This is a genomic window from Salimicrobium halophilum (assembly GCF_900100295.1).
In the GTDB taxonomy this organism is placed as follows: domain Bacteria; phylum Bacillota; class Bacilli; order Bacillales; family Halobacillaceae; genus Salimicrobium; species Salimicrobium halophilum.
Map to the genome: position 1 here is coordinate 114,622 of NZ_FNEV01000008.1, position 55,357 is coordinate 169,978.

Here is a 55,357-nt window from a genome sequence, read left to right on the forward strand (position 1 = left end):
CTTGTCAGAGCTCGACTTCGACGATATCACGTATTACGTAAAACCTTCTGAGAATACAGAGCGTTCCTGGGATGAAGTACCACAGGAAATCAAAGACACCTTTGATCGTCTCGGTATCCCGGAAGCAGAGCAGAAGTACCTTGCCGGTGTTTCCGCGCAGTACGAATCCGAAGTTGTATACCACAACATGCAGGAAGACCTTGAGAACATGGGAGTCGTCTTCAAGGACACGGATACAGCTCTTAAAGAGAACGAAGACCTGTTCCGTCAGTATTTCGCAAAAGCGATTCCGAACTCCGACAACAAATTCGCAGCATTGAACTCGGCTGTATGGTCCGGTGGTTCTTTCATCTACGTACCTAAGAATACGAAGGTGGACACTCCACTTCAGGCTTACTTCCGTATCAACTCTGAGAACATGGGTCAGTTCGAACGTACGCTGATCATTGCGGATGAAGGATCTTCCGTACACTATGTGGAAGGTTGTACAGCTCCAACGTACTCCTCAAGCTCTCTCCACAGTGCCGTCGTTGAAATCTTCGTTAAGAAAGATGCGTATTGCCGTTACACTACGATCCAGAACTGGGCAAACAACGTCTACAACCTGGTAACGAAACGTGCCGTAGCAGAGCAGAACGCATCCATGGAATGGGTGGACGGTAACCTTGGTTCCAAGCTTACGATGAAATATCCATCTGTCCTTCTTACAGGAGAAGGTGCACGTGGTAACACACTATCCATCGCTCTTGCCGGCGAAGGTCAGCACCAGGATGCCGGTGCGAAAATGCACCACCTGGCACCGAACACGTCTTCCACAATCGTTTCCAAGTCCATCTCCAAAAATGGTGGTAAAGTAACGTACCGTGGTATCGTACAGTTCGGTAAGAAAGCGGACGGCGCCCGCTCGAACATCGAGTGTGACACGCTGATCATGGATAACAAATCCACGTCCGACACGATCCCTTACAACGAAATCATGAACGAGAACATCTCTCTCGAGCACGAAGCGAAAGTTTCGAAAGTATCCGAAGAGCAGTTGTTCTACCTCATGAGTCGCGGACTTTCTGAAGAGGAAGCGACAGAAATGATCGTAATGGGCTTCATCGAGCCGTTTACGAAAGAACTTCCAATGGAATACGCGGTAGAAATGAACCGTCTTATCAAATTCGAGATGGAAGGTTCTATCGGTTAATAACTCTAATCCCTCGTCACTACAGTGGCGGGGATTATTTATAACTATTCATTTACAAAATAGGAAAAAAGAGTTACTATATGGAGAAATATTAAACTGCGATGAAGAGAAGAGTAGGCAGTCATGATTCTTCAAAGAGAGCCCTGGACGGTGAGAAAGGGTATGAATCATTTGCCGAACCAAGCCTCTGAGCATCACATCGGAACCTTTGAGGGGATGGTGTGACGTGCGCTCCCGTTATAGAGATAGGGTATAACCAGTCAGGGTGGCTGTCGTACCTGATAAGGTTAATATGGTGACGTATTAACGAACTGAGGTGGCACCGCGATGACATACCGTCCCGCCCTCGAGACAAAAGTCTTGGGGCGGGTTTTTTTATTCTCTCTCCCCACATTCAGGAGGGGTTTTATGGAAGAAAACAAAATGGTTAGCTCTTGGAGACATCCTATACTGTTGTTATTCGGGATCGGTTTATCGAATATAGGGGACTGGATATACCTGATCGCACTGAACTTGATTGTCCTTGAGATGACAGGTTCTCCTCTCGCTGTTGCCGTTTTGTATATATTGTTACCGACAGCAACGGTATGCACCAATTTCTGGTCAGGGACGCTGGTGGATCGTTTAAATCAAAGAAACCTTATGGTCGCTCTGGATTTCATTAGAGCGTCCCTAATATTTATGATTCCTTTCTTCCCTACCCTTTGGCTGATTTATCCGATTGTCTTTTTGGTAAATATGGCGAGTTCAATATTTAACCCTGCTTCCATGTCATACATTACAAAACTTATCCCTCGAGGAAAGAGGAAAAGGTTCAACTCTTTCAGAAGTCTCATCGACTCCGGAGGATTCCTGGTTGGTCCGGCCATAGCAGGGTTTCTGTTAATGGCAGGGGATCCATTCCTCGCTATATATGTAAATGCCCTGACTTTCCTCTTCTCGGGAATAGTCACTCTCTTTTTACCGGTGACTACTAATATGGTTGAGAAGGCTATGTCTTCTTTTTCCCTGCAGCTATTAAAAAAAGACTGGAACGTTGTTGTGCTATTCACCAGGAATTATGCCTCCGTTATGCTTATTTATTTCCTATTCGGTCTCATGATGGTGATGGCTGCAGCTTTGGATTCGTTAGAGGCTGCTTTTTCGAAAGAGGTCTTGAATCTGACAGATGCAGAGTATGGCTTTCTCGTAAGTATTGCAGGTGTTGGCATCGCTACAGGTGCAATCATAATCGCTCTATTCGCTGATAAAATTTCTACTTCTTTGTTGCTTGGTATAGGTCCGGTTCTAGTCGCTGGAGGCTATATCATTTATGCTTTTTCCGATCACTTCGAAGTAGCAGCTGTAGGATTTATAGTGTTAGCTTTCTCATTGGCTTTTGCAAATACAGGGTTCCACACGTTTTACCAAAACAACATCCCTGTTGAAATACTCGGAAGGATAGGGAGTATATATGGTTTGATTGAGGCAGCTTTTACGATTACTGCAACAATAGTTATAGGAATAGCTGCTCAATTCTTTTCTATCAAAGCAGCTGTAATCACGGGTTCCTTTGTTATGCTAGTAGTCACTTTGATTTTGGGTGTAGCAAGTTATAATTTTGAAAAGAGATGCGAGGCTCCCGTACAAAATACAGCAGTGAGGGGAAAGTAGTTAATTTACATAAAATTGAAGGTGGTGTAGAGTTGCAGTAGTATACGTAAGGAGGCTGACAAGATGGAGTTTAATAGACTTTCTGAAAGGTTTCAGGAATTCGCCGAAACAGAGTGTAAAGGATCCAGCGAACTTTATAAGGAATTATCGCTTCACATTGCAAAAGATAGAACGGTGCTGGAGTTATGTATGGAAGCCCAACAGGACCAACCCACGCCGAATTTGTTGTTGGGTTCTGTCCATTATTTACTTCAAAAAGGGGTGGATCACAATCTTAAATACTATTATCCGAGCATAGTGGATGAACCTAAGAGAGATGGTCAGTTGTTTCAGGTCTTCAAAGAATTTTGTTTGGAGCACCATCAGAAGATAAAAGATCTTTTGCAGCATAAACTCGTCCAGACGAACGAAGTAAGACGCTGTGCTTATCTGTTTCCGGTTTTCTCATACATATACCAACAAACCGGGAAACCTTTGTCCTTCATAGAAATCGGCACAAGTGCAGGACTCCAATTGCTCTTTGATCAGTATGCTTATTCCTATGGATCGGCTGATATTTATGGAAAGAAAGATTCCTCTGTTCATCTTCAGTCAGAGGTAAGAGAGGGAAAGCTTCCTGACCATTTACTGAATCAAGTTCCGCCTGTGCATGAACGAATAGGTGTAGATCTGCACGTCAGTGATCTCACTAATGACGAAGAGCGGCTATGGTTGAAAGCCCTCATTTGGCCAGAGCATACAGATAGGCTAAGGAATTTCGAAGATGCGGCAGAAGAGTTGCAAAAAAATCCTCCTGTTTTGAGAGAAGGAGATGGAGTGGCGCTCCTGCCTGACATTGCAGAAGGTATCTCGACAGACACTTCGCTGTGCATCTTTCACACGCACGTAGCCAATCAACTTCCTGAAGACGTTAAGAAAGAATTGCTTCAGCAGGTTGAAGAAATCGGAGAAAAGAGAGAAGTCTTCCACATTCATAACAATATGGAGGATAGACAGCTACATATCGATTGCATTTCAAATGGAAACTACCAAAAGGAAACGGTAGGGGAGACGGATGGCCATGGTCGTTGGTTCGACTGGAAGGTGGAGCACTATGATTAAAGCAGTGATTTTCGACTTGGACGGCACTTTACTGGACCGGGATGCCACGGTAGAAGTTTTCGTATACGACCAATATGAACGTTTTATAGAGTTCTTGAATCATATTCCGAAAGAGAACTACATGAAGCGATTTATCGAATTGGATGACCATGGGTACGCATGGAAAGATAAAGTTTACAGTAGATTAGTTGAGGAATTCGCTATACAGGGGATTAGTTGGGAAGAGTTGTTACAGGACTATGTAGATCATTTCAATAAACACTGCATCCCTTTTCCGAACCTTTTGGAGACATTAGGGCGGCTTAAACAGCAGGGGTTTCTGTTAGGGGTCATCACCAATGGAAAAGGGCAGTTTCAAATGGATAACATACGGGCGCTCGGAATAGGTGATTTCACAGATACAATTCTTATTTCAGAATGGGAAGGGGTTAAGAAACCTGACCCATTTATCTTTGAAAAGGCAGTAGAGAGATTAAAGGTTCATCCGGAAGAATGTGTATATATCGGGGACCATCCTGATAAAGACGTAAAGGCAGCAGAAGCGGTCGGTATGACAGGGGTATGGAAAAAGAATCATTTATGGAAGCAACCACTGGATAATTTAGTCATCGAAGAACTGAACGAAATACCTGGAATAGTACAAAGTGTAAGCTCGTGAACAAAGAATATGTGGCAGATTCTAAAATTTTCCTTGTTCTTACTAAGAAAAATGTGGAAACTGTGGTACGATAGATTCAATACATAACGGAAGGTGTGATGTCTTATGGCACTACGACGAAACGAAGGAACTCAACTGGTAGATAAGATCGGAAAATTATCAGAACAAAGGAGACATCACATTGAAAACAGAAGAAAAACAGCTATACACAGAAACGGACCGTTTATACATTAAGACCCTGGAAAAAGAAGACTATGAACGCTGGACAGAAGGCTTCCGCCATAGACTCCCGTCTCAGCATAAGTTCGACGGAGACAGCATAAACCTGGAGGAATGGTCCCAGGAAAGATTCGATGGCATGGTTGAACAATTTGAGAAAATGGCTGAGAACGATGACTTATATGTCCTCGGTATCTTCCGAAAATCAGACGATAAGCACATAGGAAAAATCGATCTGAGCACCATCATGAGAGACAATTTCCAATGGGGGATGATCGGCTACAGGATCCACAACCAGTTCTGGAATCAGGGATACGGAACGGAGGCTGTCTCGGAAGGGCTTACCCTTGCTTTTGAAGAGCTCGGGTATCACAGGGTGGAAGCTCATATCAACCTTGATAATCCAGCTTCCATAAGGCTTGCAGAGAAAGTCGGATTGACGTTTGAGTGTACGAGAAAAAGGTTCATTTACGAAGACGACAAGTGGACGGATAATCACGTGTACGTGAAGAATGCTGATTAATCATTAGTGGGAAGCAGGCATAGCCCGAGGAGGGTTGTGTCTGCTTTTTTGCCTGAGTACTGATGAATGTTTAAGTGTCCGTGAGATGGACACCATAGGAAGTAACAGGGAAATGGGGTTTGACTTGACGAGTGGGGGAGCTTTGTTTAATAATATTCAAGTGTCGGAAATCACTATTTCTTAATAACATTTCTAGAAAACATAGTTGCAACCATCTAAGGAGGAAATCTAATATGTCCGTTATCGGAAAAACAGTAAAACCATTCACAGCACAAGCTTACCAAAATGGTGAATTCATGGAAGTGTCAGAAGAGAATTTTAAAGGTCAGTGGACGGTACTCTGCTTCTACCCGGCAGACTTCACGTTCGTATGCCCGACAGAACTCGAAGATCTTCAGAACGAGTATGACAACCTTAAAGATCTCGGAGCGGAAGTGTATTCCTGCTCGACAGATACTCACTTTACACATAAAGCATGGCACGAGTCTTCAGAAGCAATCGGAAAGGTAACGTATCCGATGATCGGGGACCCATCCCACACGCTTCCACAGAACTTCGAAGTACTGCGTGAAGAAGAAGGTCTTGCGGATCGCGGCACGTTCATCATCGATCCGAACGGCGTTATCCAGGTAGCGGAAGTACACGCGGAAGGAATCGGCCGTGACGCTAGTGCTCTTATCGAAAAAATGAAGAAAGCCCAATACGTATACAACAATCCTGGCGAAGTCTGCCCTGCGAAATGGGAAGAAGGCAGCGAAACACTCAAGCCAAGCATCGACCTTGTAGGTAAAATCTAAGGAGTGGAATCAGGAATGCTCGAACAAGACATCAAAGCCCAATTGAACCAGTACTTGGAGCTACTAGAAGACGATATCGTCCTGAAAGTGAGCGCAGGGTCTGATGAGACGTCCAAAGAGACGAAGGACCTCGTTCATGAAATTGCATCCATGTCTCCGAAAATCTCCGTGAAGGAGGCGAAGCTTGAGCGAACACCGAGCTTTTCTGTGAACCGGGTCGGAGAGGATACAGGCGTCGCTTTCGCCGGTCTTCCTCTTGGACATGAGTTCACGTCGCTCGTCCTCGCTTTACTTCAGGTAAGCGGCAGAGCGCCAAAAGTCGACCAGGAAGTCATCGATGATGCGAAGAAGATCGAGAGAGAGCATCACTTCGAGACATTTGTAAGCCTTAGCTGCCACAATTGTCCGGATGTTGTGCAGGCGCTCAACATCCTGAGTGTCCTCAACCCGAATATCACGCATACGATGATCGACGGAGCGAAACACAAAGAGGAAGCGGAAGAGCGTAACGTACGCGCCGTTCCTGCCGTGTATCGGAACGGGGACTTCTGGAACGGAGGACGTATCACCATCCAGGAAATCATCGCTCAATTAGGCGGAGGGCCGAGTGCCGAAGACTTCGCGGACAAAGAACCTTACGACGTTCTTGTCGTCGGGGGAGGTCCGGCCGGAGCGAGTGCAGCGATTTATGCTGCCCGTAAAGGGATCCGCACAGGTATCGTGTCCGACCGCTTCGGTGGTCAAGTTCTGGATACACAGACGATCGAGAACTTCATCAGTACGACCAGCACGGATGGACCGAAGCTGACGCAGGCGCTGGAAGAGCACGTGAAGGACTATAACGTAGATATTCTCGACCTGCAGACGGCGAAAAGTCTGGAGAAGAAGGACATGTTCGAACTTGAACTGGAGAACGGAGCGGTGCTGAAAAGTAAAACCGTCATCATCTCCACAGGTGCCCGCTGGAGAGCCATCAATGTTCCCGGCGAGGAAGAGTTCAAGAACAAAGGCGTAGCGTATTGCCCTCACTGTGATGGTCCATTATATGAAGGAAAAGATGTAGCGGTCATCGGCGGAGGCAACTCCGGCGTCGAAGCTGCCATCGACCTTGCAGGAATGGCCAGTAACGTGAGCGTTCTGGAATTCGCTCCTGAGCTGAAAGCCGATCAGGTGCTCCAGGATCGTCTGAACAGTCTTCCGAATACAACAATCATCCCGAATGCCGCTACGACGGAAATCAACGGTACGGAAGACGTACAGGGTCTGACGTATAACGATCGTGAGACGAACGAAGAGAGATATATCAAAATCGACGGCGTTTTCGTCCAGATCGGCCTCATTCCGAATACCGAGTGGTTGAAGGATACAGTCGAGCGGAACGAAATCGGTGAAATCATCGTAGATAAATACGGCATGACATCCGTTCCTGGCGTATTCGCTGCTGGTGACTGTACAGATACGGCTTATAATCAAATCATCGTTTCAATGGGATCCGGTGCAACGGCCGCTTTAGGCGCGTTCGATCATCTTATTCGAAATTAATAGAAGCACCGCTACTTCAGCTCGAAGTGGCGGTGTTTTTTTGGCTCTTACAAGTTTGATGTTGAATTCTCTATTTTTTGTGTAATAATGGTAGGAAACCTAAAAGTTGTTAGAAAATTGCATCTAGGAGGAATAGGAATGGCTGATACCAGAACGACCTTGATCGTCGGCGGAGGAATTGGTGGGCTTGTTACTGCCCTTAAACTTCACCGCGTTGGCGTGTCAGTGCGTGTGTGTGAAAGTGTAGAATCAATTAAAGCATTAGGCGTCGGAATTAATCTGTTACCTCACGCGGTGAAGGTCCTGACAGAGTTGGGGCTGGATGAGGAGCTGAAAAAGGAAGGACTGCCGACAGCGGAGCTGATGTTCGTCAATAAATTCGGCCAGAAGATCTGGCGGGAAGATCGTGGGTTGAATGCAGGCTACAAATGGCCGCAGTATTCGATCCATCGCGGGCGTCTGCAGATGTTATTATTGAATGCAGTCAAACGACGATTAGGAGAAGACGCAGTACATACCGGTCATCATCTCACTTCTTTCCAAACCAGTGACGACAAAGTGACCGCTCATTTCGAAAATAAAAAAACGGGGGAGCATGTCGGCACTTATAGCGCGGATACAATGATCGCAGCAGATGGCATCCATTCTGCCATCCGTAAATTCTATTACCCTGATGAAGGGGATCCGAAATTCAGCGGCAGAATTCTATGGCGTGGGATTACAGAATCTACTCCTTTTATGACAGGCAAGTCGATGATTATGGCAGGCCATCAGGATCAGAAGTTTGTGGCGTATCCGGTATGCCCGGAAGCTGATGAAAAGGGACGGTCCCTTGTTAATTGGATCGCTGAGCTTACGGTCGGAGAGGAGCACATATCACAAGCAGACTGGAATCGTAGAATAGATAAGGAAAAATTCGCACCTCATTTCGCCGACTGGGATTTCGGCTGGCTGGATGTACCGCAGCTGATTGAAGAAACGGAAGCGGTGTATGAATTTCCGATGGTGGACCGCGACCCGGTGCCACGCTGGACATTTGGACGTGTAACCTTGCTCGGGGATGCGGCTCACCCTATGTATCCAATAGGATCGAACGGAGCATCTCAGGCGATTCTTGATGCCGATGCTTTAGGAAAAGCGATGGTGGAAGAGCCGGGTACAGAAGCTGCATTGAAGGCTTATGAAGAGGGACGACTGGAGCCCACTTCGAATATTGTCCATACCAACCGTCAGAATGGTCCGGAAGTCGTCATGCAGATCGTTGAAGAACGGGCACCTGAGGGTCTTGATCAATTGGAAGATGTCATCACTTACGAAGAATTAGAAGGAATTGCGAATAAATACAAGAAACTTGCTGGATTTGACCGGGAAACATTGAATAGTAAATAGGAGTGTAGCTATGATTGAACACATTATATTAATCAAATTATCTGAAGAAACGACTACGGAACAAAAACAGGAGCTCATCCGCCGCACCCTGGAATTGAAAAATAGCATTCCCGGCATTGTGGATATCCAGCAGGGTATCAATTTTTCAGAACGGAATAAGGGGTATGAGATCGGTATGACTGTGCGTTTCAAAGATAGGGAATCTTTGGAGAACTATGGACCACACCCGGCCCATCAGGATATCGTTTCCTATTTGAAGGAAATCGGCATGGAAGATAGAATCGTCGTCGATTTCGAAATCTGATTTTTTTATGCAGTAACTTTAATACTTGAACGCGTTTAAGTTTTTGAGCATTAATTTACATGATTACAGGGGGAATTCCATGAAGTCTTTACATCCAGGGGAGGTCATTGATAACAGCCGCTTCCATTCCTTTCATACTTCTATCATTTTCTGGTGCTTCTTCATTATTCTTATGGATGGGTATGATGTAGTCATCTACGGATCGGTAATTCCATCATTGATGGAGGAATGGGGGATATCCTCCGTTACGGCCGGAGCGATAGGTAGCTATACCGCTGCTGGTACGGCTGTCGGGGCTGTTCTGTTCGGCTTGTTGGCAGATAAGTTTGGACGAAAGAACATGATCATTCTATGTACCGTGCTATTCAGTCTATTCACCGCGCTATCTGCATTTGCGACAGGGCCAGCGATGTTTACGGTATTCCGGGTCATTGCCGGGCTGGGGCTTGGTGGCGTTATGCCGAACGTGATCGCGTTGTCCACGGAATATGCACCGAAAAAAGTGAGAGCGGCTATGGTATCGTTCATCTTTTGTGGTTACTCGATCGGAGCGATAGCAGCTGCAATGTTCAGTAAGTCTATCTTACCGACGCTCGGCTGGCAGCCGGTTTTCCTGATTGGCGCGCTACCGTTGTTGCTTATTCCTTTTATAGCGAAAAGCCTTCCCGAATCTGCAGGATTTCTATTGGCTAAAGGGAAGGAGCAGGAGTTGAAGAAGGTACTGCATAAGATCGATCCGCAAGCGCAACTGGATAGCAGTACCACATTCGTTCAACCGGAGCGGGAGAAGAAAGGGATGCCACTGGTCAAGCTTTTTGAAAACAAACGAGCCATCAGCACGATTATGTTCTGGATTTCTTGTTTCTCCTGCTTCGTTCTGATTTATGCCATGAATACCTGGCTTCCACAATTGATGATTGAAGCGGGATACAGTCTGGGGTCGAGTTTGGTATTCGTAGCCATGATGAACGTTGGTGCGATTGTCGGAACGATTGTATTCGGACGGATGGCGGATAAGTGGGGCTTCAAAAAGGTTATGGTGCCCCTGTACCTTGTCGGAGCGGTGGCTCTTTCCGCTATCGGTCTGACACAGAATATCATGCTTGCTTATCTGTTGATCGGGATGATCGGAGCTGCCTCTGTCGGCGTACAGAATATCAGCAACGCTTTCGTCTCCCAATATTATCCGCCTTCTATGCGTTCCACTGGAATCGGAGCCGCCATGGCATTCGGACGGGTCGGAGGCATCTTTGCCCCTACGTTCGTCGGTATTATTCTGACGATGAACCTGTCTCCGCAGATGAACTTTACGCTCATCGCTATAGCTGCCGTGCTCGGAGGTGTTGCGGTTCTATTCGTACAAGAGAAGCATGCACATTATAATAAAGAAAATGAAGAATCGAGTGTAGATGAGGAACAGGAAAAGGTAGTTTGAATTCATAAGCAGGCATAACTCTGACGAAGGGGTATGCCTGCTTTTCTACTAACAGTCCATCAGCTATAATAGTTATCAACCATAATGAAAGAGAGGATACTACTCAATGAACGTCACTATTACGGCTTGTACTGAATACGATGCTGAAACGATTCTGGATATAGGTTACGAAACATTCGATGAAACGTTCAGAGATCAGAATACACCGGAGGCTATGAAAGCATATCTAGACGAAGCGTTCACGATACCTAAGATTGAGGGAGAGCTGAACCATCCGGAGTCAAGGTTCTACTTTCTTTACGCAGAAGAAAACCTGGCAGGCTATCTCAAAGTCAATACAGGGGAAGCGCAGACGGAAGAAATGGGAGAAGATACAGCGGAGATTGAACGCATTTACGTGAGAAGCAGGTTTCAGAAACAGGGCCTTGGCAAAGTCCTCTATAACAAAGCCCTTGAAATAGCGAAAGAGCAGGAGAAGGAGAAGATCTGGCTCGGCGTCTGGGAAACGAACCGAAATGCCATCTCTTTTTATGCAAAAATGGGTTTCGAACAAGTGAACTCCCACTCCTTTTACATGGGAGAGGAGGAGCAGACAGACTACATCATGATCAAGCATCTCGACTAACGGAAGGAGACATATGCATGTACATACCAAAACAGTTTGAAGTGACGGACATGGAAGAAATCAAAGCATTTATACAGGCTTATCCGTTTGGAACAATTGTAACTACGCGTGAAGGACGACAGCTTGCTACGCACGTTCCTCTTGAGATGAACGAGGAAAAAGGTTCATATTACATGACCGGTCACTTGGCTTATGCGAACCCTCAATGGAAAACTTTCGAAGGCCAGGAGGCACTTTTGATATATCAGGGCCCTCACGCGTATGTTTCTGCTTCCTGGTATGAAGGAGAGAATGTATCGACGTGGAATTATCAGGCTGTTCACGTGTATGGAACCGTGGAGCTCATGAATGAACAGGAACTGGAGGCAGATCTTGCGAGACTAATGGGAAAGTATGAACAAGGACGGGAGAACCCGGTGCTATGGGAGAACATGTCTGAGAAAGTGAAGAAGCAGATGAATGCCATCGTCGGTTTCAAAGTGAAGGTGGAAGAAGTGCAGGCAGCTTTCAAGCTGAGCCAGAACCGGACAGAAGCGGATTACCAGAATATCATCGATCACTTATGGAAAGAAGAGGATTGCAATTCCCGCGGAGTAGCAGAAGAAATGAAAAAAAGAAGATAGCTCATACCATTTGAATTTCCGTGTGAAAGTGAAGGGGGTTCCTTTTGAAAGAGGATGTAATTCTAAGGAATTCAATGGAAAGTCAAGAACGAGTAAGATGTTTCCGTTTTCCTTGAAAATGTTTTCGTTTTCATGAGCGTTGTTTAAAAGCGGAAAGGAGCGCATAATGAACCTATACTAAAGAAAAGGAGATGAGATAAATGAAAAAAATCGTAAAAGAAATCAAAGAAAGCTACGACATGTATGTGGATGCATTCCAAAGACTTGAAGGAAGAGAACAATAAGCAAAAGCCTTCCCTTCTCAGGAAGACTTTTCCCTACATAAATAACCGTTCAACAATGGACTAAAGGCACGGACTGCTGCTACTCCCTAACACAAGGAGTGGTTTTTTTGTATATTAAACCATATCTAGAAATTATAGTGGTGAAAAATTCTGCTGATCAGCTTTTTTTAGTAAGCACCCAGGCTGAAATAGTAAGCACGATTCCGACAATCACACTTACGTACAGTGGTATACTTAGTTCTGGTCCGAACTCAGGTAAGAATAAGATAAGAAAGAAGTAGACGAGAAACATAGCTCCGCCAAATAGAAAAGTGATAATGAACTCCGTACTCCGTTTGATTTTCCTGAAGGTTGACCAGCGCAGATATTGAATCGTTACATATGTGAAAAAGAAAGCTAGAGGGATGAATATCCCTGTTTCCAACAGGGAGGAACCGATATGGATGGTTCGGGTCGGCTCACTTTGATCCATGATGATATAGGCCAGCAAATCGCCGATTCCTGTGAAGAGTGCGCTTACCCCGAGAAAACCTAGGATCCCGATTGAAATCAGGGAGAATTTTTCCTTCGTCATCATCGTCGGTAACTCACCGACAATATCTTCGGCATAGGCTTTAGGATCATTACCGAACACGTCTTCTGCCGTACGCCCCTGGCTCTGCGCTTCCAGAAGGTGATCCAGCAATTCAGCCAGCACTTCTTCCATGTCCAGTTCTGATTTGCTGTAGGAGAGTCTGATATACAAAAGCATATCCTCGTAGTATTCACGGTTTTCTTCTGTCAGTTCTTTTCGCTTCTCATTATTCGACTTGATCATTTCTTTCTTGTGCATGGTCCGTCTCCTTTCTCAACAGGGAATCTACCGGCGGTTTGATTTCTTCCCAGTTCTTCTGAAAATCCTCCAGGGCCTGAGCGCCTTCCTCCGTCAAAAAGTAATACTTACGGTTCGGACCGCTCGGTGACTTCTTCATTTCTCCTCTGATCAGCTTCTCTTTCTGTAATCGAAGGAGAATCGGATAGATCGAGCCTTCACTTACGGTAAGACCATACTCCTGAAGCTTCACGGATAGTTCGTATCCGTACACCGCGTTTCGTGAGATAATCGCCAGGATGCATCCTTCTAGTATTCCTTTCAAAAGCTGACTTCGCAGCGACACCTTTTCCACCTACCTTGTATTGCAATATAGCTTGCCGAAAAAAATTAATGCTTAAGTATCTTGTATTACATAGTAGTGTATCTTAAAGATTGCTATCTTGCAATACCTGATAGCATAAGAATGATTTGTGAAACTTTTTCCCTTTGTCTTTCGTAAATGAAATAGGAAAGCGAGGGACGATCATGAGAAAAATAATGTTATTACTGAGTTTGTTGATGGTTGCTTTTCCTGTTGGTGTATTCGCTGTGGAATACGAGATCGAGGAGACGATGATTACAGCAGAACTACAGAATAACGGGAACGTGGAAGTCGAAGAAAGACATACGTATAACTTCGAAGGGGAGTTCAATGGGATAACGAGAACGCTGATTCCGAAAGATCACAGTGACATCGAGAACGTGACTGCTTCTGAAGACGGCAAAGACCTGGAAGTAGAGCAGGAAGGGAACCTGTACAGAATTTATCGATCAGGAGAAGACGAAACGGTGACGATCGATATCTCTTACATCATTGAAGACGGGGTGGAAATGTTTACCGATGTGGGGCAGTTTTACTGGCCGTTCTTTGACGACAGAAATGAATCGGATTACGACGATATGACGATCACTGTTGTACCGCCGGAACCGACAGAAGCGGAAGCGGCTTATGGTTATGATGAAGCATACGACACGGCTGATATCTCTTCAGGTGGGGAAGTAACGTTCAGGTTGGGCGAAGTGCCATCTGACCGTAACGGGGATATCAGAGTCGCTTATAATGCAGAAGTATTCCCTAAGGCTGAACTCACCAGAGATGAAGACATGCTTCCTACTATCCTTGGAGAAAAGAATGAATTGGATGAGGCAGCTGCTATCAAACAGGAGCGGCAGGAATTCTGGAGGTCAGCTGGCCCTTATATCATCGGTGCATTTGCAGTCGTAGCTATAATCCTGTTGCTGATCGGCTGGAGAAGAAGACAGGAAACTCTCGTAGAAGCAAAGCGTCAGATGAGTGCCAGCGGTCAGTTTCCGAATAGTGAAATGAGTCTGCCGGCTATGCTAATGTTTGCGAATTACGGGCAAGTCACGACTCCTATGATCACGTCCTCTCTCTTAGAGTTGGTCAGAAAAGGGTGTGTCGAAAAAGTTTCGGACAAAGAGTTCCGTGTCGTACATCGCAATACGGATTACGATCATGAAACCGATATGATAGAATGGCTGTTCGATGAAGTGGGGCAGGAGGGGACGTTCCATATCGAAGATCTAGAGGTATATCTCCAGGAAGAAGAAAACCTCGAACGCTACCAGGAGAGCTTCCATTCGTGGAGTGAAGCAGTAAAAAAGGAAAGGAAGCAGCACCATCTTTACGAAAAGAATACGAAAGCACGCTGGGTTGCAGGACTGGCGGCACTCGCTATTTTGCCTTTCATCATCATTTTTCCGTTTTACGGAGTCCAGGGGTGGATGGTCGGAGCGATAGTGCTATTCGCTTACTTTGCATTATTCGCAGGTGTTTATTCCCCATACACCATTGAAGGGCAGCGGCTCAATCAGGAGCTAAAACCCCTCAAGGCCGGAGACCAATGGAAAGACTGGGAGGAGAAGGATCAGATTACGGCGTTTCTATATCAGATCGGTGCCGGCAAACGGAAACCGGATGTCGATTTACCGACAAGTGCTGTAACAGCGAATGATTTGGTATTGTTCATGATTCTCGCAGGGTCGCTCAATCACAGTTTTGAGGAAGCGAATCAGCACACTTCCGCAGCAGCTTCAGCAGGTACAGGAGTTGCCGGTGGCGGCGGAGGAGTCGGCGGCGGTGGTGGAGGTTCCGGTGCTTTTTAATTAATTGATTTAGGTAGTTCATAAATCTCAAGCACGAGTGCCAATCATCACTCGTGCTTTTTCCATTCACTCAAAACCTGTGTTATCATCGTCATATTAAAGGTATAAAATGAATATCATAGACAAAGAGGGTACATATATGGTTTTTGTTATTATTTCACTCATTATCGGCTTCCTTACCGCATTTGCCGGCAGCATCGCCGGCCTTGGCGGGGGAGTGATCCTCGTTCCTTCGCTGCTCTTTCTGTCGGATTATTTCGATTCGTTTTCCTGGGTCACTCCGCAGCGGATCGTTGCGATTTCTCTGATCGTCATGATCTTCACGGGTATGTCTTCAGCGATTTCGTACATTCGTCATAAACGGGTCGATTTCAAATTGGGCGCCCTGTTCCTTGTCGGGAGTATTCCCGGGGGGATTGCGGGCGCTTATATTAACGGCTTTCTGAATGTAGATGTGTTCTCCCTCATCTTCGGGGGGATCATGATTTTCGTGTCGCTTCTCTTCTTCCTGCCACGGCGTCAGGGGTCCGATCCTCTTTTCAAAAAAGGGATGGAACGCGTCAAGACGGTAGCGGGAGACGACTATCATTATACGGTGCCGATTTCGCTCGGGATGTTTCTGGCGTTCATCGTCGGTACCTTGTCCGGGCTTCTCGGAATCGGTGGCGGTTCGCTTATGGTGCCTGCGATGATTCTGCTATTCCAGATTCCGCCGCATATTGCGACCGCTACGTCGATGTTCATGATTTTCTTCGCGGTGATTCCAAGTTCCATCACGCATATCGGTCTTGGACACGTAGATTGGTTTCGGACGTTGTTTTTCATTCCTGGTGCTTATCTCGGAGGTATGACAGGGGCTTTTGTGAATCGTAAAATGAATGCTAAAAGTGTCGAATGGGTACTTCGTATTCTGCTCATCTTGATCGGAATTCGCCTGATTTCCCAAGGATTATGATAAGGAGAAGAGGCTATGAGAGAAAAGATTTTCTTTTATTACACGAGTGATCTGCACAGTCATTTCGAAAAGTGGCCGAAGCTTGCAGGGTATATCGAAGAGAAGAGACAGGAGCATGAGGCAAGAGGCGAAGATGTCTTCGTTTTCGATAACGGAGATCACGTCGACCGCTTCCACCCGATTGCGGAAGGATTGAAAGGCAAAGGAAACGTCGAGCTTTTGAATGCGAGCAAGTATGATGTGGTGAATATCGGAAACAATGAAGGGATTACATTGTCCGAGAACGAACTGTATCATCTTTACGATGAGGCTGTATTCCCGGTTGTGTGTGCGAACGTCACTCCTATGGAGAAAAAGAATCCTGCATGGTTGAAGCCCTATGAGATCAAGACGACTTCTACAGGGGTTAGGGTAGGTATCATCGGGCTTACCGCTCCTTTCCGTGTGTTCTATCAGCTGCTCGGCTGGAACGTGGAACCTCCGGAAACAATGATGGAGAAGTACATGGATGAAGTGAAGAGTAAGAGTGACATCATCATTCTACTTTCTCATCTCGGCTACCATACGGATCGGCAAATGGCCGAGGATTATCCTGGTCTCGACGTGATTATCGGTGGGCACACCCACCACCTTCTTCCGGAAGGCGAGATGCATAACGGCGTGTTGCTTACTGCTGCCGGCAAACATGGCACCCATCTTGGAGAGATTTTTCTTGACTGGGATCAGGAGCAGAAGACTTTGGTAAATAAAGAAGCCTACACCGTCGCTTCGGAGAAATTGACGAATAGTGAAGCGGTAGAGGAGCGGCTTGATCACCTTGAGTCCAGAGCTCACCGCCGCTTGTATTCGAACGTCGCTGACTTGAAAGAACCGCTTGAAGCGGACTGGTTCGAGGATACTCCTCTTATGAACGAATTAACGGAAGAACTACGCAATTGGACAAGTGCGGATATAGCGATGCTGAATGCCGGTGTTCTTCTCGAAGGACTGGAAGAAGGGCCGGTGACCTATGCAGATCTCCATCGCATATGCCCTCATCCGATGAACCCTTGCAAAGTGCATTTGAGCGGAAAAGAAATCGTCGAAGTCGTCAGGTCCGCGCACACGAAGCAGATCACTGAATTCAAATTGAAGGGTCTCGGCTTCCGCGGAGAAGTGATCGGCAAGATGGTGTTTGCAGGCCTCGAGATTGAGACCGTCACTTCCTCCGACGGGGATGAGCACGTAAGGAAAGTGTTGTTTGATGGAGAACCGATCGAGAGAAATCGCTGGTACAGTTTCGCGACGGCGGACACGTTCAGCTTCGGAAGATTCTTCCCGGAAATCAACCACAGCACAACGAAAACTTATTACCTGCCGGAGATGCTGAGGGATCTTCTGGTGAAAGTCGTACAATCGATGGTAAGTTCCTCTTCCCCTTAATATACATGTAGGAGGGAGGGGAGACGATGCGAAAACGGCGACCAATTCCTTTGAAGAAAAAAATAGCGGGGGCGTTCTTGTTTTTTTTCCTCGTTTTAGGGGTGTCGCTATACATGATCAATCGCGGCCTTACCCCTACGCTTCTTGAAATTGCCGAAACGAAGACGCACCAGCTGGCCAGAGATGCGATAAATGAAGCGGTAAATGAACAGATCGCCGAGGACCTGCAATTCCGGGATCTTGTGGATATAAGGGAAAACGAACAGGGACATATCACGTATATGGGCTGGAATCCGGTCATCGTCAACCGTGTATTGCGTAATACGACGCACCGGATTCAGAGATACTTACGAAGGATGGAACTGGGTCAGCTACCGCTTCAGGATACATCGATGGAGCCGGAGATCGATAAAGACAGAGATAGAGACGCAGCAGGGGAACAGCCCGCTACCTTGATCGAAATACCTGTCGGTCAGGCCACAGGGCAGGCTGTTCTCGCCAACTTGGGTCCGAAAGTTCCTGTGGAGCTCCAGATGATCGGAGACGTACAGTCCGATTTCGAAAGTAAGATCAAAGAATACGGAATCAACGGAGCGTTCTTCGAATTATCCATCAACATTACTGTGCAGGTGGAGACGGTGATCCCCTTTTCCACCAAAAAGTCGAAAGTCGAGACGGACATCCCAATTGCATCGAGTGCCATCATCGGCGAAGTGCCTGAATTCTTCAATGGACTCGAAGGGAAAGAGCCATCCTTTTCTTTTCCGATCGACCCCTTGCAATAGAGACACCGAGCTGATAGAATTAATCCGAACTGAATACGCGTGACCTTATCGCCTCGATGAGGTAGAGGAGCGGGAAACAAGAGTACACGACCAGAGTGTGACAGCAAAGACGGTCGTAGAAAGGGTTCCCTGCCGAAGTGCGGATCTATGTCAACGGATCCCGCGCTGGTACATGTTTGAACAAAGGATGTACTGTCATGCATTACTCAAATGCATGGTGCGCTACTGATCGAATGGAGGATAATCATATTGCACTTAGGGCAATGATGGATTATTTTCTATCATTGCTTTTTTATATGCAAAAAAGTAGATTACTCCTGGATTCAATGTAGTATTTCCATGCAAAATTCATTTTTGGAGGTACGACTCATGGAAGCAACGATTTATTCCCTGATCCCCGCTATACTGATGCTTATCTTAGTAATAGCGACACGTCAGGTTCTACTATCCCTCGGAATCGGAATTCTTGTCGGAGCATTCATGCTTACCGGTTTCGATATTATAGGGACGCTTGATCTCGTATGGCAGGAGCTATACACGATTTTCTATTCAGAAGGTGCCTTGAATATGGGCAACTTGTATCTGTTATCATTCCTATTCCTGCTCGGGATCATGACCGCTTTCATGACCGCTTCAGGCGGAAGCAGGGCATTCGGAAAGTGGGCGGTGAGCCGTGTGAAATCGAAGAAAGGCGCGTCTTTCGTGCCGGCGATTCTCGGTATCATCATCTTCATCGACGATTACTTTAACGCACTGGCCGTCGGTCAGGTGGCACGCCCGGTGACGGACAGACATAAGGTGTCGAGAGCGAAGCTTGCTTATTATATCGATTCGACATCTGCGCCGGTGACCGTCATTTCTCCGATCTCCAGTTGGGGTGCTTACATCATCGGTACTATCGCGACGATCTTGACGGCTAATGAAGTGACGAACATCGGAGCGTTCGAAGCTTTCATCCAGATGATTCCGTACAATTTCTATGTATTCGCTGCACTTCTACTCGTGTTCTTGACGATTGCCCTGAACCTTGATCTCGGAGCGATGAAGAAGCACGAAGAAAGAGCTGAGAAGTCAGGAGAGCTGACCGACCCGAAACATAGAGATATCCCTGGTGACCTGAATGATGAGTTCAAGCCGCATGATAACGGGAAAATCATGCACTTGCTTATGCCGATTGTCGTGCTGATCGCAGGAACGGTCGGAATGATGGTTTATACAGGGATTCAAGGAACGGAAGGCTCTGCGGATATCCTGAGTACTTTCGCTAATACAAACGTGAACATTTCTCTGTTTTACGGAGGGCTGGCAGCTGCGATTGTAGCAGCTATCATGTATGTTGCGCTTCCTTCAGGGAAGTCAAGTCTTGGTAAAGTTCTCGGCGAAGGAATCAAAGCGATGCTTCCTGCCATCTACATTCTTGTACTCGCATGGATGATCGGTTCCGTCATCGATCAACTCGGTACAGGGGAGTATCTGGCAGGTCTCGTTCAGGAGTCTAACCTGAACATCGCTTACCTGCCGCTGCTCATTTTCTTCACGGCAGGATTCATGGCGCTTGCGACAGGGACGTCGTGGGGGACATTCGGCATCATGCTTCCGATTGCAGGGGAGATTGCTGCTGTGACGGATCCGGCGTTCATCGTCCCGGCATTGTCTGCCGTGCTGGCAGGTTCTGTATTCGGCGATCATTGTTCACCGATTTCCGATACGACGATCCTTTCTTCCACAGGGGCAGGGTCCCACCATATCGACCACGTGCTGACTCAGCTGCCGTATGCAATCATAGCAGCGATAGCGGCTTCCGTCGGATATGTATTGTTCGCTATCCTGGGGAGTGTTCTGCTGCCGCTTTTAGCGACGCTTGCGGTCGTAGTAATGGCAGGATTCACCCTTAAATCGAAAACCGAATAGAAGCTATAAAGACCGGCATAGCCGGTCTTTTATATTGTGACAATTTACTGAATTTTCTTTTGACATAGTTGAATCTTCCCATTATAATTTATAGATGATTACAGAGAAATTAAAATAATCACATTTGTCCGAAAATTCGTACATATATTGAACAAGGGCAAATGAAGAAAAGAGGAGGTCTTTTTTATGGAAAATCGCTCACAATGGGGGACTCGGGTAGGGTTTCTGCTTGCAGCGATGGGGTCGGCGATCGGCCTCGGTAACATTTGGCGTTTTCCGGCTACAGCTTATGAAAGTGGTGGCGGTGCATTCATCATTCCCTATCTATTCGCACTACTTACTGCCGGGATTCCGTTATTGATCATGGAGTACACGATTGGTCACAGGTATAGAGGCTCTGCTCCGAAGTCCTATGCCACGGTCAACAAGAAGATGGAATGGATTGGTTGGTGGCAGGTGCTCGTAGCGTTTGTCATATCGACCTATTACGCAGTCATTATCGCCTGGGCGCTGATGTACGCCTTCTATTCCTTTGGACAATCCTGGGGAAGCGATCCTACCGCTTTCTTCGTCGGAGACTTTCTGAATCTTGCGGATCCGGGAACGATAGGTGGTCTCGTACCGAAAGTTCTTATTCCGCTTCTGATCGTCTGGTTAGTTGTTCTTGGAACACTATCCAGAGGTGTTAAGAAAGGGATTGAAGTTGCAAACAAAATCTTCATCCCCGCACTTGTTGTACTGTTCCTCATCATCGTTATCCGTGCGGTGACGCTTCCGGGAGCGATGAATGGGTTGAATAGCTTCTTCGAACCGAATTGGAGCAGAATCATGGATCCCACTGTGTGGGTAGCAGCGTATGGACAGATATTCTTCAGTTTGTCTATCGCATTCGCGATCATGGTAACGTATGCTTCTTATCTTCCCAGGAAATCGGATATCACGAATAACGCATTCATTACCGGATTCGCGAACTCGTCTTTCGAAATTCTTGCCGGGATCGGGGTATTCTCTGCCGTCGGTTTCATGGCTTTCCAATACGATACCACGGTATCCGGACTCGCTGCCGAGAAGGGTGTAGGCGGTATAGGACTGGCCTTTATGGTCTTCCCTGAAATCATCAGTCAGATTCCTGGAATCCCCGGGTTGTTCGGGTTCCTATTCTTCGCCTCTCTCGTTCTTGCAGGATTCTCTTCTCTGATTTCCATTTCAGAGACGTATGTAGCCGCTGTATCCGAGAAATTCAATATGTCCCGTCAACGAGCAGTCATTTTTGGTGGGGGAATTGCAGCACTTATTTCCCTTCTTTATGCGACGCGCGGTGGTCTGAATATCCTGGATTCCGTCGACCACTTCATCAACAGTTATGGTGTAGCTCTTGCAGGACTTGTAGAAGTGGTAGCTATTGCCTGGTTCGCAAGGGCACTGAAAGACTTGCAGAATCACGCGAATGCGACATCCGATGTTAGGCTTGGCAGCTGGTGGCGCTTCTGTCTTGGTGTCATCACACCAATCGTCCTCGGGTTCCAGATGGTACAGAACCTCATTACGGAATTCGCTGAACCTTATGCCGGCTATCCTGTTGATTTCCTTATCATCTACGGATGGGTCGTAGCTATTGCAGCGATTCTTATCGGTTTCGCTATGTCCACGAAGAAATGGCCATCAAGTACGGTTTTTGAAGATCCTACGAAGCCTAATTATAAGGAGGGGTCCCGCTAATGGCAGTCGTTATGTTCATCATCACTATTACCATCATCTGGGGCGGACTCGCTCTCAGCATCACGAACGCAGTCAAGAAATCAAAACAATAAAAGTGCAGAAAGTCCGTTAAGGGGTGGTTCTAGTTGCCACTCCTATGACGGACTTTCTTCTTTTTCCTATCCAGTTACAGCTTCCAGAAACAAAGGGTCAGAAGCACACCGGGTCAGAAAAGATCGTTATCTGACCTGTCTGCTTCTGGCTGAGTTTCTAAGCGGGGATCTTCCACTTTCAACTTAAAGCAGCCTGTTACGATGCAGGCTGCTTTTTACGTTCCCACTGTGTCAAATATGAGTAGGGGTTGTGGGCCCACTCCGTTTTGCCGTTATCTTTGTACATCCCGTAGTGTAAATGAGGAGGGAATTTTCCGGACGTCCCTTTTGGACCGTAACCCGTAGACCCGACACTGCCGATCTGCTGCCCCGGCTCGACGATGCTTCCGATTTCAAGGTCTTCCGGATAACCGCTCAGATGGGCAAAGTAATGATACGTATTGTAAGGGTCACGGATGCCGATTCTCCATCCGCCATATTTGTTCCACCCTTTCATTTCCACAACGCCGTATGTGGTGGCATAGACAGGGGTGCTGTAGTCGGCGAAGATATCCGTTCCTTCATGGATCCGTGCTCCTCCGTAGCCCCTGCCATCACCCCAAGTATTATTGTAGCTGTAGTTCGAAGATAGAGGGACTGGGAAGGCATGTTGATCGAGATTCAGCGTTTGAAACGTTTCGTATAGTTTGGCGTTGTTCATGATGGATTGTACCGTCACTTCCCGCTCATAATAGTTCCATAATGCTATCTTGATATCCTGCCGGGATAACCCGTTCGAAGTGAGATATTTTGCTGTGGAATATAGAGTATCTTCATCAGAATCACGGCTTCCTTTACCGTCCCCGTCCCCGTCCCGGTTCCACCCTTTCATGGAAAGCCCGTCTTCGGTCCCTTGCCAGAACCAGTCGGGGGGATCGAGGCTGATGAGCGTATCCTTATCATTGATCTGACGTTCATATTCATCGACTGCGGCAAGGTAGTGCCAGGGGAGAAAGGTTACAGCTTCGGTTTTTTTGTATAGAGCCATCCGTTCTGCATCGATATCTGTTTCGGCGTAGACATGGATAGGGAATAGCAAAAGTGTAATCAGACATAGAATTATTTTCATAGCGTCACCTGCATTATTTTTAAGAAATCCTGGAGGGATGAGGGAAAACTATTTTAACCTTTTTCTTCGTCATCCGAAAATATGGTATACTGACAACAGTTTAAGAGGTGATCATATGTTGGAATTGTTAGGGAAAAAATACGAAATTATCGAGAATTATCGCGACGCTGTTGCAGAAGAAGACATTGAATCAAGAATCAGTGACATTGTCAGTAAATACGACTATATCGTCGGAGACTGGGGGTATGGTCAACTACGCCTGAAAGGGTTCTATGATGACCAGAACCAGAAAGCGACGTTTGATACGAAGATCAGTACACTCGAAGATTACTTGTACGAACACTGCAATTTCGGCTGTGCCTATTTCGTTCTTAAAAGGATCGACCAATAAGGTTATTCTTCCTTTTCATCGTGCGTAGGGTGAGCGATGGCTCCCTGCCTTGGAAGGTTTTCGTGGAGTTCTTTGTTTTCATAGTTGAAAGCACTGTAGTCTCTTCGCTTTCTTTCCGGTTGTGGAGAAACAGGCTTATATTTCCCTATCGGTGAACCATAGGGACCTTCCGGAGTTTGTTCAGGAACCCTGGTCGTCCTTTGTATTTCTACATTTTTAAAATCGCTGTAGTTGTTTGTATCATCCATTTCATATCCCTCCTATTTGTGTAGCATGTGATACATAAGGAGGGTTTATGTATGGAGATCGACTTTATTTTTGAAGAAGAGAAAGGAAGGGAAAGGTATGTATTTTGTGAACCGTGAAGAAATTGAGAACCTGCTTACATATATGGAAGAATTGATTCCTGAGCTCCAACAGGCGAAGAGGGAGACGATTACGGAGCGCCTTGCTCTGGAGAGAGCTACGCATATGGCCATTGAAGTGATCATCGACGTCGGGAATAAAATGATCGATGGGTTCATTATGCGCGATCCGGGCAGTTATCATGACATCATCGATATCCTTATGGATGAAAAAGTGCTTCCCGCAGAAGAAGAGAAGGAATATAAGCGGATCATTGATATGAGAAAAGCTGTGGTACGCGAATACACGTCTGTCTCTCATGAGGAATTGCTACAGGAGTGGGAAGCATGCCTGGATTCTCTGAAGGAATTCCCTGAACGTATCCGTCACTATCTGAATTCGGAACTCGGTACCGTTTCCGCCTTTACGAAAGGGAAGGAATAATGAAGAACTATAAGGGGCTGTTGATTGATCTCGATGGAACGATGTACAGAGGAGCGAAAGTGATTGAAGAAGCTCCCCGGTTCGTGAAGCGTTGCAGAGAACAGGGGATTCCTTACTTGTTTCTGACGAATAATTCTGCGAAGACCCCGGATCAGGTTGCGGAAAAATTGAATGGAATGGGAATTCCAGCGTCTAGTGAAAATGTCTATACCTCCAGCATGGCAGCAGCCTCTTATGTCAGTCATCACCGGCCGCAAGCGAAAGTATATATGATCGGGGAAGAAGGGCTGAAACAGGCATTGGAGAAACAGGGAATGACTTTCGTTGAAGAAGGTGCAGATGTAGTCGTCGTAGGAATCGACCGGGGTTTGTCATACGAAAAATTGGGACGTGCCGCTAGGAATATCGAGAAAGGCGCGTTGTTTGTAAGTACAAATGGGGACAAAGCGATTCCGAGTGAAGAAGGGTTTCTACCTGGAAATGGAGCGATTACGGAGGCTATTGCACTTACGGCAGGAATACGACCGATTTTCACCGGTAAACCGGAAGCGATTGTTGTGGATGAAGCTTTGGATCAATTGGGGATCTCTAAAGCAGAGGCGTTACTGGTGGGGGATAATTATTATACGGATATTCTCGCTGGCATCCATTCAGGAATCGATACATTGATGGTGGAAACGGGAGCGACATCGTTCAAGGAATTGAACGATGTCCAAGCGCAGCCCACCTACAAAATCAAGACGCTTGATGAGTGGAGCTTTTTCTCCTGAGTCATATTATTATTCTTCGTCGTCACCGGCAGCACTGTGGGCCAGACGGCTGGAAGCGGCAGCAGCGATAGCACCTACAATATCGTCAAGGAAGGTGTGGCACTTGCCGGATGATTTGTCATCGAGTTCTTTAAGGATGCCCGGTTTCTGTTTATCGATGTAGCCGTAATTCGTGAACCCGATAGAGCCATAGACGTTAACGATTGCGAAAGCGATGATTTCATCGATCCCGTAAAGGCTCTCGTCCGTCGCCACCGTCGTCTGAAGCGGTTCCTCGAGCTTGTTCTCTTCGGCGAGTTTATCCATTTGGATGCCAGTGATGATGGCGTTCTGTACTTCTCTTTTCTGTAGAACTTTATGCACGTTTTCACGGCACTCGTCCATGCTGAGACCGTCATGGTATTTCGACTGTAGGAAGTAGACGAGTTCTGCCATATCTTCGATGGTGACGCCTCGTTCTTTTAACCAGTTTCTTGCTGTTTGTTCAAGCTCCGTTACTTTGTCTGTCATAAACGTATCCTCCTAACAACTAATTACATTAGTTTAGTACCCGAGTTTATGAAAGCGCAAACTCGTGAATATAGTATACCAAAAGGATGTACTTACGTCCTAATGAGAAAAAAGGGGGCAGTCATCTTGAAACCTAAAGTGTTTATTACAAGACCACTACCGGAAGAAGTGGTTGAACCGTATCGTGGACGGTTGGACATTGAGATGTACCCGGAAGACCGTCCGATTCCGGAAGCAGAACTCGCTTCGAAACAAGGAGAGATTGATGCACTTATTCCTATGCTCAGTGAAAAGCTCGGCGAAGAGTTCTTTTCAAATACTTCGGCAAAAGTGGTGGCGAACCTCGCAGTGGGGTACGATAATATCGATGTTACAGCCGCAAAGAAACACGGAGTAACAGTAACCAATACTCCAGACGTTCTTACGGAAACGACAGCTGATTTGACGTTCGCTCTTATGCTGACGACCGCCCGACGTATCTCCGAAGCCGAAGACTACATAAAAAATGATCAATGGAAGCAGTGGTCGCCGCTACAGCTTGCCGGCACCGATGTACACCACAAAACGATAGGGATCGTCGGTATGGGACGGATCGGAGAAGCGGTCGCCCGTCGAGCCAAGGGTTTTTCGATGAATGTTCTGTATCATAACCGTTCCCGAAAAGAGGCAGCTGAGAAAGAGTTTGGAGCTACTTATGTTTCTTTTGATGAGCTATTGAAGCAATCCGATTTTGTTGTATGCATGACGCCTTACACAAAGGAGACTCATCACTTATTTAATGAAGAAGCATTCAGGAAGATGGGAGAGCACGCATTCTTCATCAACACGTCGAGAGGAAAGACCGTCGACGAACAGGCGCTTCAGAAAGCACTCGAGGAGAAAGAAATCAAAGGGTGCGGGCTCGACGTCTTCGAGAACGAGCCGATTTCTGCAGATCATCCTTTGCTTAAGCTCGAAAACGTGACGGCTACGCCACATATCGGCTCCTCATCTATGGAGACACGATACCGTATGATGCAACTTTGTCTCGATAATGTGTCGCGCGTACTTACAGGCGAAAATCCTATTACGCCTGTAACGTAACTATATGCAGAGACACAAAAAAAGAGAAGGGAGGCCTTCTCTTTTTGTTATGTCTATTTATTTTTAAAACACCTGTTCCACTTCGTAGATTCCTGGAACTTCCTGGCTCAAAGCGCGTTCGATCCCGGCTTTCAATGTGATTGTAGAACTAGGGCAGTTGCCGCATGCTCCCATCAGACGGAGGCGTACGATTCCATCCTCGACATCTACAAGTTCTACGTCCCCACCATCGCGAAGTAGAAATGGACGAAGTTTATTTAAGACTTCCTGTACTTGATTCTCCATAGTCACTTTCCCCTTTCTCGTATCTTCTTACTTATTACTATATCACAAATAAGAACGAGTTACCTCATGTAATGAGAACTATTATCATTTTATCTTTTTTCTTGAATTTTGTAAAATGAAAGTGACTCTGAGAGAGGGGTGTGCCGATGACTGATGATAAAGTGAAGGTAACGATATATGGAGCCGAAGAACGCTGTGCCAGTTGCGTGAATGCTCCCGGTTCAAAAGAGACGTATGAATGGCTGCAGGCAGCGATCGGTCGGAAATATGGGAATGAGAGCATTTCCTATAACTATATAGATATATTCGATGCAGAAGAAAAAGATGAGTTCATTGAGAAGATTATGGAAGACGAGCTTTTCTACCCACTGGTCCTTGTAGAGGGCGAAGTGGCCGGGGAAGGGACTCCGAGGCTCAAATCCGTATATCAGTATTTGGAGAAACATGGAGTGAAGGAACAGGAGGGATAGGATGAATCCTCTTATCGAGTTTTGTGTAAGCAATCTTGCGGATGGATCACAGGAAGTGAAAGAAGAACTGGAGAAGAATCCGGATATCGATGTGCAGGAGTGGGGATGTCTTAAGCACTGCGGTCTCTGCTCCATCAAAAACTACGCACTGGTGGAGGGGGAGCGGATCTACGCTGATTCCCCGAAAGAGCTGCTTCAGAAAATATATGATTATCTGGAAGAAGAACAATTGGTGTAAAAGAATTGAAGAATGGGCTTTCAGTAGATATACTTGATATAGAAAGGAGAGATTCTGAATGGTACTGAATCTTACGGAAGCTGCGAATTATCGCGTCAAAGAAATGTTGCAGGCAGAAGAATCACAGGATAAATACTTACGCTTTGGTGTGCAGGGCGGAGGTTGCAGCGGACTTTCCTATAAACTCGGATTTGAAGATAACATCAATGAAGACCTGGACTTAGTCGAAGAACACGACGGAATCCGGGTAGCTATCAATAATCAGGATGCAGCGATCGTCGAAGGTACGACGATCGATTTCAAACAGAACATGATGGGCGGAGGGTTCACGATCGATAACCCGAACGCGATCGTTTCCTGCGGCTGCGGTTCCTCGTTCCAGACCGCCACGAACAAAGGGACGCCGGACCCTGAATGTTAATAAGATATTAAAAAAGCTTTCCATTTCGGATGAAATGGAAAGCTTTTTTAGGTTCACGGATTCGTATATGAGCATGTTCCTGGGCTTTTCGAGCAAAAAGCAGGAAGTTAGCCGAACATACTGGTGGAGTGCTTAGGCTGGACGCGTGCTGTCGGGTCGATGTAGTTCTTCGCGTTGTTGACAGCCGTCGGACCTTCGCCGAAACCGGAAGCGATCAGCTTCACTTTACCCGGATACGTACAGATGTCTCCGGCGGCATAGATGCCTTCGATATTCGTCTCCATCTTCTGATTGACGACGATGCTGTTCTTCTCTATGTCTAGCTCCCACTCTTTGATAGGGCCGAGAGAGCTGATAAAGCCATAGTTCACGATGAGATCATCGATATCGATCGTTTCTTCCTGTTCACCTTTGACTTCCTTCAGCACCACCTGATTGATCGTATCGTCTCCGACCAGTTTCTCAGGAGTGAATGGCGTCATCGTGCGTACGGTTGAATTCTCGAGCTGCTCCACGCTGTGTTCGTGAGCCCGGAAAGCTGCTCTCCGGTGTACGAGTGTTACCTGATTCGCAATAGGCTCGAGCATCAGGGACCAGTCTACAGCAGAGTCGCCGCCACCACAGATCATAACGTTCCGGTCGCGGAAACGTTCCATATTATTTACGTGATAATGCAGGTTCGTCTCTTCGAAGCGCTCGGTGTCTTTGATCTTCAGCTTCCTAGGTTCGAATGCACCATTCCCTGCAGTGATGATGATCGTTTTCGTGTAGTGTACGTCTTTGTTCGTGGTAAGTTTGAAAGAACCGTCTTCCTGTCTTTCCACAGTCTGTACGGCTTCACCGAGTGTGACGTCAGGATCGAACGCCATAGCCTGTTCGGTGAGGCTGTCCACGAGCTCCTGAGCTCGAACTTTCGGGAAACCGGCTACGTCGTAGATGAATTTTTCGGGGTATAAAGCTGTGAGTTGTCCTCCGAGATGAGGCAGGCTTTCGATTATATTAACGGAAGCTTGACGCATTCCTCCGTAAAATGCAGTAAACAAGCCAACAGGTCCACCGCCGATTATCGTAATGTCATGAACTTTTTCACTCATTAGGGAACCTCCTGTATATAGTGAGAATCATTTTCATACTTCTTCGCACATTACTAACAATAGATAATTATTGAAAGAATCGCAAGTGAAAGGTTGAAAAACAATGAAAAAAAAGCTAATATGTTATCTGAGACATATTACGAAATCGTGACAATTTTTTATAGCTATCTACATTTGTGCCCGAGTGTGTGAAAAATGTCACAAGCATAGGCTCAAAAAATCTTAAAATGGATGTGATCGGAAATGAACAGACCTAATATCGTTATTTTAGGTGCCGGCTACGGTGGGATCATGACTGCCGCTAAGCTGCAGAAGAAGCTTAGTGCCGACAATGCGAACATTACGCTAGTGAACAAGCACAGCTACCATTACCAGACGACATGGTTGCATGAGAATGCTGCCGGAACCCTTCATCATGATCGTACGAGAATGGAAGTGGACAGTGTCATCGATACGAACAAGATCAACTTCGTGCAGGATACTGTTACCGGAATCGACCCGGATAATAAGAAAGTATCCCTTCTGAATGATGAACTTTCGTATGACTACCTTGTGATCGGTCTTGGTTTCGAAGCGGCTACATTCGGAATCCAGGGACTTCTTGAGAATGCGTTCACGATCAACAGCATTAACAGTGCCCGTCTGATCCGTCAGCACATCGAATACAACTTCGCCAAGTACAACAATGAAAAAGACAAGAAGCAGGAACGTCTGAACCTTGTTGTAGGTGGCGCAGGATTCACAGGTATCGAGTTCGTAGGGGAGCTTGCCAACCGTGTCCCTGAACTTTGTAAAGAATACGACGTGCCACGCGAAAACGTACGTATCATCAACGTAGAGGCTGCTCCGACAGCACTTCCAGGTTTCGACCCTGAACTTGTCGAGTACGCGATGAACTCCCTTGAAGCTCGCGGCGTTGAATTCAAAATCGGTGCGATGATCAAAGAAGTTACATCGGACAAGCTTGTGTACGAACAGGATGAAGAGATCGAAGAGATTCCTACCAACACAGTCGTATGGGCTGCAGGCGTACGCGGTAACACGCTCGTCGAAGAGGCTGGATTCGAATCCAACCGTGGCCGTACACCAGTACGCGACGATCTTCGCCCGAACGGATATGACGATGTTTTCATCGTAGGGGACTGTGCCCTTATCATGAACGAAGAGACAGAGCGTCCTTATCCACCGACAGCTCAGATCGCTATCCAGGAAGCAGAACATACAGCTGAGAACCTGAAGCGTATCGTTGAAGGAAATGACCATCTTGAACCGTTCACACCGAACATTCAGGGTACTGTCGCTTCTCTTGGACACAACGACGCGATCGGTGTCATTTTCGACGATAAGAAGATTTACGGCTGGTCCGCGACAGCGATGAAGAAAATCATCGACAACCGCTACCTGTTGAAACTTGGTGGCCCGGGACTTGTGCTTAGAAAAGGGAAACTCAACTTCTTCAAATAATATCAGGAAGCAAAGGCTCACGTTTGGGCCTTTGCTTTTTTTAGGGAAAGACCGAGGCGCTTGCGCTTTTATTATAGTAGTACTACAATGAGGCTTGTATGTAGTGAGAGTAGGGGGAAGAGAATTGGATATTGTGCAGTTTGCGGTTTCCATCTTACTGTTTTTCGTATTGTTTTTCGGCATATCGTTTTTACTTAATATGATCCTGCGGATGTCGTGGTTCATGCTGTTCGTCTATCCGGCAATCGTTTTCCTGATTGTGGATGACTTTCCGTTGAACCGGTATTTCAGAGAACCCGGAGGAGCGATCAGTGATGTCTGGTCCACCATTTTATCATTGAGTATCTTTGATATCATTATTTTGGTGAGCGGGTTCGCAGGCACGGTGGTTGCGGGGATGGTTATCCGTCTCCTTCGTAAAAAAGGATATCAAATGTTCTAAAGCATCTGAGAGGTTCGGATGCTTTTTTATTTTGCATTAAAAAAGGGAAGGCGTCTGCCTTCCCCTTCAGTATGCCAGGTAATGTACGAAAAAAGTCAGCACAACCCCGAAGACTCCTCCTACAAAGACCTCTATCGGCTGGTGACCGAGCATTTCCTTGATTTCTTCACGCTTTTCGAATTCTTCTTTCGTGCCCCATCCTTTGGCCTGCTCCACAAACCGATGGAAATCGTTCAGCAGGATGTTCAACATGATAGCCTGCTCCCCCGATTGACGTCTTACACCGGTGGAATCGAACATGACGATGATCGCAAAGACGGTGGCCACAGCGAACATCGTGGAATCGAAACCCTGTTCCACACCTACCCCTGTAGCCAGTGCAGTAACGGCAGCGGAGTGACTCGAGGGCATGCCGCCTGTGGAAAAAGCGAGTTTGCCGTCGATTTTCCTCGACGCAATAAATGATATAGGAATTTTGATACCCTGAGCGACTACAATCGCAAGAAGTGCTGCCCAGAGAGGGAAGTTGTAGAGGATCTCCATAGTCGTCCGTCAGCCTTTCTCAGAAAACTTGATTAATGGTAAAACTATTATACTTGAAAAAAGAAGCCTCCTGCAATGAGGAGGTTTCTTCTCAAAAGGAAGATCAGTCCTGGATTACGGCATCCAGTGCGATTTCCATCATATCTGTAAAAGTCGTCTGACGTTCTTCGGAAGTCGTTTCTTCTCCCGTAAGGATATGGTCACTTACTGTCAGTACAGAAAGTGCCTGACGGTTGTATTTCGCCGCCAGTGTATAAAGAGCTGTCGTTTCCATTTCTATTGCGAGTACGTTATAGTCCGCAAGTTTCTGCGTAAATTCTTTGGCATTATCGCGGTAGAACTGGTCACTGGTGAATACATTACCTACGTGAAGGTTCATACCTTTCTTTTCACCGACTTCATAAGCGTTCTTCAATAGGTTGAAATCTGCGCTCGGGGCGAAGTCAACATTGTCGAACGTGGAACGGTTCATGCTGGAGTCCGTGGAAGAAGTGTTGGCCAGGATGACGTCACGCACGTTAACATCCTTCTGGATCGCTCCACAGGAACCTACGCGTACAAGCTTCTGTACGTCATAAGCTTCCATCAGTTCATTGACGTAAATGGAGATGGAGGGTACACCCATACCTGTTCCCTGAACGGAGACTCTTTCCCCTTTATATGTACCGGTATATCCGTACATTCCACGTACTTCGTTATAGCATACAGCATCTTCGAGAAAATTCTCCGCAATATATTTGGCACGAAGCGGGTCTCCCGGTAATAGTATTTTATCAGCGATATCTCCCTTATTAGCTCCAATATGTGTTGTCATTAAAACGCCTCCTTATATTCCTTCACTCATATCTAAATTATCATAACGCTTTCTATAAAACAAATGACTGATACCTGGGGGACTGCTACAATATAAGTATCAATAGAAATAAGTTTCGTCACATATGTCAGGGGTATCTGAATAGGACGAACGGCTTGTCAAGGAGGCAGCGGAATGAATATTTCAGTTTCCCAATTGCCGGGAATCGGACAGAAAATCAGTTTCAAAACGGCAGAAAATAGTCAAATAGTGCTTATCGTTCATCACACAGGGAAAAGGGAACTATACCTGTTTGATGATGCCGATAACGAAGAGGCGGATTTTGCCATTGATTTGACAGCAGATGAAACACGTGAGCTTGGAGCACAATTTCTTGGTGCTACTTACCAGCCGGTGAGTGCGGATAAGTTGAAGATGTTCAAGAACTCGATCGTCATCGACTGGATTGAGCTGAGAGCTGAATCTGTACTTGCAGGGAAGACGATTGAAGAGTCTGAGATCAGAAATCGTACAGGTGCTACGATTATAGGCATTGTGCAAGGGGATGAAACCATCGCCATTCCGGAAGCGGATCAGGTGCTTTCACCAGGGAATGTGTTGATGGCTATCGGCAAACAGGAGCAGCTGGATGTGCTGCAGGCGATGTGCCAAGGAGAGGAAGGATAACCTGTGCATGCGGAATTTCCGTCCTTGCTGGGAGCAGGGCTGATACTGCTTGGAATATTTTATCTAGGATACTTGAGTATAAAAATCAAATTACCCAATGTCATTCTGTACATACTGCTCGGGATCATCTTGGCGGATGTACTTACGGATAACAAATTACTATACTTTGCAGGAGAGATCGGAATTGTCCTATTATTCTTCCTGCTCGGTCTGGAGTTCAACGTTAACAGGCTCGGAGGCATAGCTAAAAAAGTCTGGCCGGCCGGGTTGCTGGATGTTTTTCTAAGCCTCGGGGTGACGACTCTGATAGCGATAGGCTTCGGGCTTGACTTTTTCTCGAGTCTTCTTGTCGGAGGAATCGCTTATGCTACGAGTTCCTCTATCACAGCAAAATTACTGGATGATCGGGAACGGATGGCAAACGCAGAAACGGAATTCATGCTGGCGATTCTTATTTTCGAAGATGTCGTTGCACCGATTGTCGTGGCTGTGCTTGTGGGCATGAGTACGGGAGATGCTTTTACAGCCGGGGCTTTCGGAATACTTATCGGGAAGATCTTACTTTTGACCCTCGGGGCAATCATCCTCGGGAAGACAGTGTTCAAACGGTTTGAAATATTTCTCGACAGAATTGCGGACCAGGATTTCAAAATAGCACTGCTTATCGGTATTTCGCTATCTTACGCTGGGCTGGCTTTATACTTAGGATTATCCGAGGTGCTGGGAGCTTTTCTTGCAGGAATGATGCTTGCTGAAATCGGCAGGATTGAAAAAGTGGAACAGACCGTTTTTCCTATCAGAGATTTGTTTCTTCCCACATTTTTTATATACTTCGGAACAACGGTGGAGCTCGGAGACGGTGTACCCATGGCTGGTCTCCTGGCGGTCGTGCTTCTCTGGTCCATCTGTGCGAAGATCCTGCTTGGTGTCATAGGAGGACCCCTGTACGGACTGTCGAGACGAGCTTCCTTACGTGGAGGACTTTCCATGTGTTCAAGAGGAGAATTTTCCGTGGTTATTGCTGCAGTGGCTACCGGGACCTTGAAAGTGTTCAGTGGTATGTATATAGTGATAGCGGCTTTTATCGGTATGGTGTTGTTTGAACAAGCGCCCAGGTTGACGAACATGGTCTACGGGAAGCCGGTGAAGAAAAAGAAGAATCTGAAAGTACCTGGAGAGTAGAGAAGGGAGTCCTTCTCTGCTTTTTTTGTTTAGATGAGGGGGGATATGAGGTGGTTTTACTGTTCTGCAACATCAAAACTACCGTATAAATTTCTTAATGAGGTATTTTTTGAAGAATGTGATGTGAAAATATATGAAATGCTGAAGAATGAGGTGTTTCGTATGATCTGAATGAAAAAAATACAGGATAAAGCCGGGGCAGCAAGAAATGCTTATGACTGAGGTTTCTAAACGCTCTTCTCCGCTTTTCTTACAGGTCCAGTTGCATCACCCAGAAACCCGAGCCATAAGTAGCCCGGATCAAAAAAGGAAGAGCGCCTTTTTGTGACCGGGCTACTTATGACTTAGGTTTCTAAGCGGGGTGATTCCACACTCCTTACTTAAAATACTGAGTTTCCAAGTCCTCGAGTTGATGAAGGGCTTTCTGGTTGAATTCGGTGTCGCGGCGCATGAGTTTTTCCTTGAAGTTCTGGACGGACTGTTTCAGTGATTCTTCATATTCAGGAATTTCACCATCGAACGGATGGACCGCTTTTTTGTCTACGTTCGCCTTTTCGTGGTGACTGAGTGCTTTTCGCTGATGAAAGAACACTTCTTCCGTCTGGCCCGGATTGTGCAGATCTCCCTGGGCCGGGTGAGTGTGGACGGCGAGGACTTCTACGAGAAACTTGGCTCCCCGGTCTTCTTTCACTTTTCCTATGTATGTTCCTGTTTTGTAAAAAGCTTTTACCGTGTCTCCGACTTGTACATCTTCCATATGACTTCGACTCCTTTCTTTCTTACCGAATGATAACACATCTCCTGCCATCCTCGTCCATTCTTTGTTATAATAAGCGAAGAAGGAGAGTGGTACGTGATGATGGACTTTCTGTATTTTCCTCAGGACAAGGCCGAGTATATTCCGGCATTGCTGATGCTTGCATTATTCATGGCAGCTGCTGTTGCGACCGTTTATATATTTATGAAGGCTTCTAAAAAAGAAGAGGATCATTTGCCCGATCACTTGAAAGATGATCCTCATTATTATGAAAGAGAATAGCTGAAAGAAGCCCCGTCGAGAGTGACGGGGCTTCTTATATAGAATTCTATGCTTTTTGTACAGCCTGGATAAGACGCTCTACCCCTTCAACTACGGTTTCCTTTGGAGCGGCTATATTCATCCGCATGAACCCTTTTCCTTCTTCTCCGAAGGAAGCTCCGTCGTTAAGTCCAAGCTTCGCTTTTTCCTGCATGAATGTCTTCAGTTCTTCATGCTCGAGTCCAAGACCACGGCAATCGAGCCAGAGAAGATACGTGCCCTCAGGTTCTATGACCCGAATCGAATCCGTTTCCTTGTGCAGGCGATCGCGTGCGTAAGTGACGTTTTCAGCCAACTTCTCACGTAAACCTTCAAGCCATTCTTCTCCGTCTCTGTAAGCTGCTTCGAGTGCAGTAAGCCCGAGCGTATTCAGCATGTTGATGCCCTGGCCATGGAACTGTCGTTCAAGGCGCTTGCGTTTCTTTTTATCTTTTGCTACGACATAAGAAGCTTGAAGTCCCGCCAGGTTAAACGTCTTCGTCGGTGAATAGCACGTAACGGTGGCTTCATCGATATCCTCAGATAACGAAGCGATGGATGTGTGCTCATTCTCACCGAGAACAAGATCGGCATGGATTTCGTCGGAAAGAATCGTCACTCCATGTTTCAGGCAGATATCCGCCATTTTTTGAAGTTCTTCTTTCGTCCATACGCGTCCAATAGGGTTGTGGGGGCTGCAAAGGATGAACAAGGATACATTATTTTTTTCAATTTTCTGTTCGAAATCATCGAAGTCGATCTCATAGCGTTCTCCGTCGAACGTAAGCTGATTTTTGACGATGTGGCGTCCATGATTCTTCACAATACTGTAAAAAGGCGGGTATACCGGTGTCTGGATCAGAACGTGGTCGCCTACTTCGGAGAGAGCCTGGACGAGCATATGTAGACTTGGCACGACTCCCGGGCTATAGAAGATCCAATCTTTTTCTATTTTGTAGTCGTAGTGGTTGCTTACCCAATCCACAATGGTCTGTTTCACTTCATCATCAGGCATGGTATAGCCGAAAATCCCGTGGGAGACTCTGTCCTGAAGAGCTTTCGTGACGGCTTCCGGTACCTGGAAGTCCATATCGGCGACCCACATCGGAAGAACGCCTTCGTTTTTGAATAGCATATCAGCGAAATCCCACTTCACGGATCTCGTACCTTTGCGTTCGATTACATCTTCGAAATTCGTCAATCTCTTCACCTCATTCACTTTTGATATACGTATATCTTAACGGAAACGGAAGAGGTTTGTTAACTGTCGTGGCTCATAATCCTTAAAAAAGCACAAAAAAAGAGCAAAGCGACAACAATATGTATCGCTTTGCTAACACAGGGGGAATACGAGAAAGTCTTACATTACACAATATAGCCGCTGAAACATATAGTTAAACATCTTTTTCAAAAAAAGTTTAGGAAAACTGTTTTTGAATAATAAGAAGGCTTGTGCTATAATCAGTAATTGCGTGAAAAGATACGAACAATAATTAAATCAGGAGTTGTATAGTATGTCAGAGAAGTTTCAAGAAGGTCAAGTTGTAGAAGGTAAAGTTACAGGAATTCAACCGTATGGTGCATTCGTCGCTTTGGACGATCAGGTTCAAGGTCTCGTGCACATTTCTGAAGTAACACACGGTTTCGTTAAGGATATCAACGAGCATCTATCTGAAGGTGACGAAGTTGAGGTTAAAATTCTGAACATCGATGAAGCGAAGAATAAATATTCTCTTTCTATCCGTGCGACACAGGAAGCTCCGAAGCGCGCGCCTAAGCAGAACCAAAGGAACCAACAGGCAGCAGTGCAGAAGGAAGATCAAGCTGGTTTCAACACATTGAAAGATAAGCTTGAAGACTGGATCAAACAGTCCGACGACCGTAAAAAATATCGCAACTAATAGCAAGGAATCCGGAGCTTAAAGGCTCCGGATTTTTTTAATGCTACGATTCCATAGCTGGTTCTTTTTTGTCGTTCGGTCCCCAGTTGAAAAAAGAGAAACCGATGATACCTGCGAGACCTACTAGGGTATATATCGTTCTTGCTACCGGGTTCATCTGTTCCCCGCCTCCGAATAGACCTGCTACCAGATCATATTGGAATATGCCGATCAGGCCCCAGTTGATGGCCCCGATTAATATGACGATAAGGGATATGCGTTGCAATGTGTTCATATGATCCACCTCCTCAGATTAGTTTGCACCTATTCGGCTGACGCATGCATTTCTTTTGAGAAAGCTGACCAGGTCCGTCATAATGTAGTCGAAGCCAAAGGAGGAATAGTCATGAAGTCTTTTGTTTTTCATAATCCAACGAAGTTGATTTTCGGAAAAGATCAGGTGGAGTCACTCAATGATCATTTACCGGAACATACACAGAACGTGCTCCTCGTATACGGAGGAGGAAGCATCAAAAAGAACGGCGTCTATGACCAGGTCATGGAGCAATTGAATAAAAAGGGAGTAACGGTTACGGAACTCTCCGGAGTCGAACCCAACCCGAAGCTTACCACTGTCCATAAAGGTGTAGACTTATGCCGCGAGCACAACATCGACTTTATCCTTGCTGTCGGTGGCGGGAGTGTCATTGATGCAGTGAAGACGATCGCTACAGGTGCGAAATATGATGGAGACGCCTGGGACCTTGTTACGAGAAAAGCAGTTCCGCAGGACGCTCTTCCGTTCGGAACCGTACTGACGATGGCTGCTACAGCGAGTGAAATGAACGGCGGATCGGTCATTACGAACTGGGAAACGAATGAAAAATACGGATGGGGCGCTGCTCCTTATACGTATCCGACATTCTCGATTCTCGATCCTCAGAATACGGTGACTGTACCGAAAGATCAGACCGTATATGGTATCGTCGATATGATGACGCACTTGATGGAACAGTATTTCCATGAAGAGACACAGTCTCCCGTACAGGATGAAATGATCGAAGGGGTGCTTCGTGCGATTATCGATACGGCACCGAAGCTTCTTGAAGACCTATCCAATTACGATCATCGTGAAACGATCATGTACGCAGGCACTCTCGGCTTGAACGGCATGATGCAGATGGGTTACAAAGGGGACTGGGCCTCCCACAATATCGAACATGCTGTCTCCGCGGTGTATGACATCCCGCACGCCGGTGGGTTGGCTATCCTGTTCCCGAACTGGATGGAGCACAATGTGGACGTACAGACACATCGTTTCGCCCGGCTTGCAGAGAAAGTGTTCGGTGTCGAGACACAAGGGATTTCCGAGAAAGAAGCAGGTCTTGAAGGCGCGAAAGAATTGAGGAAGTTCTGGAATTCTCTCGGTGCACCGGAAACACTGGCTGATTATGAGATCACGGACGAGAAGTTCGATACGATTGTCGATCGTGCGATGAAACGCGGACCGTTCGGCAACTTCTCTCAGCTTCAGGAAGAGGATGTTTACCGTATTTTGGAGCTTTCCAAATAAGATGAAGATTGTATGAACCGGCAGGGAGCCCTGCCGGTTTTTTGTAATTATAAGGTAGTTCCTGCGTGTTATGAGACGGTTTTTCAGAACGCTGAAGAAAAAATATCTAATAATTCTGTATTTCATACATATTGCCATCATTTTTCATGAAAAATATCGGGTTCCTTAAGATATGCCACGGTTTTCTGTGTCTGGTAGGAAAAACCACTTCATAATTTTATCTGAAGAAGAAAGCGTTTACTGAGAGAGGCGCGCTTGATTTACATTCTTTGATTCTGTAAAGTAAAAAAAGAGAACATAATGACGACCGGGAGGGAAAGGTATGACACACGTACGTTTTGACTATGACAAGGCCCTTACTTTCATGGGAGAGCATGAAGTAAGCTATATGCAGGATGCAGTAACGCTCGCTCACCGTGCGCTTCACGAAGGGACAGGCGTAGGTAATGACTTTCTGGGATGGCTCGATCTTCCAAGAGACTATGATAAGGAAGAGTTCGCCCGTGTCGAGAAGTCTGCAGAGAAAATCAAATCAGATTCTGATGTGCTTCTGGTGATCGGTATCGGTGGCTCTTACCTGGGAGCGCGCGCGGCTATCGAGATGTTGCAGCACAGTTTCTATAATGAGCTAGATAACCGTGATACACCTCAGGTATTCTTCGTAGGAAACAATATCAGTTCGGCTTACATCAACGATCTTCTAGAACTGATCAAAGATAAAGACGTATCCCTCAACGTAATCTCCAAGAGTGGTACGACGACGGAGCCAGCGATCGCTTTCCGTATCTTCCGTAAGTTCCTGGAAGAGAAATATGGAACAGAGGAAGCGAAGAAACGCATTTATGCAACGACAGATAAAGAAAAAGGTGCGCTTAAAACGTTAGCAGACGAAGAAGGTTACGAGAGCTTTGTCGTACCGGATGATGTAGGTGGCCGTTATTCCGTACTTACAGCCGTAGGTCTCCTGCCGATCGCAGCGGCCGGCATTTCCATTCAGGACATGATGAAAGGCGCAGACAAGGCACGCGAAGAGCTTGCCGATGATTCGCTTGAAAATAATCCTGCGTATCAGTACGCGGCGGTGCGTAACGTTTTCTACAATAAAGGAAAATCGATTGAGATGCTCGTCAACTATGAGCCGGCGCTTCAATATTTCTCCGAATGGTGGAAGCAGCTCTTCGGCGAGAGCGAAGGAAAAGACCAGAAAGGGATCTTCCCTGCTTCAGCGAACTTCTCCACGGATCTTCACTCTCTTGGACAGTTTATCCAGGATGGTCGTAAAGATCTGATCGAGACGGTACTTCATGTTGAGTCTCCGAAGTCAGATTATACGATCGAAGCGGAAGACAACGACCTGGACGGTTTGAACTATCTCGCAGGTAAGACGATTTCTGAAGTGAACGAAAAAGCGTATCAGGGGACGATGCTTGCTCACACAGATGGTAACGTACCGAACCTGATCGTTCACGTACCGGAGATGGATGCTTATACGTTCGGGTATCTTGTATACTTCTTCGAAAAAGCTTGTGCCATCAGTGGCTACATTCTCGGTGTGAATCCGTTCGATCAGCCGGGAGTGGAAGCATATAAAAAGAATATGTTCGCCCTTCTCGGTAAGCCTGGCTTCGAAAAAGAAAAAGAAGAACTGGAAAAACGTCTATAATGAAAAGAAATGCTTGCGCCGACTGGTGCAAGCATTTTTATTTTACGGGCATACTGAAAGACAGGAGGGATTCAGTATGGAAAAGCTATCTTCACAGCTTGAAGGCCGTGAATTTATGTTCAAAGAAGTGAAGGAAGCCCTGGAGAAACTGGGGTTTGTTCTCGCTTCGAATTGGGATACGGAACACGGATATTTCGACTACGTTCTCGAGACGGAACCCGCGATCGAAGTGCTCCGCATTCCTTTTGCAGCCGAAGACTTCGAAGGGGAAGAAAGTGGAGGTCACGTAACAATTACCTGCCCCTTCCTTCTGAAACATCAGTACGAAGCTGGGAACGACATAGATGCGAAGGGAGGAGCGATCCGGGGTATGTTCGATCAGTTCCAGAACCCTACGGACAAGGATGCAGCGGTAGACAGTGGAAAGATTGAGCAAGGGAAACAGGTATTGGAGCATGCGGAAGTTTTGCTGATGGAATGAAACTTGCTATGATAAGAGGGAAGGGAGAGGGTACATATGACAGAAAGAAATACGGACTTTTTACTGGAACTATTGAATACGGCTTCACCATCAAGCTATGAGATGGAAATCCAGCATAAATGGATGGAGGCGATGAAGCCTTATGCAGATGAAGTACGGACGGACAATTCAGGGAATGTAATTGCGGTGAAAAATCCGGAAGCTGAAGTTAAAGTGATGCTTGCGGGGCACTGTGATGAAATTGCGCTCGTCGTGAACCGGATCGGTGACGACGGCTACATCTATATCTACAAGATGGGTGGCGTTAATCCGAAAGCGGCAGTCGGAATGAAAGTGGAGATTCTGGGAGCACACGGCAACCTGTCCGGTGTGATCGGAGTGAATGCCCAGCACCATGGTGGGCTGAAAGGGGATTTCGAGCTCGATGATCTGTTCATCGACTGCGGAGCGAAATCGAAAGAGGAAGTGGAGAAATATGTTCAGATCGGTGACCTCGCGATTTATAAAAGAACGCCTGAAGTGATGATGAACCGCTATGTTTCCGGAAGAGGTCTGGATAACCGGACCGGCCAGTTCATCGTAGGAGAAGTGATCAGACGCCTGGCTGACGAAGAAGTGAACGTCGGTGTGTACGCGGCGAGTACGGTGAATGAAGAGACGAATATGGGCGGTGCTTATTTTGCGGCAGCCGGAATCGAGCCGACGATGGCGATTGCTTGTGATGTGACGTTCGCTACGGATTACCCTGGTGTGGACAAGAAAAAGCATGGAGATGTGAAACTTGAAGAAGGCCCTGTGCTGGCCAAAGGAGCTCCGATCAACCGGAATATGAACGCGATGCTTGAGGGTGCCGCTGAACAAAGGAGTATTCCTGTCCAATACGAACTGACTTCAAGAGCCACCGGTACGGATGCCGATCGTATGCGTCTGACAGGAAAAGGAGTGCCGGTAAGTCTCGTGTCTTTACCGTTAAGGTACATGCATTCCCCTGTAGAGACGGCAAGTTTCGAGGATATCGAACAGTGCATTGAACTGCTGGTGACGTTCATCAGAAACATGGATGGGACAGAGAGTCTGAACCCTTTGGATCTGAAATAGAAGTTGAGGAGACCGCCGGGTGGTAACCGGTGGTCTTCCTATGTAGAGGGGTGTGGGCGGTTATGGGACAGTTTTCGTTCGAGAAGAGAGGAAAACACTTCATATTATTTGGTATCCGATGAATTCGAAGCTCCGTCTCATAGAAAGTGTCTCATAATTTAAATTACGGGATGTTTTTCTTCCTGACGAATCAATTTTCGTCTTATTACCCTTTCATCAGCTATAAAAAGAGCGACCGATCGGCAAAATGCCATCGGTCGCTCTGTTATTTACGCTTCTTCCTCTTCGTCGACACGGTTCCGGGCTGTCGGCATCGCTTCGAGACGTTCTAGAGGAATGTCTTTTCCGGAAATTTCACTCTCTCCGTACGTTCCTTTTTCTATCTTCTCCAAAGCGTCGACAGCAGCCATATACCTTTCTCTTGCCGCATCAAAAAGGGTCTGTTCTTTGGCTTGTTCGTGCATTTCTGTACCGGAATCTGCAGGGTGGTCCTGCACACTGGAAATATCTCCGGTGTTGTCTTTCGAGTATTCTCCGTTTTCGTAGTACTCGTGATGACGCTCCATCTCTTCTTCGGCTTCATCTTTGATTTCTAGTAGTCTATTTTTAAAATAGTCCAGTTGTTCTTCAGATAAATTCATCGATATCCTCCTTACGTTTTATAGGGGGACGACTCCAAGCGTGCACCGTGATACAGAAAGTGGCTGTTCCTCTTCATCTGTAACCTCTATCGACCATACCATCGTGCGATTTCCGAGGTGTACAGGGGTAGCAGTAGCATATACAAGACCATCCCGTTTACTTTTGATGTGATTGGCGTTGATCTCGATACCGAAAACCTGTTGCTTCTGTGTATCGATGTTGAGGAAACCGCCGATACTTGCGGCAGATTCAGCCAGAGCCACGTTAGCTCCTCCATGCAGGAAACCCATCGGCTGATGAGTCCTGGTATCCACAGGCATGGACATCCGGACTTTCTGAGGGTCCGCCTGAAGAACTTCCATCCCCAGTGTTTCCATTAAAGTGTTTGTTAACATCTCTTTCATGAACATCATTCCTTTCCAGTTTTCCCTTACTTCTGTGAATCAAACCTGTGTATGTAGCTTTCTTCATTAAAAAAAGATGGGGAGACCCCACCTTTTCATTATCCCAAAAATACAGATATTAGCAATGATATTCCGAGTAACATTCCATAAAATGTGTTCGTCTGTGCCGTGCCTTTCATTGCCGGCATCATCTCTACAGGACTTCCCTTGCCGGAGAAACTCTTAACAGCTCTTATCGCATGGACGGCGCTCAACAGGGAGATCAGTGACCACCATGGCAGCATGCCGAGGAACATATAGAGAATCGTCAAAGCGTAAACGAGGATGAAATTCGCAGCCAGGAAAGTGACAGCTCCTTCATGCCCCAAAAGAATGGCCAGCGTTTTCCTTCCATTTGCTTCATCCCCCGCTCTATCACGGATGTTGTTAGCCATCATAATGGCTCCGATACAGATGGCTATCGGGATAGAAATCGCGATCACTCCCCAGTTGATCACTCCTGCCTGGATATAATAGGCGATACCCACGATGACAGGTCCCATAAAAAACCCGGCTACAAGTTCACCGAAAGGGGTATAAGCGATAGGGAAGGGTCCTCCAGTGTACAAGTATCCTATCATCATGGATACGGATCCGATGACAGCGATCCACCAGCTCGATAAGATACAGATATAGACGCCTAATAGAACTGCGATGGCAAAGAAAGATAATGCGAGGAATAAGACCGTTTTCGGGCGGATGCCATCACGTACAATCGTACCTCCGATGCCTACGGATTCCTCGTTATCGAGGCCCCGGACGTAGTCGTAATATTCATTGAACATATTGGTTGCTGCCTGAATGAGAATCGACGCCAGCATCATGGCAAGAAAAAGACCGAAGGCGATTGTGCCATTCCGGTCTACGACAGCGACCATCGTACCTACGAAGACAGGTACGAAAGAAGCGGTCAGCGTATGGGGGCGTAATAATCGCCACCAGACATGGAAGCCGCCGCGCTCATTCAGAGAAGCCTGGATGTCGTTAGTTGAACCCGAACTCATGAAGCTTCTCTCCTTTTCAGTAATGTCATTCTAAGTTTAGGCAAACAGCCAGGTGGTGTCAATCTATGTAATATTTTAGAGGATTGTCTACGGATTTCTTGAGTCGCGGGATAAAAGAGAATAAAATAGAAGAAGATATGCCAAGCTGTCCCCTGTGGATAGGAGGAAAACTATGCTACAAGTAAAGACTTTTCATATAGAAGATAAAATACGCAAAGTTCATAAAGAAGCGCAGAGAACCAGACAGTCCCTACTATTGAGTGTCACTGAGAAGATAGAGGGAATGGATCCATTTGCATTTTTCGAAAGTGGGAAACAGATAGATGAACACCGTCATTTCTGGAAGAGTGCGGATGAAGACTTCACACTGGTTGGAATCAGCAGTGCTGTAAGTATAACGAAAGAAGGGGAGGACCGTTTCCCCGCTATGGAAAAGGACCTTCTTGGATGGATGAATCGCGTGCGGTCATGGAACCCTTCCGATAAGAAAGGAACGGGAGCTGTAGCACTTGGAGGCTTCGGCTTCTGCGAGGTTTCCGTTGCCGGAGAGCCGTGGGAAACATTTCCGAACAGCAACATGACCATTCCGAAATTTCTACTGACGAATGACCGCGAGGGATCATACCTGACGACGAATCTTCTACTTACGCCGGAGGAAGACGTAGAGGAGATTTCGATGAGTGTCGAAGAAGAGAAAGAACGGCTGCTTCACCCCGTGGAGGAAGAAGGGGTGTCTGTACGCCTCGAAGAGATTGAAGAGGTACGCCCTGAAGAATGGAAACAGACGATTGCAGAAGCGACGGAAGATCTTACGAAAGGATCTCTCAGAAAGGTGGTACTGGCTCGGGAAGTGAGATTGACGTTCGATGCTCCCGCCTCCATCACGAAAGTGTTGCAGGACCTTTCTGAAATGCAGAACGCCAGCTACGTATTCTGCTACGAGCACGGAGGTGCCTACTTTGTCGGAGCTACCCCGGAGCGGCTTGTAAAAGTTGAACATGATGAATTGTTCTCGGCCTGTCTTGCAGGAACGACTCTCCGGGGAGATACAGAGGATGAAGACGACGAACTCGGCGACGAACTTTTACAGGATGAGAAGAATCGGGTCGAGCACGATTACGTTGTCCAGATGATCCGTAGTGCCGTTGAACAGTATGCCGAAGAAGTCGACGTACCTGAGGGGCCTTCCCTTTACAAATTGCGCAACCTGCAACATTTGTATACACCTGTGAAGGCCAGGTTGAAAGAAGGATACTCTCTTCTTGATGTAGTGAAGGATCTGCATCCTACACCGGCTCTCGGAGGTCTGCCTCAACAGGAAGCGGTGGAATATATCAAAAATCATGAAGAGATGAACAGAGGATGGTATGCGAGTCCGATCGGCTGGATCGATGGCGGACGAAACGGAGAATTCGCTGTGGCTATCCGTTCTGCTCTCCTTCATGATAATAAAGCATCCCTATTTGCAGGGTGCGGGGTTGTAGAGAGCTCTGACCCTGAATCGGAGTATGAGGAAACGATGGTTAAGTTTAAACCTATGTTGGCCGTTTTAGGAGGAAAAGAATGAGTTACACGGAACATTTGACAAGATATACGACTCACTTCATCGATCAGCTGGCTGTGTCAGGAGTGAAGCATGCGGTCATTTCTCCCGGCTCACGCTCTACGCCGCTTGCTGTGACGATGGCAGAATACGATGGAATCAGGCACTGGGTCCAGCTGGATGAACGATCAGCTGGATTTTTTGCCGTCGGACTGGCTAAGGAAAAGCAGGAGCCGGTCGCACTGATCTGTACGTCCGGAACGGCTGCTGCCAATTACTTTCCTGCCGTTATTGAAGCCTATTACAGCAGAGTACCTCTGATTGTCCTGACTGCCGATCGCCCCCACGAATTGCGTGACGTCGGAGCGCCTCAGGCCATCGACCAGATTCACATGTATGGGGACTATGCGAAATGGTTTCACGATATGCTCATTCCTGAAGAGAATAGAGAGCTGTATGCCAGAAAACAGGCAGCCCGCTCTGTAGAAGAAGCTTTACGGGGGCACGCAGGCCCGGTACAGGTGAACTTTCCTTTCCGCGAACCGCTTATGCCCGACTTTACTTTAGAGGGACTGTGGCGGGGAGATACGGTTTTTCCAGAGCCGAAGAGAGGCGTCCGCATGCTTCAGGAGGCTGAGCTCACTGATTATGCAACCCGATTCAGCGGTGAAGAAAAGGGTCTTATCGTATGTGGACCCCAGACAGATCCGCATGCTGCAGAATGGATTGCAAAACTTGGAGAGAAGTTGGGTGCGCCTGTATTCGCCGATCCGTTATCCCAAATGCGCGCCGGGAGTTTTTCGAAAACGAATGTCATTACGCATTACGATTCTCTTTTTCGTTCTGAACGCTTCGGTGATTGGTTGGAGGATGTGGATTATGTGATCCGCTTCGGCGCTATGCCCGTCTCTAAAGCCTACCTGAAGTGGGTTCAGCGCACAGAAGACACAGATATGTATGTCGTCGACAGTGACGTAAGTTCCCGCGAACCTGCAGGGGTATCTACGGAATTCATATGGGCGGATCCTCTATCATTCTGTAAGGACCTCCTCCCTCTGGTGGAAAGCGGAAGCGACACTTTTCTTGAGAATATGAAAGAACTGGACAGCGAAGCAGCAGAAGTCATGCTGGAGAAGGGAAAAGACGAATTGTATGAAGGGGAAGCGGTACATGAAGTTTCAGGCTTGCTTGACCCTGGGTCTCTTCTATTTGTCGGAAACAGTATGCCGATCCGGGATGTCGATACATTCTTCCCGGCGGTGGATAAGGATATTTCCATATTCGCGAATCGAGGAGCGAATGGCATTGACGGTGTCACTTCGACAGCGGCAGGTCTCGCCGCAGGAGGTCGCAGAGTGACTCTTCTCACCGGGGACGTGTCGTTCTTTCATGACATGAACGGCCTGCATGCTGTTAAACGGTATGGTCTGGATTTGACGATTGTTCTTTTCAATAACAACGGAGGAGGAATCTTTTCCTATCTTCCTCAAGCCAGTCATCCTGAGCACTACGAAACGCTGTTCGGAACTCCCCTGGATATGGACCTTAGTCACGCTGTCCACATGTACAAAGGGACGCACAGAAAAGTCGGGACGAGACAAGAGTTCGTTCAGGCTTTTCAGGAAGCATCACAGGAAAAGGGTCTATCTGTCGTCGAGGCATTTGTGAGCAGGGAGACGCACGTAGCTTATCACCGGAATAAATGGACACTGTTGGACGAAAAAGTACGGGACAAGGTGGGAAACGATGAATCTCACAGTGAATGATCGGACATATTGGGTAGAGGATGAGGGCTCGGGACCACCGCTCCTTTTTCTTCATGGGTTCACCGGAAGTACGAACATATGGGAAGAAGTGAAGGGCCATCTCCCTGGGTTCCGTATGATAAGGGTGGACTTGCCGGGCCACGGCAAAACGGGAGATATCGGAGTCCTATCTATGGAAGAAGTAGCCTGTGATCTGAAAGCGATGCTCCAGGAGTTGAACATAGAAAGACTCTCTGTCGCCGGCTATTCGATGGGAGGGAGGACGGCTCTGTTTTTCGCTTCCATGTATCCGGACATGGTAGACAGACTTATACTCGAGAGTGCCTCCCCCGGGCTTCGAACTGTGGAAGAAAGAAAGGAACGGATACGGAAAGATCGCAATGTCATCGATCTCTTGGAGAATCATGGCATAGAAGCTTTTACCGATAAGTGGGAAGAGTTGCCTCTATTTGAGTCCATCAAAGAATTGCCTGCTTCCCGCCGACATTCTCTTCGCAAAGAACGGCTCGCTAATGATGGAAGTGGACTGATCGCTTCTCTCGAGGGGATGGGGACAGGGGTTCAACCTTCTCTTTGGGATGATCTGAAGACTCTTGATAAGCCCGTATGCCTTATAGCGGGGGAGAAAGATGCCAAATATAAGAAGTTGAATGAAGAGATGGCAGAGATATTTCCACAAGCACAGTTGCACCTCGTGAAGAATGCCGGACATATTCCGCATTTAGAAAAACCGGACATTTTCTCTGAAATCGTTCGGCAATTCATGATATAATTCCCTAGGAAGTGTTAATTAAGAGTTACATATAAAGGAGGACGTTTCATGTCTGTAGAATGGGTTCAGCAACATGAATATGAAGAAATTCTATATGAGACTTACGGAGGGGTCGCCAAAATCACGATCAATCGCCCGGAAGTCCGCAATGCTTTCACACCACTTACGGTTCGTGAATTGATCGATGCATTCACACGTGCCCGTGACAATTCCAATGTAGGAGTCATCGTTCTTGCCGGTGCCGGAGATGATGCATTCTGTGCCGGGGGAGACCAGAGAGTACGAGGCCACGGCGGCTATGTAGGGACAGATGAAGTGCCACGTCTAAACGTGCTCGATCTTCAACGTCTGATCCGTGTCATTCCGAAGCCTGTCGTTGCGATGGTATCCGGTTATGCCATCGGTGGCGGTCACGTCCTGCACGTCGTCTGCGACTTGACGATTGCGGCGGACAACGCTGTATTCGGTCAGACAGGCCCGAAAGTCGGAAGCTTTGATGCCGGATATGGTGCGGGACTGCTCGCACGTATCGTCGGTCATAAGAAAGCCCGTGAAATCTGGTACTTGTGCCGCCAGTACTCTGCTAAAGAAGCGGAGGATATGGGTCTCGTCAATACGGTCGTACCTGTAGATCGTCTGGAAGAAGAGACACTTCAATGGTGTAAAGAGATGCTCGAGAAGTCTCCGACTGCTCTGCGGTTCCTCAAAGCTTCTTTCAACGCAGATACAGACGGTCTTGCCGGTCTTCAGCAAATGGGTGGAGACGCTACGCTATTGTACTATACAACGGAGGAAGCGAAAGAAGGAAGAGATGCGTTCAAGGAAAAACGCAAACCTGACTTCGATCAGTTCCCGCGTTTCCCATAAGTCGAGAAGGAAGGAGCGTCTGAATACAGGCGCTCTTTTGTTTGTACAGGCAGTGCAAGTGAAAGAGCGCAGGTATGAAAGAATGCCCAGTAATTTCAAATGATAGAGAGGAGACTTTTCCATGACAGTCATGCCGCATTGGTTAAGCAAGCAGTCGTTTCTTCAGCCGGACAAGTCGGCTGTCGAATACAAGGATGGATCGTTCGTTACGTTTCGAGAATTGGAAAGGAGAAGCAAAGAGATGGCAGGCGTTCTCTACAACATGGGAGTGAGGGAGAAGGATCATGTCGCCATACTCTCCCCGAATGATCCATCTTTTATGGAAATCGTCTATGGACTCAGTTACCTCGGAGCGAGAGTCGTACTTCTGAATGTACGTCTCACATCTCAGGAGCTCCTTTATCAGGTGAATGATGCAGAGGCGAGCCTCCTCCTTTTTGAACCTTCCCAGTCGGACAAGGTGGAGAGCCTTCGGGAAGAACTGCAAGTCGTTTCCTTTTCAGATCTTGAGGGAAAGGCGACTGTTCCTGGTTTGAAAGAAGAGATCGACCTGGATGAAGTATTCACGATGATGTACACCTCCGGGACGACGGGAAATCCGAAAGCGGTTCTGCATACATACGGGAATCACTGGTTCAGTGCCATCAGTTCCGCCCTGAATCTCGGTCTTACCCAGGATGATAAGTGGTTGCTCAATCTTCCGGTTTTTCATATAAGCGGATTCTCGACCCTTATGAAAAATGTCATTTATGGTATGACTATCGAATTCCATGAATCCTTTGAGGAAGATGAAGTTCTGCGTAGCATGAAAGAACGGGGAGTTACGATGATTTCCGGTGTTTCCGTTATGCTGGAGCGGTTAATCGATGTGGTCGCCAAAGAGGATATCCCGTCTTCTTTTCGCTGCTTTCTGCTCGGGGGGGGACCGGCGACGAAACATTTATTAGAACGGGCGCAGGATAAGAATATTCCTGTATTCCAGACCTACGGCATGACGGAGACGACTTCTCAGATTGCAACATTAGCACCTCAGGACGCTGTTCGGAAGCTCGGGTCTGCAGGTAAGGCGTTAGCTACAGCATCTTTGTACATTGAAGCAGAGAAAGGGTACGTCGGAGAAATCATGGTAGCCGGACCTATGGTATCAGAAGGCTATTATAAAAAAGAACGGCGACAGGGACGCTTTTTCGCTACGGGGGACATGGGATATCTCGATGAAGAAGGATTCTTATACGTATCCGGCCGTAAAAAGGAAATGATCATCTCAGGGGGAGAAAATATTTACCCTGCTGAAATCGAGAACGTGCTTGCCGGTGTAGAAGGAGTGGAAGAAATCGCGGTTGCAGGAGTGAGCGATGAAACGTGGGGAGAAGTCCCGGCTGCTTTTGTTTCCGGAAGAAACGTGAAGCGGGAGGCGATCATCTCCCGCTGTAAACACGGATTGGCCCGTTATAAGCACCCTGCCTATATCTTCCGGGTACCCCAACTGCCGAGAAACGCCTCCAATAAAGTATTGAAACGAAGATTAGTGGAAATGGTCGAAGCAGGTGATCTGGATGAACTTGAGTGAAGCGAACCTCTATCATATTGATGTGCCGATGAAACAGCCGTTCACGACTGCTCACGGGAAACTTGAGAGCCGGGAAGTAATCATCGTCGAATTGACGGATGAATCCGGTCGGAAAGGGTATGGAGAGATTTCTGCTTTCTCTTCTCCCTTTTATACGGGAGAAACGGTGAAAACGGCCTGGCACATTTCACAAACGTACTTGTTGCCTTATATCAATAGGAGAAACTCGCTTTCCCCTTTGTTCGATACAATCCAGGGGCACCCCATGGCTAAAGCGGGGATAGAGCAGGCCTGGTACGATTTGCTCGCGAAGCAGAACAATGTAAGCCTCTCGGAATTCATAGGCGGAGACCGGCAAAAAGTGGCTGCCGGTGGTGTTATAAGTCTGTCTGGTGATCCCTCGGAAGAGCTTGATAAGGTGAAAGATGCCGGCTTTCAGCGTGCGAAAGTGAAAGTGGAAAAAGGCAGGGAACGTGAACAGTTAGCACTTTTAAGAGAGAACGATAAGGATTTTCCGCTCATGATTGACGGAAATGGTGCGTACGATTCTATTGATTCTTTTCTCAACCTCGATGATCTGAACCTTCTCATGATTGAACAGCCGTTCCGTCCAGGGGATTTCTATTTGCACCGGATGCTTCAGGAAAAAATGCAGACCCCGATCTGTCTGGATGAATCGATCAGAAGTTACGCCGATGCTGAGCAGGCATATGCGCTTGCGGCCGCGCAAATCTTCAACATAAAGATAAGCCGGGTGGGAGGCTGGTCGGAAGCCTTATCGATTCATGAGTTGGCGATGGAAAATGATATTCCTCTCTGGTGCGGAGGAATGGTAGAGACGGGTATCGGGAAAGCGCACAGTCTGGCTCTCGCCTCTTTGCCCGGGTTTACGCTTCCGGGAGACTTGTCGGGGTCGGATCGTTATTTCGAGCAGGATATATTGAAAACTCCTATACGTATGGACCACGGATATATCGATGTTCCGCAAGGCATAGGTATAGGAGTAGAACCGGACATGGAAGTTATATCCAGGATGGAGCTGGATCGATATACTTTTACATATTGAAAATGATTCTCAAATTCATTGACAGAAAACTCTTTTCTTTCTAAACTTGTAAGTGAACAGAAGAGGTGACGAACATGAAGTCAGTAATTACAAGAGACGAAGAGAAATTCCTGAATGAACATTTTCGATATTTCACGGAAGATCATAGAGACGAACCTGTATATGAAAGACTGAATGCCGAGAGCCTGCTCTCGAGAGATGGTACTGAGAAAGCCTTGAACCATCTTCATATATACCTTGAATCCGAGTCGTTTCTGACAACAGGATCTTTCCTCGGAAAGCGTTTCGGATACTATGCCATTACAGTACCGATAGTTCTGATGACGCTATTCGATAAATTTCCGGACGTTTCTCCTGCCAATGTGGAGTATGTACGTATCGATGAAAATCCGAAGTGGTTTCCGAAATACTACCTGAAAGACAAAACGACGATATCTCCAGAGGAGAATCGAAAAGCTTGGATAGAAGAGAATATGCGCCAGCTATTCCGTGATCATCTTGCTCCGATTTTCTTCCACATCCACAAGACGACGCGTGTCTCCAAAAAAGTTCTGTGGGAGAATGTCGCGATCTACCTATACTGGCTGTACGAAAGGAAATTACCGGAATGGTATGAAGGGGCAGAGTTGGAGCGTCTGAGAGAAGATTTTCGTTTTATTGTGGAGGAGTTGGATGGAGAGCCTTTCGGAGAGAAGAAGAATCCTTTCACTTATTTTGAATCCCAGCCTGTTCTGCCGACGGGAGCCAGGGAGCGGAAGTGCTGCTGTCTGTCCTATCGACTCCATGAAGACAGCACGTTTTGCAAGGTCTGTCCTCACCTGAAGAGGATGGATGAATTAAAAAATTTATAATTTATTATAATGAACGGTATATTTTTACTGAAAATAAGGTATAATGAAGATACGGTAAGACTTAAGATTGTCTGTAATTTTTATTTCCTTATGGAGGGACGCTTTCGAAAAGCGTTCCTTTTTTTTGTTCATAATACCGCTCCGGCTGTGCATTCTAAGAGAAAAGGAGTGTGGTCGAATGGAGCGTAAAAAGTATTTCGTAAATATGGGGACAAGGGAAATTTCAGTGAACCATGATGCTAACAATGATGACTTCGTTATTCATGCAACGGAAGAGGAAGTGCTAGAGCTGAGGGAGATGTTCGATGAAATGCAGAACGCGGATGAACGATCCTTCTTCCGATCTCATATCCCGTTTGTTCCCTATCACAAAGACTTGCCGAACGACGAGTACGATGACCTGATGGAGTGGGCGTTTACGCTGGTGCATGACTTAGGAGATGAAGAAACAAAATCGACGATCGAAGGTATGGGTGTGTTAAAAAAATAGGCGGAATTCCGCCTGTTTTTTGAATTCAGCTGATAACTATCGCTGAGCTTACTAACAGAAAGTGGCCATCCCTTTTCCGGATCAGTAATCCGAAATCAGGAATGACCACTTCTGTTTATTCAGTTGACGGTAGTTTCCTTTTTTATTGCGCAGGCATTTCCGGAATTTCCATTTCTTTAGCGTTGTTCACCACATCGTCGGGTACGCTCAATTCAGAAATTTCGTTGTAATCGGAGTAAGTGATCTTCGTGTCCTGCACAAGGTTGATGGTCTGTCCTTGTTCTTCAACGGTAATATCCATTTTCATATCCACAGTTTCCGGATAGTACGTTTCTTTGTTCAGAGTGAAGGTGATATCGGTACTGTTGATGGTCGTATTCTTCATCATGTCTTCTGTCAACATCTCTGTCCCTGCTTCTTCCATGACTTTCTGCATAAGTGACTCCATTTCTTCCCCTGTAGCGGAGACACTCATTTTATAATGGTCTTCCGATTCTTCAAGAGAGAAATCTGAGATGTGTTCTTTGAACATATCCAGTTGAGAACCCGGAGCCTGTTGTTCAGCAGGAACAGAAGTATTCAGTTGCTCCTGGAGGACTTCAGGGGCTTTGACCCATTCTCCGCCCATCGGGTTGGTCATATACATCGCATCTTCTGTCACGTATTGTTCCATCGTCTGTGCTGGAATCTCAGGCATTTCTTCTCCCATCATCGTTTCCATATCGATGGACTGATGAAGGATAAGAGGGTCGAATTGCATTTCTCCCGAAGAGGAAACGTCCATACTCATATTTCCTCCCGGCAATCCTTCCGTATCCCCTTCAGTAGTGATCTCCTGGGACATTTCCATCTCCATGGCCACGCTTTCGATGGAGTCACTTGCCTTTTCGGCCTGCTTGAAGATTTCGGAAGCGTCCTCTCCTTCGGCTGTTCCGCAAGCGGCAAGGATCATGGATAGAAAAAGTACAGTGAGTGCTTTTTTCCAATGGTTCATTATAATCTCCCCTTTTTTCATTTCTACTTTCTTTACGCTTACGAACAAAAAAAGTTTCAGGAAATTCCAGAATTTTATTTTCAAAATGAAGGTCAGATGTTCGTTTTTGAATTATCACTCGGAAAAAGAGATGGAACGTTTGTAATTTGTCCTTCGTATGATACGATTTAAACAGAGAATCAGAAGAGTGTTTGGAAAAGGCAGTTGATAATGTATGAAGCAGTTTTACGATTATTACAATAATTTAGTCAGACTATCGTTTGAGGATCACCCGTTCTCTGAGAACCCGAAGCATGTATGGGTTATATGCAGATATCAGGGGAAATGGCTTCTGACAGAGCATAAGGAGCGAGGCCGCGAATTCCCCGGAGGTAAAGTCGAAGAAGGGGAGAGTGCTTCTGAAGCTGCCATCCGCGAAGTGAAAGAGGAAACAGGCGCTGTCGTCGAAAATCTTCGATATGTAGGGCAGTACCACGTGGATGGGAAAGGCGGAACCATCATCAAGAATGTCTACTTTGCTGAAATTGCAAGAATCGATGAAGAAGAACATTATTTTGAAACGAATGGTCCGGTGGTACTTGAAGAGCTTCCGAATGCGTTACGTCAGCAAAAAGAATACAGCTTCATGATGAAGGATGAAGTGTTGCCGACTTGTCTTGAAAGGATAGAAGCTGTTTTGTAAAAAGAGAAGGAAGAAGTCCCTTGTTTATGAGGGCCTTCTTCCTTTTTGTTTGTTTAATGCTTGATTGGACCTGCCTTGGCGATCGTCTCATCAGCATAAGTGAACTTCTTGAAATTTTCATGGAACTGATCGGCCAGTTCCTTTGCCTGCTTATCGTAAGCGTCTTTATCTTCCCAGGCATTACGTGGAACAAGAACGTCTTCAGGTACCCCTTGGCAACTGGTAGGGATGTTCAATCCAAAGACGGGATCCTGATAAGTTTCTGTTTCCGTGAATTCTCCGTTCAGCGCTGCTTCTACCATACGGCGGGTGTAGGATAGTTTCATACGCTTGCCGGTTCCGTAAGCACCGCCGCTCCAACCGGTATTCACAAGAAAAACTTCCGTCTCGTTTTCATCGATTTTCTGTCCGAGCATTTTTGCATAGACAGAAGGAG

62 protein-coding genes, 1 riboswitch and 1 other annotated feature (2 of these 64 running past the window's edge) are annotated in these 55,357 nt (G+C 46.6%); of the genes, 45 read left to right on the top strand and 17 right to left on the bottom strand.

The genetic code is table 11. From position 1 onward, the window contains the following. The 12 genes from sufB to BLQ44_RS12735 all read left to right on the top strand — a co-directional run. A protein-coding gene (sufB, locus tag BLQ44_RS12680) for a Fe-S cluster assembly protein SufB (protein ID WP_093194278.1) crosses the window boundary here: on the top strand, positions 1-1,192 show its 3' portion. Its footprint begins 206 nt before the window's first position; 1,192 of the gene's 1,398 nt are visible here — the last part of the coding sequence; its start codon lies off the left edge, out of view; its stop codon occupies positions 1,190-1,192. A gap of 92 nt (positions 1,193-1,284) precedes the next feature. Continuing rightward, positions 1,285-1,538: a binding site (T-box leader), on the top strand. 62 nt (positions 1,539-1,600) lie between these two features. Then, positions 1,601-2,845 (top strand): MFS transporter, encoded by a 1,245-nt coding sequence (locus tag BLQ44_RS12685; RefSeq protein ID WP_093194279.1) that lies wholly within the window; start codon positions 1,601-1,603, stop codon positions 2,843-2,845. A 63-nt stretch (positions 2,846-2,908) separates the two neighbouring features. Beyond that, a complete protein-coding gene (locus BLQ44_RS12690) occupies positions 2,909-3,946 on the top strand; it encodes a DUF2332 domain-containing protein (RefSeq protein WP_093194280.1) in 1,038 nt (345 codons plus the stop codon). Further along, on the top strand, positions 3,939-4,604 hold the full coding sequence (locus tag BLQ44_RS12695) for an HAD family hydrolase (RefSeq protein WP_093194281.1): 666 nt from the start codon (positions 3,939-3,941) through the stop codon (positions 4,602-4,604). Before BLQ44_RS12690 ends, BLQ44_RS12695 begins: the two co-directional genes overlap by 8 nt. A 181-nt stretch (positions 4,605-4,785) precedes the next feature. Beyond that, on the top strand, positions 4,786-5,346 hold the full coding sequence (locus tag BLQ44_RS12700; protein WP_245688168.1) for a GNAT family N-acetyltransferase: 561 nt from the start codon (positions 4,786-4,788) through the stop codon (positions 5,344-5,346). Between the two features lie 233 nt (positions 5,347-5,579). Further along, a complete protein-coding gene (gene ahpC / locus BLQ44_RS12705) occupies positions 5,580-6,143 on the top strand; it encodes an alkyl hydroperoxide reductase subunit C (RefSeq protein WP_093194283.1) in 564 nt (187 codons plus the stop codon). Between the two features lie 15 nt (positions 6,144-6,158). Then, entirely contained in the window at positions 6,159-7,685 is a 1,527-nt protein-coding gene (gene ahpF / locus BLQ44_RS12710) for an alkyl hydroperoxide reductase subunit F (protein WP_093194284.1), read from the top strand. Between the two features lie 138 nt (positions 7,686-7,823). Next, entirely contained in the window at positions 7,824-9,074 is a 1,251-nt protein-coding gene (locus BLQ44_RS12715; protein WP_093194285.1) for a flavin-dependent oxidoreductase, read from the top strand. 10 nt (positions 9,075-9,084) lie between these two features. Then, on the top strand, positions 9,085-9,378 hold the full coding sequence (locus BLQ44_RS12720; RefSeq protein WP_093194286.1) for a Dabb family protein: 294 nt from the start codon (positions 9,085-9,087) through the stop codon (positions 9,376-9,378). A gap of 79 nt (positions 9,379-9,457) precedes the next feature. Further along, complete coding sequence (locus BLQ44_RS12725; RefSeq protein ID WP_093194287.1) at positions 9,458-10,813, top strand: MFS transporter; 1,356 nt, start codon at positions 9,458-9,460, stop codon at positions 10,811-10,813. 106 nt (positions 10,814-10,919) lie between these two features. Beyond that, a complete protein-coding gene (locus BLQ44_RS12730; RefSeq protein ID WP_093194288.1) occupies positions 10,920-11,438 on the top strand; it encodes a GNAT family N-acetyltransferase in 519 nt (172 codons plus the stop codon). A gap of 17 nt (positions 11,439-11,455) precedes the next feature. Continuing rightward, complete coding sequence (locus tag BLQ44_RS12735) at positions 11,456-12,061, top strand: FMN-binding negative transcriptional regulator (protein WP_093194289.1); 606 nt, start codon at positions 11,456-11,458, stop codon at positions 12,059-12,061. A 441-nt stretch (positions 12,062-12,502) separates the two neighbouring features. Here BLQ44_RS12735 and BLQ44_RS12740 read toward each other — a convergent pair whose 3' ends face one another. Beyond that, on the bottom strand, positions 12,503-13,177 hold the full coding sequence (locus tag BLQ44_RS12740) for a DUF1129 family protein (protein WP_093194290.1): 675 nt from the start codon (positions 13,175-13,177) through the stop codon (positions 12,503-12,505). Next, entirely contained in the window at positions 13,146-13,502 is a 357-nt protein-coding gene (locus tag BLQ44_RS12745) for a PadR family transcriptional regulator (RefSeq protein ID WP_093194291.1), read from the bottom strand. The genes BLQ44_RS12740 and BLQ44_RS12745 overlap by 32 nt, the downstream gene beginning before the upstream one ends. Positions 13,503-13,684: 182 nt before the next feature. Here BLQ44_RS12745 and BLQ44_RS16585 point away from each other — a divergent pair, with 182 nt between their 5' ends. The 7 genes from BLQ44_RS16585 to BLQ44_RS16400 all read left to right on the top strand — a co-directional run bounded on the left by BLQ44_RS16585 (position 13,685) and on the right by BLQ44_RS16400 (position 22,209). Beyond that, a complete protein-coding gene (locus BLQ44_RS16585; RefSeq protein WP_093194292.1) occupies positions 13,685-15,325 on the top strand; it encodes a DUF2207 domain-containing protein in 1,641 nt (546 codons plus the stop codon). Positions 15,326-15,464: 139 nt separating this feature from the next. Further along, positions 15,465-16,280: a sulfite exporter TauE/SafE family protein gene (locus BLQ44_RS12755; protein ID WP_093194293.1), complete on the top strand. Its 816-nt coding sequence runs from the start codon at positions 15,465-15,467 to the stop codon at positions 16,278-16,280. Between the two features lie 15 nt (positions 16,281-16,295). After that, positions 16,296-17,702, top strand: a complete 1,407-nt coding sequence (locus BLQ44_RS12760) for a bifunctional metallophosphatase/5'-nucleotidase (protein WP_093194294.1) — start codon at positions 16,296-16,298, stop codon at positions 17,700-17,702. A gap of 26 nt (positions 17,703-17,728) precedes the next feature. Continuing rightward, positions 17,729-18,487 carry a sporulation protein YunB gene (yunB, locus tag BLQ44_RS12765; RefSeq protein WP_093194295.1) on the top strand — a complete coding sequence of 253 codons (759 nt, stop codon included), beginning with the start codon at positions 17,729-17,731 and terminating at the stop codon, positions 18,485-18,487. A 54-nt stretch (positions 18,488-18,541) separates the two neighbouring features. Continuing rightward, positions 18,542-18,720, top strand: a riboswitch (Lysine riboswitch). Positions 18,721-18,856: 136 nt separating this feature from the next. Further along, the gene (locus BLQ44_RS12770) at positions 18,857-20,398 is read left to right on the top strand and encodes a Na+/H+ antiporter NhaC family protein (RefSeq protein WP_093194296.1); all 1,542 of its coding nucleotides are present in this window, start codon (positions 18,857-18,859) and stop codon (positions 20,396-20,398) included. 186 nt (positions 20,399-20,584) lie between these two features. Next, positions 20,585-22,117, top strand: coding sequence for a sodium-dependent transporter (locus BLQ44_RS12775; RefSeq protein WP_093194297.1), 1,533 nt, complete (start codon positions 20,585-20,587; stop codon positions 22,115-22,117). Beyond that, positions 22,117-22,209, top strand: a complete 93-nt coding sequence (locus tag BLQ44_RS16400; RefSeq protein ID WP_143004720.1) for a MetS family NSS transporter small subunit — start codon at positions 22,117-22,119, stop codon at positions 22,207-22,209. The genes BLQ44_RS12775 and BLQ44_RS16400 overlap by 1 nt, the downstream gene beginning before the upstream one ends. Before the next feature lie 196 nt (positions 22,210-22,405). On the opposite strand, the gene BLQ44_RS12780 is transcribed toward BLQ44_RS16400, so the two are convergent. Continuing rightward, positions 22,406-23,317 carry a M23 family metallopeptidase gene (locus BLQ44_RS12780; protein ID WP_093194298.1) on the bottom strand — a complete coding sequence of 304 codons (912 nt, stop codon included), beginning with the start codon at positions 23,315-23,317 and terminating at the stop codon, positions 22,406-22,408. A 115-nt stretch (positions 23,318-23,432) separates the two neighbouring features. Here BLQ44_RS12780 and BLQ44_RS12785 point away from each other — a divergent pair, with 115 nt between their 5' ends. Next, a complete protein-coding gene (locus tag BLQ44_RS12785) occupies positions 23,433-23,708 on the top strand; it encodes a YutD family protein (protein WP_093194299.1) in 276 nt (91 codons plus the stop codon). A 2-nt stretch (positions 23,709-23,710) separates the two neighbouring features. On the opposite strand, the gene BLQ44_RS12790 is transcribed toward BLQ44_RS12785, so the two are convergent. Further along, positions 23,711-23,956: a hypothetical protein gene (locus tag BLQ44_RS12790; RefSeq protein WP_093194300.1), complete on the bottom strand. Its 246-nt coding sequence runs from the start codon at positions 23,954-23,956 to the stop codon at positions 23,711-23,713. Positions 23,957-24,053: 97 nt separating this feature from the next. Here BLQ44_RS12790 and BLQ44_RS12795 point away from each other — a divergent pair, with 97 nt between their 5' ends. Continuing rightward, complete coding sequence (locus BLQ44_RS12795) at positions 24,054-24,497, top strand: DUF86 domain-containing protein (RefSeq protein WP_093194346.1); 444 nt, start codon at positions 24,054-24,056, stop codon at positions 24,495-24,497. Further along, positions 24,497-25,267 carry a TIGR01457 family HAD-type hydrolase gene (locus tag BLQ44_RS12800; RefSeq protein ID WP_093194301.1) on the top strand — a complete coding sequence of 257 codons (771 nt, stop codon included), beginning with the start codon at positions 24,497-24,499 and terminating at the stop codon, positions 25,265-25,267. Before BLQ44_RS12795 ends, BLQ44_RS12800 begins: the two co-directional genes overlap by 1 nt. Before the next feature lie 9 nt (positions 25,268-25,276). Here BLQ44_RS12800 and BLQ44_RS12805 read toward each other — a convergent pair whose 3' ends face one another. Continuing rightward, positions 25,277-25,777 (bottom strand): phosphatidylglycerophosphatase A family protein, encoded by a 501-nt coding sequence (locus BLQ44_RS12805; RefSeq protein WP_093194302.1) that lies wholly within the window; start codon positions 25,775-25,777, stop codon positions 25,277-25,279. Between the two features lie 123 nt (positions 25,778-25,900). On the opposite strand from BLQ44_RS12805, the gene BLQ44_RS12810 reads away from it, so the two are divergent. Next, positions 25,901-26,860: a 2-hydroxyacid dehydrogenase gene (locus tag BLQ44_RS12810; protein WP_093194347.1), complete on the top strand. Its 960-nt coding sequence runs from the start codon at positions 25,901-25,903 to the stop codon at positions 26,858-26,860. A gap of 63 nt (positions 26,861-26,923) precedes the next feature. On the opposite strand, the gene BLQ44_RS12815 is transcribed toward BLQ44_RS12810, so the two are convergent. Next, complete coding sequence (locus tag BLQ44_RS12815; RefSeq protein ID WP_093194303.1) at positions 26,924-27,145, bottom strand: NifU family protein; 222 nt, start codon at positions 27,143-27,145, stop codon at positions 26,924-26,926. 146 nt (positions 27,146-27,291) lie between these two features. Between BLQ44_RS12815 and BLQ44_RS12820 the strand changes: the two genes are divergently transcribed. From BLQ44_RS12820 to BLQ44_RS12830, 3 genes are read left to right on the top strand one after another with little or no spacing between them, the layout of a single operon-like run. Further along, a complete protein-coding gene (locus BLQ44_RS12820) occupies positions 27,292-27,615 on the top strand; it encodes a YuzD family protein (protein WP_093194304.1) in 324 nt (107 codons plus the stop codon). A 1-nt stretch (position 27,616) separates the two neighbouring features. After that, positions 27,617-27,853 (top strand): DUF1450 domain-containing protein, encoded by a 237-nt coding sequence (locus tag BLQ44_RS12825; protein WP_093194305.1) that lies wholly within the window; start codon positions 27,617-27,619, stop codon positions 27,851-27,853. A gap of 58 nt (positions 27,854-27,911) precedes the next feature. Next, positions 27,912-28,274 (top strand): HesB/IscA family protein, encoded by a 363-nt coding sequence (locus BLQ44_RS12830; RefSeq protein WP_093194306.1) that lies wholly within the window; start codon positions 27,912-27,914, stop codon positions 28,272-28,274. A gap of 107 nt (positions 28,275-28,381) precedes the next feature. Here BLQ44_RS12830 and BLQ44_RS12835 read toward each other — a convergent pair whose 3' ends face one another. After that, complete coding sequence (locus tag BLQ44_RS12835; RefSeq protein WP_093194307.1) at positions 28,382-29,368, bottom strand: NAD(P)/FAD-dependent oxidoreductase; 987 nt, start codon at positions 29,366-29,368, stop codon at positions 28,382-28,384. Between the two features lie 243 nt (positions 29,369-29,611). On the opposite strand from BLQ44_RS12835, the gene BLQ44_RS12840 reads away from it, so the two are divergent. Then, positions 29,612-30,832, top strand: a complete 1,221-nt coding sequence (locus BLQ44_RS12840) for an NAD(P)/FAD-dependent oxidoreductase (RefSeq protein ID WP_093194308.1) — start codon at positions 29,612-29,614, stop codon at positions 30,830-30,832. Positions 30,833-30,965: 133 nt separating this feature from the next. Then, the gene (locus BLQ44_RS12845; protein WP_407690376.1) at positions 30,966-31,274 is read left to right on the top strand and encodes a YuiB family protein; all 309 of its coding nucleotides are present in this window, start codon (positions 30,966-30,968) and stop codon (positions 31,272-31,274) included. A 66-nt stretch (positions 31,275-31,340) separates the two neighbouring features. Here the strand turns inward: BLQ44_RS12845 and BLQ44_RS12850 are convergent, their stop codons facing one another. After that, positions 31,341-31,817 carry a divergent PAP2 family protein gene (locus tag BLQ44_RS12850; RefSeq protein WP_093194310.1) on the bottom strand — a complete coding sequence of 159 codons (477 nt, stop codon included), beginning with the start codon at positions 31,815-31,817 and terminating at the stop codon, positions 31,341-31,343. Between the two features lie 103 nt (positions 31,818-31,920). Continuing rightward, the gene (gene deoD, locus BLQ44_RS12855) at positions 31,921-32,631 is read right to left on the bottom strand and encodes a purine-nucleoside phosphorylase (RefSeq protein ID WP_093194311.1); all 711 of its coding nucleotides are present in this window, start codon (positions 32,629-32,631) and stop codon (positions 31,921-31,923) included. Between the two features lie 174 nt (positions 32,632-32,805). Between deoD and BLQ44_RS12860 the strand changes: the two genes are divergently transcribed. Together BLQ44_RS12860 and BLQ44_RS12865 are read left to right on the top strand one after the other, a co-directional pair. Further along, positions 32,806-33,297, top strand: coding sequence for a cation:proton antiporter regulatory subunit (locus BLQ44_RS12860; protein ID WP_093194312.1), 492 nt, complete (start codon positions 32,806-32,808; stop codon positions 33,295-33,297). Positions 33,298-33,300: 3 nt separating this feature from the next. Next, entirely contained in the window at positions 33,301-34,479 is a 1,179-nt protein-coding gene (locus tag BLQ44_RS12865; protein WP_093194313.1) for a cation:proton antiporter, read from the top strand. A gap of 376 nt (positions 34,480-34,855) precedes the next feature. On the opposite strand, the gene BLQ44_RS12870 is transcribed toward BLQ44_RS12865, so the two are convergent. After that, on the bottom strand, positions 34,856-35,236 hold the full coding sequence (locus BLQ44_RS12870) for a kinase-associated lipoprotein B (protein ID WP_093194314.1): 381 nt from the start codon (positions 35,234-35,236) through the stop codon (positions 34,856-34,858). A gap of 99 nt (positions 35,237-35,335) precedes the next feature. Here BLQ44_RS12870 and BLQ44_RS12875 point away from each other — a divergent pair, with 99 nt between their 5' ends. Continuing rightward, a complete protein-coding gene (locus tag BLQ44_RS12875) occupies positions 35,336-35,518 on the top strand; it encodes a hypothetical protein (protein WP_176757519.1) in 183 nt (60 codons plus the stop codon). Positions 35,519-35,564: 46 nt separating this feature from the next. Here BLQ44_RS12875 and BLQ44_RS12880 read toward each other — a convergent pair whose 3' ends face one another. Further along, the gene (locus BLQ44_RS12880) at positions 35,565-36,737 is read right to left on the bottom strand and encodes a MalY/PatB family protein (protein WP_093194315.1); all 1,173 of its coding nucleotides are present in this window, start codon (positions 36,735-36,737) and stop codon (positions 35,565-35,567) included. A gap of 313 nt (positions 36,738-37,050) precedes the next feature. Here BLQ44_RS12880 and yugI point away from each other — a divergent pair, with 313 nt between their 5' ends. Next, positions 37,051-37,437, top strand: a complete 387-nt coding sequence (yugI, locus tag BLQ44_RS12885) for a S1 domain-containing post-transcriptional regulator GSP13 (protein WP_093194316.1) — start codon at positions 37,051-37,053, stop codon at positions 37,435-37,437. A gap of 43 nt (positions 37,438-37,480) precedes the next feature. Here yugI and BLQ44_RS12890 read toward each other — a convergent pair whose 3' ends face one another. Then, complete coding sequence (locus tag BLQ44_RS12890) at positions 37,481-37,711, bottom strand: DUF378 domain-containing protein (RefSeq protein WP_093194317.1); 231 nt, start codon at positions 37,709-37,711, stop codon at positions 37,481-37,483. 111 nt (positions 37,712-37,822) lie between these two features. On the opposite strand from BLQ44_RS12890, the gene BLQ44_RS12895 reads away from it, so the two are divergent. The 4 genes from BLQ44_RS12895 to BLQ44_RS12910 all read left to right on the top strand — a co-directional run bounded on the left by BLQ44_RS12895 (position 37,823) and on the right by BLQ44_RS12910 (position 42,231). Beyond that, on the top strand, positions 37,823-38,989 hold the full coding sequence (locus BLQ44_RS12895; protein ID WP_093194318.1) for an iron-containing alcohol dehydrogenase: 1,167 nt from the start codon (positions 37,823-37,825) through the stop codon (positions 38,987-38,989). Between the two features lie 322 nt (positions 38,990-39,311). Further along, positions 39,312-40,652: a glucose-6-phosphate isomerase gene (locus BLQ44_RS12900; RefSeq protein ID WP_093194319.1), complete on the top strand. Its 1,341-nt coding sequence runs from the start codon at positions 39,312-39,314 to the stop codon at positions 40,650-40,652. Between the two features lie 76 nt (positions 40,653-40,728). Beyond that, positions 40,729-41,133, top strand: coding sequence for a YugN family protein (locus BLQ44_RS12905; protein ID WP_093194320.1), 405 nt, complete (start codon positions 40,729-40,731; stop codon positions 41,131-41,133). Positions 41,134-41,169: 36 nt separating this feature from the next. Beyond that, complete coding sequence (locus BLQ44_RS12910; RefSeq protein WP_093194321.1) at positions 41,170-42,231, top strand: M20/M25/M40 family metallo-hydrolase; 1,062 nt, start codon at positions 41,170-41,172, stop codon at positions 42,229-42,231. 269 nt (positions 42,232-42,500) lie between these two features. Here the strand turns inward: BLQ44_RS12910 and BLQ44_RS12915 are convergent, their stop codons facing one another. The 3 genes from BLQ44_RS12915 to BLQ44_RS12925 all read right to left on the bottom strand — a co-directional run bounded on the left by BLQ44_RS12915 (position 42,501) and on the right by BLQ44_RS12925 (position 44,320). Beyond that, the gene (locus BLQ44_RS12915; protein WP_093194322.1) at positions 42,501-42,872 is read right to left on the bottom strand and encodes a TraR/DksA family transcriptional regulator; all 372 of its coding nucleotides are present in this window, start codon (positions 42,870-42,872) and stop codon (positions 42,501-42,503) included. An 18-nt stretch (positions 42,873-42,890) separates the two neighbouring features. After that, a complete protein-coding gene (locus tag BLQ44_RS12920; protein ID WP_176757517.1) occupies positions 42,891-43,277 on the bottom strand; it encodes a PaaI family thioesterase in 387 nt (128 codons plus the stop codon). A gap of 98 nt (positions 43,278-43,375) precedes the next feature. Continuing rightward, positions 43,376-44,320: a 1,4-dihydroxy-2-naphthoate polyprenyltransferase gene (locus BLQ44_RS12925; RefSeq protein WP_093194323.1), complete on the bottom strand. Its 945-nt coding sequence runs from the start codon at positions 44,318-44,320 to the stop codon at positions 43,376-43,378. Between the two features lie 172 nt (positions 44,321-44,492). Here BLQ44_RS12925 and BLQ44_RS12930 point away from each other — a divergent pair, with 172 nt between their 5' ends. From BLQ44_RS12930 to BLQ44_RS12970, 8 genes are all read left to right on the top strand, one after another. Then, a complete protein-coding gene (locus tag BLQ44_RS12930) occupies positions 44,493-45,887 on the top strand; it encodes an isochorismate synthase (RefSeq protein WP_093194324.1) in 1,395 nt (464 codons plus the stop codon). Continuing rightward, complete coding sequence (menD, locus tag BLQ44_RS12935) at positions 45,884-47,629, top strand: 2-succinyl-5-enolpyruvyl-6-hydroxy-3-cyclohexene-1-carboxylic-acid synthase (protein ID WP_093194325.1); 1,746 nt, start codon at positions 45,884-45,886, stop codon at positions 47,627-47,629. Before BLQ44_RS12930 ends, menD begins: the two co-directional genes overlap by 4 nt. Beyond that, positions 47,610-48,401 (top strand): 2-succinyl-6-hydroxy-2,4-cyclohexadiene-1-carboxylate synthase, encoded by a 792-nt coding sequence (menH, locus tag BLQ44_RS12940; RefSeq protein WP_093194326.1) that lies wholly within the window; start codon positions 47,610-47,612, stop codon positions 48,399-48,401. Before menD ends, menH begins: the two co-directional genes overlap by 20 nt. 48 nt (positions 48,402-48,449) lie before the next feature. Then, positions 48,450-49,268, top strand: coding sequence for a 1,4-dihydroxy-2-naphthoyl-CoA synthase (menB, locus tag BLQ44_RS12945; protein ID WP_093194327.1), 819 nt, complete (start codon positions 48,450-48,452; stop codon positions 49,266-49,268). Positions 49,269-49,389: 121 nt separating this feature from the next. Beyond that, positions 49,390-50,838 carry an o-succinylbenzoate--CoA ligase gene (locus tag BLQ44_RS12950; protein ID WP_093194328.1) on the top strand — a complete coding sequence of 483 codons (1,449 nt, stop codon included), beginning with the start codon at positions 49,390-49,392 and terminating at the stop codon, positions 50,836-50,838. Further along, complete coding sequence (gene menC, locus BLQ44_RS12955; RefSeq protein ID WP_245688169.1) at positions 50,825-51,904, top strand: o-succinylbenzoate synthase; 1,080 nt, start codon at positions 50,825-50,827, stop codon at positions 51,902-51,904. The genes BLQ44_RS12950 and menC overlap by 14 nt, the downstream gene beginning before the upstream one ends. Positions 51,905-51,978: 74 nt before the next feature. Beyond that, entirely contained in the window at positions 51,979-52,755 is a 777-nt protein-coding gene (locus BLQ44_RS12960) for an IucA/IucC family C-terminal-domain containing protein (protein WP_093194329.1), read from the top strand. Between the two features lie 178 nt (positions 52,756-52,933). Beyond that, positions 52,934-53,245 carry a hydrolase gene (locus tag BLQ44_RS12970; protein ID WP_093194331.1) on the top strand — a complete coding sequence of 104 codons (312 nt, stop codon included), beginning with the start codon at positions 52,934-52,936 and terminating at the stop codon, positions 53,243-53,245. Between the two features lie 142 nt (positions 53,246-53,387). Here the strand turns inward: BLQ44_RS12970 and BLQ44_RS12975 are convergent, their stop codons facing one another. Next, positions 53,388-54,239 carry a DUF6612 family protein gene (locus BLQ44_RS12975; protein WP_093194332.1) on the bottom strand — a complete coding sequence of 284 codons (852 nt, stop codon included), beginning with the start codon at positions 54,237-54,239 and terminating at the stop codon, positions 53,388-53,390. 214 nt (positions 54,240-54,453) lie between these two features. Here BLQ44_RS12975 and ytkD point away from each other — a divergent pair, with 214 nt between their 5' ends. After that, a complete protein-coding gene (gene ytkD / locus BLQ44_RS12980) occupies positions 54,454-54,921 on the top strand; it encodes an RNA deprotection pyrophosphohydrolase (protein ID WP_093194333.1) in 468 nt (155 codons plus the stop codon). A gap of 53 nt (positions 54,922-54,974) precedes the next feature. On the opposite strand, the gene pckA is transcribed toward ytkD, so the two are convergent. Beyond that, positions 54,975-55,357: the 3' portion of a phosphoenolpyruvate carboxykinase (ATP) gene (gene pckA, locus BLQ44_RS12985; RefSeq protein WP_176757518.1), read on the bottom strand. The gene runs 1,207 nt beyond the window's last position; only the last 383 of its 1,590 coding nucleotides appear in the window; its start codon lies beyond the right edge, outside the window; its stop codon occupies positions 54,975-54,977.

What these genes read in the sequence shown, in the direction of transcription:
- BLQ44_RS12820 (WP_093194304.1), top strand. Translation starts at nt 27,292, where the DNA reads ATGACTGATGATAAAGTGAAGGTAACGATATATGGAGCCGAAGAACGC.
- yugI (WP_093194316.1), top strand. Translation starts at nt 37,051, where the DNA reads ATGTCAGAGAAGTTTCAAGAAGGTCAAGTTGTAGAAGGTAAAGTTACA.
- BLQ44_RS12850 (WP_093194310.1), bottom strand. Translation starts at nt 31,817, where the DNA reads ATGGAGATCCTCTACAACTTCCCTCTCTGGGCAGCACTTCTTGCGATT.
- BLQ44_RS12725 (WP_093194287.1), top strand. Translation starts at nt 9,458, where the DNA reads ATGAAGTCTTTACATCCAGGGGAGGTCATTGATAACAGCCGCTTCCAT.
- BLQ44_RS12805 (WP_093194302.1), bottom strand. Translation starts at nt 25,777, where the DNA reads ATGACAGACAAAGTAACGGAGCTTGAACAAACAGCAAGAAACTGGTTA.
- BLQ44_RS12785 (WP_093194299.1), top strand. Translation starts at nt 23,433, where the DNA reads ATGTTGGAATTGTTAGGGAAAAAATACGAAATTATCGAGAATTATCGC.
- BLQ44_RS12800 (WP_093194301.1), top strand. Translation starts at nt 24,497, where the DNA reads ATGAAGAACTATAAGGGGCTGTTGATTGATCTCGATGGAACGATGTAC.
- BLQ44_RS12970 (WP_093194331.1), top strand. Translation starts at nt 52,934, where the DNA reads ATGGAGCGTAAAAAGTATTTCGTAAATATGGGGACAAGGGAAATTTCA.
- BLQ44_RS12925 (WP_093194323.1), bottom strand. Translation starts at nt 44,320, where the DNA reads ATGAGTTCGGGTTCAACTAACGACATCCAGGCTTCTCTGAATGAGCGC.
- menB (WP_093194327.1), top strand. Translation starts at nt 48,450, where the DNA reads ATGTCTGTAGAATGGGTTCAGCAACATGAATATGAAGAAATTCTATAT.
- BLQ44_RS12960 (WP_093194329.1), top strand. Translation starts at nt 51,979, where the DNA reads ATGAAGTCAGTAATTACAAGAGACGAAGAGAAATTCCTGAATGAACAT.
- deoD (WP_093194311.1), bottom strand. Translation starts at nt 32,631, where the DNA reads ATGACAACACATATTGGAGCTAATAAGGGAGATATCGCTGATAAAATA.
- menH (WP_093194326.1), top strand. Translation starts at nt 47,610, where the DNA reads ATGAATCTCACAGTGAATGATCGGACATATTGGGTAGAGGATGAGGGC.
- BLQ44_RS16585 (WP_093194292.1), top strand. Translation starts at nt 13,685, where the DNA reads ATGAGAAAAATAATGTTATTACTGAGTTTGTTGATGGTTGCTTTTCCT.
- BLQ44_RS12920 (WP_176757517.1), bottom strand. Translation starts at nt 43,277, where the DNA reads ATGAAAGAGATGTTAACAAACACTTTAATGGAAACACTGGGGATGGAA.
- ytkD (WP_093194333.1), top strand. Translation starts at nt 54,454, where the DNA reads ATGAAGCAGTTTTACGATTATTACAATAATTTAGTCAGACTATCGTTT.
- BLQ44_RS12890 (WP_093194317.1), bottom strand. Translation starts at nt 37,711, where the DNA reads ATGAACACATTGCAACGCATATCCCTTATCGTCATATTAATCGGGGCC.
- BLQ44_RS12875 (WP_176757519.1), top strand. Translation starts at nt 35,336, where the DNA reads ATGATGGACTTTCTGTATTTTCCTCAGGACAAGGCCGAGTATATTCCG.
- BLQ44_RS12755 (WP_093194293.1), top strand. Translation starts at nt 15,465, where the DNA reads ATGGTTTTTGTTATTATTTCACTCATTATCGGCTTCCTTACCGCATTT.
- BLQ44_RS12825 (WP_093194305.1), top strand. Translation starts at nt 27,617, where the DNA reads ATGAATCCTCTTATCGAGTTTTGTGTAAGCAATCTTGCGGATGGATCA.
- BLQ44_RS12735 (WP_093194289.1), top strand. Translation starts at nt 11,456, where the DNA reads ATGTACATACCAAAACAGTTTGAAGTGACGGACATGGAAGAAATCAAA.
- BLQ44_RS12930 (WP_093194324.1), top strand. Translation starts at nt 44,493, where the DNA reads ATGCTACAAGTAAAGACTTTTCATATAGAAGATAAAATACGCAAAGTT.
- BLQ44_RS12815 (WP_093194303.1), bottom strand. Translation starts at nt 27,145, where the DNA reads ATGGAGAATCAAGTACAGGAAGTCTTAAATAAACTTCGTCCATTTCTA.
- BLQ44_RS12910 (WP_093194321.1), top strand. Translation starts at nt 41,170, where the DNA reads ATGACAGAAAGAAATACGGACTTTTTACTGGAACTATTGAATACGGCT.
- menC (WP_245688169.1), top strand. Translation starts at nt 50,825, where the DNA reads ATGAACTTGAGTGAAGCGAACCTCTATCATATTGATGTGCCGATGAAA.
- BLQ44_RS12790 (WP_093194300.1), bottom strand. Translation starts at nt 23,956, where the DNA reads ATGGATGATACAAACAACTACAGCGATTTTAAAAATGTAGAAATACAA.
- menD (WP_093194325.1), top strand. Translation starts at nt 45,884, where the DNA reads ATGAGTTACACGGAACATTTGACAAGATATACGACTCACTTCATCGAT.
- BLQ44_RS12685 (WP_093194279.1), top strand. Translation starts at nt 1,601, where the DNA reads ATGGAAGAAAACAAAATGGTTAGCTCTTGGAGACATCCTATACTGTTG.
- BLQ44_RS12715 (WP_093194285.1), top strand. Translation starts at nt 7,824, where the DNA reads ATGGCTGATACCAGAACGACCTTGATCGTCGGCGGAGGAATTGGTGGG.
- ahpC (WP_093194283.1), top strand. Translation starts at nt 5,580, where the DNA reads ATGTCCGTTATCGGAAAAACAGTAAAACCATTCACAGCACAAGCTTAC.
- BLQ44_RS12950 (WP_093194328.1), top strand. Translation starts at nt 49,390, where the DNA reads ATGACAGTCATGCCGCATTGGTTAAGCAAGCAGTCGTTTCTTCAGCCG.
- BLQ44_RS12780 (WP_093194298.1), bottom strand. Translation starts at nt 23,317, where the DNA reads ATGAAAATAATTCTATGTCTGATTACACTTTTGCTATTCCCTATCCAT.
- BLQ44_RS12835 (WP_093194307.1), bottom strand. Translation starts at nt 29,368, where the DNA reads ATGAGTGAAAAAGTTCATGACATTACGATAATCGGCGGTGGACCTGTT.
- BLQ44_RS12690 (WP_093194280.1), top strand. Translation starts at nt 2,909, where the DNA reads ATGGAGTTTAATAGACTTTCTGAAAGGTTTCAGGAATTCGCCGAAACA.
- BLQ44_RS12760 (WP_093194294.1), top strand. Translation starts at nt 16,296, where the DNA reads ATGAGAGAAAAGATTTTCTTTTATTACACGAGTGATCTGCACAGTCAT.
- BLQ44_RS12730 (WP_093194288.1), top strand. Translation starts at nt 10,920, where the DNA reads ATGAACGTCACTATTACGGCTTGTACTGAATACGATGCTGAAACGATT.
- BLQ44_RS12770 (WP_093194296.1), top strand. Translation starts at nt 18,857, where the DNA reads ATGGAAGCAACGATTTATTCCCTGATCCCCGCTATACTGATGCTTATC.
- BLQ44_RS12840 (WP_093194308.1), top strand. Translation starts at nt 29,612, where the DNA reads ATGAACAGACCTAATATCGTTATTTTAGGTGCCGGCTACGGTGGGATC.
- BLQ44_RS12900 (WP_093194319.1), top strand. Translation starts at nt 39,312, where the DNA reads ATGACACACGTACGTTTTGACTATGACAAGGCCCTTACTTTCATGGGA.
- BLQ44_RS12775 (WP_093194297.1), top strand. Translation starts at nt 20,585, where the DNA reads ATGGAAAATCGCTCACAATGGGGGACTCGGGTAGGGTTTCTGCTTGCA.
- BLQ44_RS16400 (WP_143004720.1), top strand. Translation starts at nt 22,117, where the DNA reads ATGGCAGTCGTTATGTTCATCATCACTATTACCATCATCTGGGGCGGA.
- BLQ44_RS12870 (WP_093194314.1), bottom strand. Translation starts at nt 35,236, where the DNA reads ATGGAAGATGTACAAGTCGGAGACACGGTAAAAGCTTTTTACAAAACA.
- BLQ44_RS12915 (WP_093194322.1), bottom strand. Translation starts at nt 42,872, where the DNA reads ATGAATTTATCTGAAGAACAACTGGACTATTTTAAAAATAGACTACTA.
- ahpF (WP_093194284.1), top strand. Translation starts at nt 6,159, where the DNA reads ATGCTCGAACAAGACATCAAAGCCCAATTGAACCAGTACTTGGAGCTA.
- BLQ44_RS12830 (WP_093194306.1), top strand. Translation starts at nt 27,912, where the DNA reads ATGGTACTGAATCTTACGGAAGCTGCGAATTATCGCGTCAAAGAAATG.
- yunB (WP_093194295.1), top strand. Translation starts at nt 17,729, where the DNA reads ATGCGAAAACGGCGACCAATTCCTTTGAAGAAAAAAATAGCGGGGGCG.
- BLQ44_RS12895 (WP_093194318.1), top strand. Translation starts at nt 37,823, where the DNA reads ATGAAGTCTTTTGTTTTTCATAATCCAACGAAGTTGATTTTCGGAAAA.
- BLQ44_RS12905 (WP_093194320.1), top strand. Translation starts at nt 40,729, where the DNA reads ATGGAAAAGCTATCTTCACAGCTTGAAGGCCGTGAATTTATGTTCAAA.
- BLQ44_RS12740 (WP_093194290.1), bottom strand. Translation starts at nt 13,177, where the DNA reads ATGCACAAGAAAGAAATGATCAAGTCGAATAATGAGAAGCGAAAAGAA.
- BLQ44_RS12860 (WP_093194312.1), top strand. Translation starts at nt 32,806, where the DNA reads ATGAATATTTCAGTTTCCCAATTGCCGGGAATCGGACAGAAAATCAGT.
- BLQ44_RS12975 (WP_093194332.1), bottom strand. Translation starts at nt 54,239, where the DNA reads ATGAACCATTGGAAAAAAGCACTCACTGTACTTTTTCTATCCATGATC.
- BLQ44_RS12695 (WP_093194281.1), top strand. Translation starts at nt 3,939, where the DNA reads ATGATTAAAGCAGTGATTTTCGACTTGGACGGCACTTTACTGGACCGG.
- BLQ44_RS12795 (WP_093194346.1), top strand. Translation starts at nt 24,054, where the DNA reads ATGTATTTTGTGAACCGTGAAGAAATTGAGAACCTGCTTACATATATG.
- BLQ44_RS12720 (WP_093194286.1), top strand. Translation starts at nt 9,085, where the DNA reads ATGATTGAACACATTATATTAATCAAATTATCTGAAGAAACGACTACG.